The organism is Kitasatospora sp. NPDC001540 (assembly GCF_042894345.1).
GTDB lineage: Bacteria > Actinomycetota > Actinomycetes > Streptomycetales > Streptomycetaceae > Kitasatospora > Kitasatospora phosalacinea_C.
The window spans coordinates 1-57,115 of the sequence record NZ_JBIAVO010000019.1; the positions used below are offsets into that span (position 1 = coordinate 1).

At 75.4% G+C, this 57,115-nt stretch carries 48 protein-coding genes and 1 pseudogene (1 of these 49 cut by a window edge); 26 read left to right on the forward strand and 23 right to left on the reverse strand.

Translation table 11 applies throughout. The features are described 5' to 3' along the window. Positions 1-114 (forward strand): annotated as a pseudogene (locus ACFY00_RS22010) (electron transfer flavoprotein subunit alpha/FixB family protein); the annotation flags it as partial. A gap of 65 nt (positions 115-179) precedes the next feature. On the opposite strand, the gene ACFY00_RS22015 reads toward ACFY00_RS22010, so the two are convergent. After that, on the reverse strand, positions 180-1,544 hold the full coding sequence (locus tag ACFY00_RS22015) for a S8 family serine peptidase (RefSeq protein WP_388033145.1): 1,365 nt from the start codon (positions 1,542-1,544) through the stop codon (positions 180-182). 222 nt (positions 1,545-1,766) lie between these two features. On the opposite strand from ACFY00_RS22015, the gene ACFY00_RS22020 reads away from it, so the two are divergent. The 3 genes from ACFY00_RS22020 to ACFY00_RS22030 all read left to right on the forward strand — a co-directional run bounded on the left by ACFY00_RS22020 (position 1,767) and on the right by ACFY00_RS22030 (position 5,302). Next, on the forward strand, positions 1,767-3,206 hold the full coding sequence (locus tag ACFY00_RS22020) for an acyl-CoA synthetase (protein ID WP_388033146.1): 1,440 nt from the start codon (positions 1,767-1,769) through the stop codon (positions 3,204-3,206). Between the two features lie 158 nt (positions 3,207-3,364). Continuing rightward, on the forward strand, positions 3,365-4,408 hold the full coding sequence (locus tag ACFY00_RS22025) for an NUDIX domain-containing protein (RefSeq protein ID WP_388033147.1): 1,044 nt from the start codon (positions 3,365-3,367) through the stop codon (positions 4,406-4,408). Between the two features lie 138 nt (positions 4,409-4,546). Continuing rightward, the gene (locus tag ACFY00_RS22030; protein ID WP_388033148.1) at positions 4,547-5,302 is read left to right on the forward strand and encodes a DUF4184 family protein; all 756 of its coding nucleotides are present in this window, start codon (positions 4,547-4,549) and stop codon (positions 5,300-5,302) included. A gap of 24 nt (positions 5,303-5,326) precedes the next feature. Here the strand turns inward: ACFY00_RS22030 and ACFY00_RS22035 are convergent, their stop codons facing one another. Next, entirely contained in the window at positions 5,327-5,857 is a 531-nt protein-coding gene (locus tag ACFY00_RS22035) for a peroxidase-related enzyme (protein ID WP_388033149.1), read from the reverse strand. Between the two features lie 239 nt (positions 5,858-6,096). On the opposite strand from ACFY00_RS22035, the gene ACFY00_RS22040 reads away from it, so the two are divergent. Next, positions 6,097-7,296, forward strand: a complete 1,200-nt coding sequence (locus ACFY00_RS22040; RefSeq protein WP_388033272.1) for a geranylgeranyl reductase family protein — start codon at positions 6,097-6,099, stop codon at positions 7,294-7,296. Between the two features lie 126 nt (positions 7,297-7,422). On the opposite strand, the gene ACFY00_RS22045 is transcribed toward ACFY00_RS22040, so the two are convergent. Both ACFY00_RS22045 and ACFY00_RS22050 read right to left on the reverse strand, forming a co-directional pair. Further along, positions 7,423-9,705 carry a glycosyl hydrolase family 18 protein gene (locus tag ACFY00_RS22045; RefSeq protein ID WP_388033150.1) on the reverse strand — a complete coding sequence of 761 codons (2,283 nt, stop codon included), beginning with the start codon at positions 9,703-9,705 and terminating at the stop codon, positions 7,423-7,425. Between the two features lie 141 nt (positions 9,706-9,846). Continuing rightward, positions 9,847-10,833, reverse strand: a complete 987-nt coding sequence (locus ACFY00_RS22050) for an ArsR/SmtB family transcription factor (protein ID WP_388033151.1) — start codon at positions 10,831-10,833, stop codon at positions 9,847-9,849. Between the two features lie 86 nt (positions 10,834-10,919). On the opposite strand from ACFY00_RS22050, the gene ACFY00_RS22055 reads away from it, so the two are divergent. Continuing rightward, on the forward strand, positions 10,920-12,182 hold the full coding sequence (locus tag ACFY00_RS22055) for an MFS transporter (protein ID WP_388033152.1): 1,263 nt from the start codon (positions 10,920-10,922) through the stop codon (positions 12,180-12,182). 60 nt (positions 12,183-12,242) lie between these two features. On the opposite strand, the gene ACFY00_RS22060 is transcribed toward ACFY00_RS22055, so the two are convergent. Next, complete coding sequence (locus ACFY00_RS22060) at positions 12,243-13,214, reverse strand: glycoside hydrolase family 19 protein (RefSeq protein ID WP_388033153.1); 972 nt, start codon at positions 13,212-13,214, stop codon at positions 12,243-12,245. A gap of 234 nt (positions 13,215-13,448) precedes the next feature. Between ACFY00_RS22060 and ACFY00_RS22065 the strand changes: the two genes are divergently transcribed. The 4 genes from ACFY00_RS22065 (at position 13,449) to ACFY00_RS22080 (ending at position 17,632) form a co-directional block, all read left to right on the forward strand. Then, a complete protein-coding gene (locus tag ACFY00_RS22065; protein ID WP_388033154.1) occupies positions 13,449-14,213 on the forward strand; it encodes an enoyl-CoA hydratase family protein in 765 nt (254 codons plus the stop codon). Between the two features lie 146 nt (positions 14,214-14,359). Then, entirely contained in the window at positions 14,360-15,130 is a 771-nt protein-coding gene (locus tag ACFY00_RS22070) for an acyltransferase (protein ID WP_388033155.1), read from the forward strand. A gap of 60 nt (positions 15,131-15,190) precedes the next feature. Next, positions 15,191-16,798 (forward strand): SMI1/KNR4 family protein, encoded by a 1,608-nt coding sequence (locus ACFY00_RS22075; RefSeq protein ID WP_388033156.1) that lies wholly within the window; start codon positions 15,191-15,193, stop codon positions 16,796-16,798. Positions 16,799-17,023: 225 nt separating this feature from the next. Continuing rightward, entirely contained in the window at positions 17,024-17,632 is a 609-nt protein-coding gene (locus tag ACFY00_RS22080; RefSeq protein WP_388033157.1) for a hypothetical protein, read from the forward strand. 102 nt (positions 17,633-17,734) lie between these two features. On the opposite strand, the gene ACFY00_RS22085 is transcribed toward ACFY00_RS22080, so the two are convergent. Beyond that, positions 17,735-18,985: an MFS transporter gene (locus ACFY00_RS22085; RefSeq protein WP_388033158.1), complete on the reverse strand. Its 1,251-nt coding sequence runs from the start codon at positions 18,983-18,985 to the stop codon at positions 17,735-17,737. 122 nt (positions 18,986-19,107) lie between these two features. On the opposite strand from ACFY00_RS22085, the gene ACFY00_RS22090 reads away from it, so the two are divergent. Next, complete coding sequence (locus ACFY00_RS22090; protein WP_388033273.1) at positions 19,108-20,274, forward strand: ROK family protein; 1,167 nt, start codon at positions 19,108-19,110, stop codon at positions 20,272-20,274. A gap of 103 nt (positions 20,275-20,377) precedes the next feature. Here ACFY00_RS22090 and ACFY00_RS22095 read toward each other — a convergent pair whose 3' ends face one another. Next, positions 20,378-21,109, reverse strand: coding sequence for a polyprenol monophosphomannose synthase (locus ACFY00_RS22095; protein ID WP_388033159.1), 732 nt, complete (start codon positions 21,107-21,109; stop codon positions 20,378-20,380). A gap of 136 nt (positions 21,110-21,245) precedes the next feature. Here ACFY00_RS22095 and ACFY00_RS22100 point away from each other — a divergent pair, with 136 nt between their 5' ends. From ACFY00_RS22100 to ACFY00_RS22130, 7 genes are all read left to right on the forward strand, one after another. Continuing rightward, entirely contained in the window at positions 21,246-22,109 is an 864-nt protein-coding gene (locus ACFY00_RS22100) for a PhzF family phenazine biosynthesis protein (protein WP_388033160.1), read from the forward strand. A gap of 220 nt (positions 22,110-22,329) precedes the next feature. Next, positions 22,330-23,559 (forward strand): sensor histidine kinase, encoded by a 1,230-nt coding sequence (locus ACFY00_RS22105; RefSeq protein WP_388033161.1) that lies wholly within the window; start codon positions 22,330-22,332, stop codon positions 23,557-23,559. Beyond that, positions 23,556-24,218, forward strand: a complete 663-nt coding sequence (locus tag ACFY00_RS22110; RefSeq protein WP_388033162.1) for a response regulator — start codon at positions 23,556-23,558, stop codon at positions 24,216-24,218. The genes ACFY00_RS22105 and ACFY00_RS22110 overlap by 4 nt, the downstream gene beginning before the upstream one ends. Positions 24,219-24,348: 130 nt before the next feature. Continuing rightward, positions 24,349-24,618 (forward strand): SHOCT domain-containing protein, encoded by a 270-nt coding sequence (locus tag ACFY00_RS22115; protein ID WP_388033163.1) that lies wholly within the window; start codon positions 24,349-24,351, stop codon positions 24,616-24,618. After that, positions 24,615-25,364, forward strand: coding sequence for an ABC transporter ATP-binding protein (locus ACFY00_RS22120; RefSeq protein WP_388033164.1), 750 nt, complete (start codon positions 24,615-24,617; stop codon positions 25,362-25,364). Before ACFY00_RS22115 ends, ACFY00_RS22120 begins: the two co-directional genes overlap by 4 nt. Continuing rightward, the gene (locus tag ACFY00_RS22125) at positions 25,361-27,925 is read left to right on the forward strand and encodes an FtsX-like permease family protein (protein ID WP_388033165.1); all 2,565 of its coding nucleotides are present in this window, start codon (positions 25,361-25,363) and stop codon (positions 27,923-27,925) included. The genes ACFY00_RS22120 and ACFY00_RS22125 overlap by 4 nt, the downstream gene beginning before the upstream one ends. 136 nt (positions 27,926-28,061) lie before the next feature. After that, positions 28,062-29,168, forward strand: coding sequence for a PLP-dependent cysteine synthase family protein (locus tag ACFY00_RS22130; RefSeq protein WP_388033166.1), 1,107 nt, complete (start codon positions 28,062-28,064; stop codon positions 29,166-29,168). Between the two features lie 7 nt (positions 29,169-29,175). On the opposite strand, the gene ACFY00_RS22135 is transcribed toward ACFY00_RS22130, so the two are convergent. After that, a complete protein-coding gene (locus tag ACFY00_RS22135) occupies positions 29,176-29,616 on the reverse strand; it encodes a DUF4267 domain-containing protein (protein ID WP_388033167.1) in 441 nt (146 codons plus the stop codon). A 128-nt stretch (positions 29,617-29,744) separates the two neighbouring features. Between ACFY00_RS22135 and ACFY00_RS22140 the strand changes: the two genes are divergently transcribed. Then, a complete protein-coding gene (locus ACFY00_RS22140; protein ID WP_388033168.1) occupies positions 29,745-30,317 on the forward strand; it encodes a TetR/AcrR family transcriptional regulator in 573 nt (190 codons plus the stop codon). A gap of 31 nt (positions 30,318-30,348) precedes the next feature. Here ACFY00_RS22140 and ACFY00_RS22145 read toward each other — a convergent pair whose 3' ends face one another. Further along, the gene (locus ACFY00_RS22145; RefSeq protein WP_388033169.1) at positions 30,349-31,227 is read right to left on the reverse strand and encodes a LysR family transcriptional regulator; all 879 of its coding nucleotides are present in this window, start codon (positions 31,225-31,227) and stop codon (positions 30,349-30,351) included. Positions 31,228-31,339: 112 nt separating this feature from the next. On the opposite strand from ACFY00_RS22145, the gene ACFY00_RS22150 reads away from it, so the two are divergent. Next, positions 31,340-32,071: an SDR family oxidoreductase gene (locus tag ACFY00_RS22150; RefSeq protein ID WP_388033170.1), complete on the forward strand. Its 732-nt coding sequence runs from the start codon at positions 31,340-31,342 to the stop codon at positions 32,069-32,071. 45 nt (positions 32,072-32,116) lie between these two features. Here the strand turns inward: ACFY00_RS22150 and ACFY00_RS22155 are convergent, their stop codons facing one another. From ACFY00_RS22155 to ACFY00_RS22210, 12 genes are all read right to left on the reverse strand, one after another. Next, a complete protein-coding gene (locus ACFY00_RS22155) occupies positions 32,117-35,701 on the reverse strand; it encodes a hypothetical protein (protein ID WP_388033171.1) in 3,585 nt (1,194 codons plus the stop codon). Between the two features lie 37 nt (positions 35,702-35,738). After that, positions 35,739-36,071, reverse strand: a complete 333-nt coding sequence (locus tag ACFY00_RS22160; protein ID WP_388033172.1) for a trypco2 family protein — start codon at positions 36,069-36,071, stop codon at positions 35,739-35,741. A 182-nt stretch (positions 36,072-36,253) separates the two neighbouring features. Continuing rightward, positions 36,254-38,695 carry a right-handed parallel beta-helix repeat-containing protein gene (locus tag ACFY00_RS22165; protein WP_388033173.1) on the reverse strand — a complete coding sequence of 814 codons (2,442 nt, stop codon included), beginning with the start codon at positions 38,693-38,695 and terminating at the stop codon, positions 36,254-36,256. A gap of 216 nt (positions 38,696-38,911) precedes the next feature. Continuing rightward, positions 38,912-39,811, reverse strand: coding sequence for an MOSC domain-containing protein (locus ACFY00_RS22170; protein WP_388033174.1), 900 nt, complete (start codon positions 39,809-39,811; stop codon positions 38,912-38,914). Positions 39,812-39,989: 178 nt separating this feature from the next. Then, on the reverse strand, positions 39,990-40,613 hold the full coding sequence (locus tag ACFY00_RS22175; RefSeq protein ID WP_388033175.1) for a DUF6643 family protein: 624 nt from the start codon (positions 40,611-40,613) through the stop codon (positions 39,990-39,992). A gap of 301 nt (positions 40,614-40,914) precedes the next feature. Further along, positions 40,915-41,364, reverse strand: a complete 450-nt coding sequence (gene mscL, locus ACFY00_RS22180; protein ID WP_388033176.1) for a large conductance mechanosensitive channel protein MscL — start codon at positions 41,362-41,364, stop codon at positions 40,915-40,917. Between the two features lie 87 nt (positions 41,365-41,451). Then, the gene (locus ACFY00_RS22185; RefSeq protein WP_388033177.1) at positions 41,452-42,678 is read right to left on the reverse strand and encodes a DegT/DnrJ/EryC1/StrS family aminotransferase; all 1,227 of its coding nucleotides are present in this window, start codon (positions 42,676-42,678) and stop codon (positions 41,452-41,454) included. Continuing rightward, complete coding sequence (locus ACFY00_RS22190; protein ID WP_388033178.1) at positions 42,675-44,204, reverse strand: hypothetical protein; 1,530 nt, start codon at positions 44,202-44,204, stop codon at positions 42,675-42,677. The genes ACFY00_RS22185 and ACFY00_RS22190 overlap by 4 nt, the downstream gene beginning before the upstream one ends. Next, positions 44,204-45,250 carry a GNAT family N-acetyltransferase gene (locus ACFY00_RS22195; protein ID WP_388033179.1) on the reverse strand — a complete coding sequence of 349 codons (1,047 nt, stop codon included), beginning with the start codon at positions 45,248-45,250 and terminating at the stop codon, positions 44,204-44,206. The genes ACFY00_RS22190 and ACFY00_RS22195 overlap by 1 nt, the downstream gene beginning before the upstream one ends. Before the next feature lie 21 nt (positions 45,251-45,271). Then, a complete protein-coding gene (locus ACFY00_RS22200) occupies positions 45,272-46,375 on the reverse strand; it encodes a glycosyltransferase (RefSeq protein WP_388033180.1) in 1,104 nt (367 codons plus the stop codon). After that, positions 46,372-48,228, reverse strand: coding sequence for a tyrosine-protein kinase family protein (locus tag ACFY00_RS22205; protein WP_388033181.1), 1,857 nt, complete (start codon positions 48,226-48,228; stop codon positions 46,372-46,374). Before ACFY00_RS22205 ends, ACFY00_RS22200 begins: the two co-directional genes overlap by 4 nt. Positions 48,229-48,592: 364 nt before the next feature. Beyond that, the gene (locus tag ACFY00_RS22210; protein WP_388033182.1) at positions 48,593-49,714 is read right to left on the reverse strand and encodes a glycosyltransferase family 4 protein; all 1,122 of its coding nucleotides are present in this window, start codon (positions 49,712-49,714) and stop codon (positions 48,593-48,595) included. 481 nt (positions 49,715-50,195) lie between these two features. On the opposite strand from ACFY00_RS22210, the gene ACFY00_RS22215 reads away from it, so the two are divergent. Further along, positions 50,196-51,260: a glycosyltransferase gene (locus tag ACFY00_RS22215; protein WP_388033183.1), complete on the forward strand. Its 1,065-nt coding sequence runs from the start codon at positions 50,196-50,198 to the stop codon at positions 51,258-51,260. Between the two features lie 13 nt (positions 51,261-51,273). Here ACFY00_RS22215 and ACFY00_RS22220 read toward each other — a convergent pair whose 3' ends face one another. Together ACFY00_RS22220 and cutA are read right to left on the reverse strand one after the other, a co-directional pair. Continuing rightward, entirely contained in the window at positions 51,274-51,783 is a 510-nt protein-coding gene (locus tag ACFY00_RS22220; protein WP_388033184.1) for a hypothetical protein, read from the reverse strand. 60 nt (positions 51,784-51,843) lie between these two features. After that, a complete protein-coding gene (gene cutA, locus ACFY00_RS22225; protein WP_388033185.1) occupies positions 51,844-52,170 on the reverse strand; it encodes a divalent-cation tolerance protein CutA in 327 nt (108 codons plus the stop codon). 225 nt (positions 52,171-52,395) lie between these two features. On the opposite strand from cutA, the gene ACFY00_RS22230 reads away from it, so the two are divergent. From ACFY00_RS22230 to ACFY00_RS22250, 5 genes are all read left to right on the forward strand, one after another. Further along, positions 52,396-53,097 carry a hypothetical protein gene (locus ACFY00_RS22230; RefSeq protein WP_388033186.1) on the forward strand — a complete coding sequence of 234 codons (702 nt, stop codon included), beginning with the start codon at positions 52,396-52,398 and terminating at the stop codon, positions 53,095-53,097. A 244-nt stretch (positions 53,098-53,341) separates the two neighbouring features. Beyond that, entirely contained in the window at positions 53,342-54,133 is a 792-nt protein-coding gene (locus ACFY00_RS22235; RefSeq protein WP_388033187.1) for a thiol:disulfide interchange protein DsbA/DsbL, read from the forward strand. 233 nt (positions 54,134-54,366) lie between these two features. Continuing rightward, entirely contained in the window at positions 54,367-55,266 is a 900-nt protein-coding gene (locus ACFY00_RS22240) for an ABC transporter permease (protein WP_388033188.1), read from the forward strand. After that, a complete protein-coding gene (locus tag ACFY00_RS22245) occupies positions 55,256-56,455 on the forward strand; it encodes a polysaccharide ABC transporter ATP-binding protein (protein ID WP_388033189.1) in 1,200 nt (399 codons plus the stop codon). The genes ACFY00_RS22240 and ACFY00_RS22245 overlap by 11 nt, the downstream gene beginning before the upstream one ends. Before the next feature lie 2 nt (positions 56,456-56,457). Then, a protein-coding gene (locus ACFY00_RS22250) for a glycosyltransferase family 4 protein (RefSeq protein WP_388033190.1) crosses the window boundary here: on the forward strand, positions 56,458-57,115 show its 5' portion. It continues 542 nt past the right edge of the window; 658 of the gene's 1,200 nt are visible here — the first part of the coding sequence; its start codon is at positions 56,458-56,460; its stop codon lies beyond the right edge, outside the window.

The following is a 57,115-nucleotide window of genomic DNA, read 5'->3' on the forward strand; positions in this document are numbered from 1 at the left end:
GTCAACAAGGACCCCGAAGCCCCGATCTTCGAACTCGTCGACTACGGCGTCGTCGGCGACCTCTTCACCGTCCTGCCCCAGCTCACCGACGAGGTGAAGGCCCGCAAGGGCTGACCGCTCGGCGGAAGGCGAAGGGCGCGGCCCCCTCGGGGACCGCGCCCTTCGTCGTGCGCGGCGGGTCAGCGGCCCGCGAGGGCGTGCACGAAGCGGGTGCCGTCGACGGTGCCGAGGCCGGAGGCCAGATCGTAGCCCTTGGCGGCCTGGTAGCCGGTCACCGCGTCCCAGGAGTTGTCGCCCGCGGTGACGTCGGTGATGCCGCTGACCTGCTGGGGCAGCAGGGCCAGCCCGTACAGGCGGGGGTTGAGCTGCCCGAGGCGGTGGCCCGCCAGCTGGTCCGCCAGGGCGACCACGCCGGAGAAGATCGGCGTGGCCTCGCTGGTCCCGCCGACCAGGTGCCAGCCGACCCGGGTCGGGTCGTAGGACTCGTACGTCCAGGCGGCGCCGTCCACGGCCGCGCTCATCGAGATGTCGGGCGTGCCGCGGTGGTTGCCGGTCACGTTCGCCACCGAGGCCTGGTACCAGGGGCGTTCGAAGACGCCGGAGACGCCGCCGCCCGCCGCGCCGTAGTCGTCGTGCCAGACCTTGTCCGGCGCGGTGCGGTTGCCCGCGTTGTCCAGGGTCAGCTGGGTGCCGCCGACCGAGGTGACCAGCGGGTCGGCGGACGGCCAGGAGTTGACCCTGTACGGGTACAGGTCGCTGCCGTTCTCCATCGCGTCGGTCGCGCCGTTATCGCCGGAGGCGGCGAGCACCGTGACGCCCTGGGCTGCGGCGAACTTGAAGGCGTGGCGCAGCTTCTCGATCGACTTGAAGTCGCCCTTGTCGTAGCCCGGGAAGGTGTTCTCGGTCGCGCCGAAGCTCTGCGAGACCACGTCCACGTCGTGCGACTTGATGACGGCCTTCTCGGCGTCCATCATCTCGGGCAGGCCGGTGACGCCCTCGGTCTCCGCGACGCCGGTCTCCACCAGCACGATGTGCGCGTCGGGGGCGATCGCGTGCGCGTACTCGACGTCCAGGGTGGTCTCGCCCGCCCAGCCGGTGTGGTCGCCGTTGGTGGGGTCGAACACCGGGACGTCCCCCCACTTGACCACCTCGACCTGGGTGTCCGGGAGGCCCCACTGCTTGTCGAACACCTCCAGGTCGTGCTGGATCGTCGGCGAGCCGAAGGAGTCCACGATCACGATGGTGCGGCCCTTGCCCGTCACGCCCTGCTGGTACAGCGGGTCCAGGTGGTAGGCGGTGCGGTACTGCAGCGGCGAGTAGCAGTGGATGCCGATCTGCGCGACGCAGTCCGAGGTCGATATCGGCGCGACCCGGCCGACCGCGTCGATCTGCCCGGCCGAGGCCGGGCGCAGCTTGAACGAGGGCAGGTGCGCGGCGGACCGCGCGGTGGCGGTGGCGCCCGTCAGGGCGGTGGCCCCGACGGCGAGCAGCGCGGCGGCCCGCAGCGCGGTGGAGCGTCGGGTGCCCGCGGTGGCGGGGTGCATGCCCAAGGAGACTCCTCGAAGAGACGGAAGGCCCGGTCCGGTCCGACCGGGGCGCCCCCATCCCATCGGCAGCCGACCGGCCCGGCCATAGTCCGAGACGGCCGTCGGTATGGCCCCGCCAGGCCACCGGGTTCGGTAAAGGGCGCGGCGGGTTTCGGTAACGCCGCAGTTGGGCGGGGCGCTGCTGCGTACGGCGGCCCCCGGCTCGTAGAGTCGGGCGGCATGGGACTGCTGACAGCACTCGACGGCGGGTACGGGGACCGGGCGGACGCGGTGGTGGTGGACGGCACCGCCCTGTCCTGGGAGCAACTGCTGGGCGCCGCCGGGGCGGTGGCCGAGCGCGTCGCCGGGGCGCCCGGCCTCGCGGTGCCGGCCCGGCCCACCGCGGAGACGGTCGCGGCCGTGGTGGGCGGCCTGCTGGCGGGCGTGCCGGTGGTGCCGCTGCCGCCCGACTCCGGGCCGGTGGAGCGCGCGCACATCCTGCGCGACAGCGGCGCCACCCTGCTGGCGGGAACCCAACCGCTCGACGACACCGAGGGGTTGACGGTCGTCCCGGTGTCGCTGACGGACCGTCCGGGCGGCGGCTGGCGCCCCGCGGCCGAGGACGGCGACCGGACGGCGTTCGTGCTGTACACCTCCGGCACCACCGGCGCCCCCAAGGGCGCGCTCATCCCGCACCGGGCCGTCGCCGCCGGGCTCGACGGCCTCGCCGACGCCTGGCAGTGGGACGCCGGCGATACCCTCGTCCACGGCCTGCCGCTGTTCCACGTGCACGGCCTGGTGCTCGGCGTGCTCGGCGCGCTGCGCACCGGCAGCCGCCTCGTCCACACCGGGCGGCCCACTCCCGCCGGGTACGCGGCCGCCCGCGGCAGCCTGTACTTCGGCGTCCCCACCGTCTGGTCGCGGATCGCCGCCGACCCCGCCGCCGCCCGCGAACTGGCCGCCGCCCGGCTGCTGGTCTCCGGCAGCGCCCCGCTGCCCGTCCCGGTCTTCGAACGGCTGCGGGAGCTCACCGGGCAGGCCCCCGCCGAGCGGTACGGCATGACCGAGACGCTGATCACCGTCGCCACCCGGGCCGACGGCGAACGCCGCCCCGGCGCGGTCGGCGTGCCGCTGCCCGGCGTGCGCACCCGGCTGGTCGGCGAGGACGGGCAGCAGGTGCCCGCCGACGGCGAGAGCGTCGGCGAACTGCAGCTCCAGGGGCCGACCCTGTTCGACGGCTACCTCGGCCGCCCCGAGGCCACCGCCGCCGCCCGGACCGCGGACGGCTGGTTCCGCACCGGCGACGTCGCCGTCATCGAGCCCGACGGCTTCCACCGGATCGTCGGCCGCGCCTCCGTCGACCTGATCAAGAGCGGCGGCTACCGGATCGGCGCGGGCGAGGTCGAGGCCGCGCTGCGCGACCACCCCGGCGTCGCCGACGCGGCCGTGGTCGGCGCCCCCGACCCGGACCTCGGGCAGGCCGTGGTCGCGTACGTGGTGGCGGCCGACGGCGGGGTCGGCGGCGTCGGGGAGCGGGAGCTGGTCGACTTCGTGGCGCGGCGGCTCTCCGTCCACAAACGGCCCCGGCGGGTGGTGCTGGTCGACGACCTGCCGCGCAACGCGATGGGCAAGGTGCTGAAGAAGCAGCTGCTGGACGGCGGCGCGCAACCCGGCGCGTGACCCGGCGCGTGCGTCGGCCCGCGCCCCGGGGTGCAACCCGCCCCCCGACGCGCCCTTTCAGGAGGGCGGGGAATGGGTACCACTGGGGATGGCGCGGGGGCCGGTGCCCCGCGCTGCCCGGTGCACGGCCGGGCCGCCGAGGAGGGGCAGGGGATGCTGTGATCGTCTGGGTCAATGGGGCGTTCGGGGCGGGCAAGACGAGCGCCTGCCGGGAGTTGGTCCGACTGCTGCCGGGGAGCCTGCTGTTCGACCCGGACACCCTGGGCCCCGTTCTGCGGGCCGCGGGGGCGGTGGGCGGCGGCTTCCCGGAGTCCGCCGCCTGGCGACGGCTGACCGCCGAGAGCGCCGCCGCGCTCGCCGCCGAGGCCGACGGCCCGGTCCTCGTCCCCGCCACGCTGCTGCGCCAGGAGCACCGCGACGAGATCTTCGGCTCGCTGGCCGGGCGCGGCATCCCCGTCCACCACGTCGTGCTCGACCCCGTCGAAACGATTCTGCGGGCCCGGATCGCCACCCGCGAGGACGTCCCCGGCGACCCCGAGGCCACCGCCGCGCTCCGCCGCCGCGCCCGCGAGGCCCTCCCCGCCTACCTCACCGCCCGCGGCTGGCTCGCCGCGGACGCCCGGATGGTCGACAACGGCGTCCTGACCCCCCGGCAGACCGCCGAACGCATCGCCGACCTGCTGCGCACCGGTGCCGCCCGCTGCCCCATCGTGCGCAGCGAGGGCGGCGACGGGGACACCGTCGCCGCGGCCGTGCTGCTCTTCGACGACCGGGACCGCGTCCTGCTGGTCGACCCCGCCTACAAACCGCACTGGGAGTTCCCCGGCGGCGTCGTCGAGTCCGGCGAGTCGCCCACCGCGGCGGGCGTCCGCGAGGTCGCCGAGGAACTCGGTCTGCGGCTGCGGCCCGAGGAACTGCGGCTGCTCGCCGTCGACTGGGAGTCGGGCGCGGGCCGCGGCCGCGGCGGCCTGCGCCTGGTCTACGACGGCGGACGGCTCGGGCCCTCCCAGGTGCTGAGGCTGCGGCTGCCCGCCGGAGAACTGCGCGACTGGCACTTCGCCACCCTCCGGGAGGCGGCGGAGATGCTGCCCGCCGGGCGGATGCGACGGCTGGCCGCCGCCCTGGAGGCCCGGGCGGTCGGCGAACTGCGCTATCTGGAGGGCGGGCGGCCCGCGGCGACCGGGGTGGCCCCGGCCCACTGAGAGCGCCCTGCGGGCGGGGCGCGGGCAGCGGACGGGGACGGCTTCGGGGTCGGCGGGCGGGCGGCGGGCGCCGGGCGCCGGGCGGCGGTGGCGCGGTGTTCGTGAGCAGGCGGGGGCGCGGGCGGGCAGGATGGGGGGATGCCGTTCACCGCGAGTCATGCCGCCGCCGTCCTGCCCGGGTTGCGGGCCGCACGGGGCAAGGGGGCGCTGGTCGCCGCCGGGTTGGTGGCCGGGGCGATGGCGCCCGACGTGCCGTTCTTCGCGGAGTCGCTCGTCCGGGGGGCCTACCGGCACGGCGGGGTGACGCACCGGTGGTGGGCGGCGCCGACGGTCGACGTGGTGGTGGGGGCGGGGCTGGTCGCGGGCTGGTACGGGCTGTGGCGCGAGCCGCTGCGGGCGGCGGTGCCGGGGCGGTGGAACGCGGTGGTGCCCGCCGGGCGGCCGACGGCCGCCGAACTCGGCTGGGCCGCCGGGGCGGTGGCCGCGGGCGCGGCCACCCACCTGGTGTGGGACTCCTTCACCCACCGCGGCCGGGCCGGCGTCCGCGCGCTGCCCGTCCTGGAGCGGGAGGTCGGCGGCGTCCCGCTGTGCACCGCCCTGCAGTACGGGACGTCGCTGGCGGGCCTGGCCGTGCTCGCGCGCCACGCCGGACCCTGGCGGGAGATCCGGCGCCCCACCGCCGCGGTGCTGGCCGCGGCGGCGCTGGCGGGGGCGGTGGAGCGGGTGCGGCGCCGCGAGCGCGGATTCGTCGACGAGGCCTGCTTCGGGGCGGGTGCGGGGCTGGCGGTGGGGGCGGCGCTGCATCGGGTGCTGTTCAGGCGGCCCGAAGCAGCACGGACCTTCGATGGGCTCCGGCCGCCAGCAGCACGGACTCGCCGTTCCCCGAGCCCCTGATGGGGCTCTTGAAAGGGCGCTCCGCTAGAGGTAGCCGTTGGTGGCGAGGTGGGCGCCGATGGCGCGGTAGGCGGCGGGGTCGTCGGGGGTGAGGGCGGCGAGGCCGTCGACGTAGCGGTTGTACATGCAGAAGGCGGCGGCGATCAGGACGGTGTCGTGGATCGTCTCGTCGTCGGCTCCGGCGGCCTTCGCGGCGGCGACGTCCCCGGGGGTGACGGACAGCCCGCTGTCGGCGACCTTGGCGGCGAGCCGGAGCAGGGCGCGCAGCAGGTCGCTGACGGGGGCGGTGTCGAGGTCGGTCTGGACGGCCTCGACGAGGGCGAAGTCGCCGTCGAGGCGGTGCGCGGCGGTGGCGCCGTGGGCTCCGGCGCAGTAGCGGGTGCGGTTGAGGGAGGAGACGTAGGCGGCGATGAGTTCGCGTTCGCCGACGCCCAATGGGGAGTCGCCGCGCAGGAGTTGTTCGGCGAGTTCGCTCAGGCGCAGGCCGGAGGCGGGCTTGGCGGCGAGCAGGCCCCGGATGCCGGGGTCGTCGTTGGGGAGCGCGATGTGGGGCATGGGGTCACTGAATCGGTTCGGGGCGGCCTTGGCAAGGGCTTGACCTGGGAAGGAGGAGGCCGGTGCCGCGGGGCGGGGGAGGGCCGCGGCGGAGGGCGGGCAGATTAGGATGGGCGACCGTGACTGACACCGGTAGCACCCAGGAACAGGCCCTCGCCGACGACACCGGTGACGTGGCGTCGGAGGAGTTCGCGGGCACCGACCCGCAGGACGTGCAGGACGTGCGGGACGTGCAGGACGTGCGGGACGACGGGTCGGCGGCGCCGATCGACGGCGTGTGGGACGTCGTGGTGGTCGGCGCGGGCCCGGCGGGCTCCTCGGCGGCGTACGCGGCGGCCTCCCGCGGTCGGCGGGTGCTGCTGCTCGACAAGGCCGAGCACCCCCGGTACAAGACCTGCGGCGGCGGCATCATCGGCCCCTCCCGGGACTCGCTGCCGGAGGACTTCAAACTGCCGCTGCAGGACCGCATCTCGGCGGTGACCTTCGCGCTGAACGGGAAGTGGACGCGCACCCGGCGCTCGAAGCGGATGCTGTTCGGCGTGGTCAACCGGGACGAGTTCGACCTGCGCCTGGTGCAGGCGGCCGAGCAGGCCGGCGCGGTGCTGGTGACGGGCGTGACCGCGACCGGCGTGGAGCAGCGGGGCGGCGACAGCCGGACGGTGTTCGTGACGCTGGCGGACGGCCGGAAGGTGGAGGCGCGGGCGGTGGTCGGCGCGGACGGCTCGGCCAGCCGGATCGGGCGGCACGTCGGCGTCAGCTTCGACCAGATCGACCTGGGCCTGGAGGCGGAGATCCCCGTCCCCGAGTCGGTGTCGCGGGCCTGGGCGGGCCGGATCCACCTGGACTGGGGGCCGCTGCCGGGCAGTTACGGCTGGGTGTTCCCGAAGACCGACTCGGGGACGCTGACGGTCGGCGTGATCTCGGCCCGCGGCGAGGGCGAGAGGACCAAGGAGTACCTGGCGGCGTACATCCGGCGCCTGGGCCTGTCCGGGTTCGAGCCGCTGGTGGAGTCCGGGCACCTGACCCGCTGCCGGGCCGAGGACTCGCCGTTGTCGCGCGGCCGGGTGCTGGTCGCGGGCGACGCGGCCGGGCTGCTGGAGCCGTGGACCAGGGAGGGCATCTCGTACGCGCTGCGCTCGGGTCGGCTGGCCGGGGAGTGGGCGGTGCAGGTGGCCGAGGCGGGCGGCGCGGCGGACGTGCGGCGGCAGGCGCTGAACTACGCGTTCGCGATCAAGGCCGGGCTGGGGGTGGAGATGCGGGCGGGCAAGGTCATGCTGGCCTCGTTCGAGAAGCGCCCGTACCTGTTCCACCTGGCGGTGTCGGTGATCACCCCGGCCTGGCGGGCGTTCGCCCGGACCACCCAGGGGCACACCACCTTCGCGCAGCTGATGCGCGACCACCGGGCGGCGCGCAAGCTGGCCTCGGTCGCCGGGCGGTAGGGCCGTCCGGCGCGGTGGGCCCGCCCGGGGAGGGGAGACCTCTCCGGGCGGGCCGCTGCGCGCCGGGGGCGCGGGCCGGGCGCGGGGGTTGGGATCCGGGGGGCTCCCCGCGCCCGGCGGCCGGGGTTACTTCAGGCCCGCGTCCAGGGCGTTCATCAGGGTGCCGGACGGGGTGTCGCCCGACATCTCCCAGACCATCGCGCCCAGCAGGTTCTTCGACTTGAGCCAGGCGGTCTTCTGGCCGATCGACCAGGCGTCGTCGAAGGTCCACCACTGGCCGCCGTTGCCGGTGTAGCCGTAGGTGGAGACCGAGACCGGGTCGTGGTAGACGGTCAGGTTGGGCACCGAGGTGATCAGGTTCTGGTAGCCGCGCGTCCCGGCCTCCTCGGCGAACTGGCCGGGTGCGGCGCCGCCCGCGGCCTGCCAGGCGCCGTGCGCGCCGCCGTCGGTGACGTTCTGCCAGCCGCGGCCGTAGAACGGGAAGCCGATGGTGAGCTTGCGCGGGTTGACCCCGGCGTCGAGGTAGGTCTGGACGGCGTTCTCGATCGAGAAGTGGAACGGGTACGGGTCGGCCGGGTCGGTGTGCAGGTTGGCCTGCTGGCCGGTCCGGTTCGGCTCCCACGAGTTGTCGCTGCCGGAGCCGTGGAAGTCGTAGCCCTGCACGTTGGCGATGTCCAGGGAGCGGAAGATCTGCGAGAGGTCCCAGCCCTGGCCGATCTTGGCCGGGTCGGCGGGGGTGAAGGCGGTGAGCAGCTTGTGCGGGCCGCCGAGGGCGTCGAGCTGGCGGCGGAACTCGGCCAGCAGCAGGGTCAGGTTCTGCTTGTCGTTCGCGGAGTAGTGGTTGCCGGCGTGGCCGTCGGGCGAGCCGGGCCACTCCCAGTCGAGGTCGATGCCGTCGAAGATCCCGGCGCCGGTGCCGGGACCGCCCGCGCCGTTGTAGGCGGGCAGGTTGCCCTTGATCCAGATGTCGATGCAGGAGGAGACCAGCTTCTTGCGGGAGGCGTCGGTGGCGGCCGCGTCCGAGAAGTACTTGGAGTACGTCCAGCCGCCGAGCGAGACCACGACCTTGAGGTTCGGGTACTTCGCCTTGAGCTTCCTGAGCTGGTTGAGGTTGCCGCGCAGCGGCGACCAGCCGTCGTCGGCGACGCCGTCCACGGACTGGGCGGCGCTCATCGGGCGGGCGTAGTCGGCGTCGGCGTCACCGGCGCCGGTGCCCTGGTCCGGGTCCTGCGGGTTGGCGGTGGTGCCCTTGGTGACGCCCGCCAGGCAGGTCAGGTTGACCGGGTCGATGTTCTCGAAGGCGTAGTTGATCACGTCGAGCTTGGCGGCGCTGCCGGAGGTGTCGAGGTTCTTGACGAAGTACTGGCGGCCGTAGATGCCCCACTGCACGAAGTAGCCGACCCGGGAGTACTTGCCGGGCCCGGCCAGGTCGCCGGTGGTGACGTTCAGCGCGTTGGAGGCGGGGGAGTCGTTGTCGGCGGCGTCCCGGGCCTTCACGGTGAAGGCGTACGACGTGGCGGGGGAGAGCTGGCCGACGGTGGCGGAGGTGGTGGTGACGGTCTGCACCAGGGTGCCGCCCTGGTAGACGTCGTACGCGGCGACCCGCTTGTTGTCGGTCGCGGCGTCCCAGACCAGCGAGACGCCGGTGCTGGTGACGCCGGTGGAGCGCAGGTTGCCGGGTGCGGTGGGCGGCACGGTGTCGCTGGCCGGGTCGACGGTGGCGGCGCTCAGCACGGCGCTGACCGGGCCGGTGTTGCCGCGGGTGTCCTTGGCCCGGACGGTCAGGCCGTACGTGGTGGCCGGGGTCAGGCCGGTCAGCGTGGTGGAGGTGCCGGTGGCCGAGCCGAGCACCACCGAGCCGTTGAGCACGTCGTACGAGGCGACCGGGAAGTCGCCCTTGGACGCGGCCGTCCAGCTCAGCGAGAGGGTGTGCGCGGTCGCGTCGACCAGGGTCGGCGCGCCGGGCGCGGTGGGCGGCACGTCCGGGGTGCCGTCGCACTTGTCGCCGTTGACGCGGCAGTTGAGCGGGGCGGTGATCGGTCCGTTGCCGATGAACCAGAAGCTGTACGGCTCGGTCGAGCCGTTCGCGGGCACCGTCGCGTTGTAGTACGCGTTGGTGGCGACCACGTGGCTGCCGGTGGTGGTCGAGGTGCCGTTGTAGGTGCCCGTCATGGTGACGCCCGGGGGCAGGTCGAACTCCAGCGTCCAGCCGGTGACGGGGGTGGCGTTGGGGTTCTTCACCACGAAGGTGCCCTTCCACCAGGACCCGTAGTTGTCGCCGGTGAAGGTGGCGGTCAGTCTGGTCGCGGCGTGCGCGGGCGTGGCGGCGAGCAGGGCCAACGGCAGTGCGAGCGCGGCGAGCAGGGCCAGCAGGCGGGCCCTGAGCCATTGCCTGGAGCGGACGTGCATCGGTACTCCCTGTCTGGTGTGGGGGATTCCGTACAGGGGTGCCGGGAGCGGTACTTGGAGGGTAGGTGGACTGGACCAACTCGTCAACAGGTCTATACCGCAGGGGAGTTGACGATCATTCGGATCGCCTGCCGAAAGACCTCAGGGGCCCAGGAGTCGGTCGGCGAGCGGGCTGCGGGCGTACAGGACCAGGCGGCCGTGGCGGGCCCGGGTGACCAGGCGGGTGGCGTGCAGGACGGCCAGGTGCTGGCTGACGGCGCCGGGGGTGACGCCCAGGCGGCGGGCCAGTTCGGTGGTGGAGGCGGGTTCCTGGAGCAGGGCGAGCAGCCGGGCCTTCGGCGGGCCGAGCAACTGCTCCAGGGCGTGCGGGGCGGGCGGCGGGTCGGGCGGGCCGGACAGGTTGCCCTGGCCGCGGGCCAGGTAGGTGATGGACGGGGTGAGGTCGGGGCCGATCGCGGTGAGGGCGCCGCGGGCGAAGCAGGTGGGCAGCAGGGCCAGGCCGCGCCGGTCCACGGCGACGTCGAGGTCGCCGTCGCCCCAGTCGCGGTCGATCGTCAGCACCCCGTCCGACCAGCGCAGCCGGTGGTCGAGGTCGGCGAACAGCCCGGCCGCGCCGCGCTCGGCCAGCATCCGGGAGCGGTGCACGATGTCGGCGTGCAGCACCGAACGGGCCCGCGGCCACCAGCCGGGCTCCAGGACGTGCGTCCAGTAGGCGTCCAGGGCGTCGGCGACCTCGGCGACCAGGGCGGCGGGCCGGTCGGCGCGCTCGGCCAGCAGCGGGGGCAGCGCCCGGTCGTGCGGGAGGAAGGTCACCGCGAGCTCGTCGGCCAGCCGGGCCGGGTCGAAGGCCCGGACCACGGCGAGCTCGGCGCGGAACTCGGGGAACGGCACGGCCGGACGGGGCGTCAGGAAGTCCGGCACGTACTTGTTGCTCGCCACCAGGGCGCGCAGCAGCGGCGCCTGCGGCAGCGCCTCGAACGCCGGGCGCATCGCCTCGAACGCGGCGCCGTGCGGGTACTGGCCCGGGTGGGTCCACATCCGCAGGCTGAGCACCGCCTCCTGCAGCGGCGAGCAGGCGAAGTAGGTCGCGGCCAGGTCCGCCAGACCCAGCCGGAAGCGCAGCACCACGGCCGTCCCCCCGTCCCCGTGCCCCGACGGTTCAGGCCGGGGCTAAATCAATACCACGGACGCTCCGTGCCCGGTCTGATCGGGGCATGACCTCCACCGCACCCGCGGCCGACCAGGCCGTGCCGCCGCCCCCTGCCCCCGACCGTGTCCGCAGCCGGCTCGCCCGGCTGCTCCCCGAGGACCGGGTGCTGCGCCGACTGACCGCGATCACGCTGGTCAACACCGTCGGCAACGGCCTCGGGATGACGCTCGGGGTGGTGTACTTCACCCGGATCGCGGGCTTCGGCGTCGGCCCGGTCGGCCTGGTGCTGACCGTCGCGGGCGCGTGCGGGGTGGCGGCGGGCGTCCCGGCCGGGCGGCTGTCGGACCGGTACGGGCCCAAGCCGGTGCTGATCGCGCTGCTGGCCCTGCAGGCGGTGGCCGCGGCCGCGTACGTGCTGGTGCACGAGCTGGCGGCGTTCGCGCTGCTGGCCTGCCTGGTGGCGGTCGCCGACCGGGGCGGCGCGGCGGTGCGCGGCGCGCTGTTCGCCGAGGTGCTGCCGGTGGACGGGCGGGTGGCGGGCCGGGCCTACCTGCGCTCGGTCACCAACATCGGCATCTCGGTGGGCACCCTGGGCGCCGCGGCCGTCCTGCAACTGGACACCCGGGGCGCCTACCTGACGGCGCTGCTGGTGGACGCGGCCTCGTACGGGGCGATCGCGGTGCTGTACGCGCTGCTGGTGCCGGTCGCGCCGCGCACCGCCGACCGGGCCGGGCGGGCCGCGTCCGGGCCGAACCCGGCGCTGCGCGACCGGGTCTTCCTCGCGGTGACCGGCCTGAACGCGGTGATCACCCTGCAGTTCGTGATGATCGAGGTCGGGCTGCCGCTGTGGGTGGTGCGCGACACCGACGCGCCGCGCTGGATGGTCGCGGGCGGGCTGCTGGTGAACACCGCGCTGGTGATCGTGCTGCAGGTGCGGGCCACCCGGGGCACCGAGCGGCCGCGGGCCGCGGCCCTGGTGTTCCGCCGCGGAGCGCTGCTGGTGGCCGCCTCCTGCCTGGTGCTGGGCCTGGCCGCGGGGCTGCCGGGCTGGGCGGCGGCGCTGCTGGTGGCGGGCGGCGTGGCCTGCCAGGCGCTCGGCGAGGTGTACAGCCAGGCGGGCGCCTGGGCGCTCAGCTACGACCTGGCGAAGGACGAGGCGCACGGCGCCTACCAGGGCGTGTTCAACACCGGCATGTCGGGCGCGCTGATGCTCGGCCCGGTGCTGATGACCTCGGTGGTGCTCGCGCACGGCCTGCTCGGCTGGGCGCTGCTGGCCGCGCTGTTCGCCGCCGCGGGCTGGGGGATGACGGCGCTGGTGCGGCGCTGAGCGGCGCGGGCCCCGGCCGACGCGCGGTCGGTCGGGGCCCTGCCGGCGCTGTCGGGGGTGTCAGCAGCTCAGGTTGGAGCCGGTGGGCACGCCCAGGATCGCGGTGAAGCTGGTGTAGGCGTTGACGCGGCTCTGCACCTGGGCGGGGTTGCCGCCGTTGCACTCGAGGGAGCCGTTGATGGAGCGGATGGTCTCGCCGAAGCCCGCGCCGTTGACCATGGCGTTGTGCGGGGTCATGGTGCCCGGGCCGTTCTGGGTCATCCAGTACCAGATGCCGGTCTTCCAGGCGACGGCCGGATCGGTCTGCACCAGGTTCGGGTTGTGCAGCAGGTCGATGCCCAGCGCGTCCCCGGCCGCCTTGTAGTTGAAGTTCCAGCTGAGCTGGATCGGCCCGCGGCCGTAGTACGCGGCCTGCCCGGCCGGGCAGCCGTAGGACTGCGAGGTGTCGCAGTAGTGCGGGTAGTTGGCGGTGTTCTGCTCCACGACGTACACCAGGCCGCCGGTCTCGTGGCTGACGTTGGCCAGGAACGCCGCCGCCTCCTGCTTGCGCACCGTGTCCGAACCGGTGCCCGCGAACGCCGGGTAGGCGCTCAGCGCGTTGACCAGGCCCGCGTACGTGTAGAAGGAGTTCCGGTTCGGGAACATCTGGTTGAACTGCGCCTCGGAGACCACGAACCCGCCCGGGTTGGGGGTGGTGGCGGTCGGGCTCGGGCTCGGGCTGGTGCCGCCACCGCCGCCGCAGGCGCCCTGGTCGGCCCAGACGCCGGAGCCGCCGGTGCTGGGCGCCTCGCCCTGGGTCCACCACTTGGCGTTCCAGTTGTGCCCGTTGTACGAGGCGGACGTGCCGCCGGTGTAGACCTTGGTCGCCGAGTACGGGGTGGTGCAGGCGGTCGCGGCGGTCGAGGTGGCGGGCACCAGGACGGCCAGGCCGGTCGCGGCCAGCGCGCCGGTCAGCAGCGCGGCGACCTTGCCGCGACGGGAGCGGGTGCGGGCGCGGTGCGCCGGTCGGTGGGTGGTGCGGGGGTGGGACATGCGGCCACTCCTGGTGGGGGGAACGAGGGGGTGGCAGCACTCAAGCGACCTTGACCGTTAACAGTCAATAGGTCTAGACCTTAAGGGAGTTGGGGGCGTATACGGAGTTCCCCCCGGCGCGGTCGGCAGCGCGCCGCCCGGAAGATCGGGTACTGGCCAGTAGGGCCGCCGTGTGCCAGGGTGCAGACGACGCCCCGTCCGACCCACCCTCAGCCGGAAGGCAGGCCAGGCCCGATGACCCTCGAAGCCCCCCTCGTCCGCACCACCACCGCCGACGCCGTCACCACCCTCGAACTCGACTCCCCGCACAACCGCAACGCCCTCTCCACCCGGCTGATGGCCGAACTCACCGCCGGTCTCGCCGACGCCGCCGCCGACCCCGAGGTGCGCGCCGTCGTCCTCGGCCACACTGGACGGGTCTTCTGCGCGGGCGCCGACCTCTCCGAGGCCACCGGCGACGACCCCACCGTCGGGCCGCGCGGCCTGGTCGCCCTGCAGCGCGCGATCGTCGACTGCCCCAAGCCCGTCGTCGCCCTGGTCGACGGCCACGTCCGGGCCGGCGGGCTCGGCCTGGTCGGCTCCTGCGACCTCGCCGTCGCCGGGCCCGACGCCACCTTCGCGTTCACCGAGTCCCGGCTCGGCCTCGCCCCCGCCGTCATCTCGCTGCCGTTGCGCCCCAAGCTCGACCCGCGCGCCGCCGCCCGCTACTACCTCACCGGCGAGACCTTCGACTCCGCCGAGGCCGCCCGGATCGGCCTGGTCACCGAGGCCGCCGACGACTCCGCCGCCGCCCTGCGCACGATCCTGGACGCCGTCCGGCTCTGCTCGCCGCAGGGCCTGGCCGAGTCCAAGCTGCTCGCCAACGCCGCCGTCCGGGAGTCCTTCGACCGGCACAGCGAGGAGCTGGTCGCGCTGTCGGCGAAGCTGTTCGGCTCGGAGGAGGCGCAGGAGGGCATGCGGGCCTTCCTGGCCAAGCGGCCCCCGCGCTGGGTGCGCTGAGCGCCGCGGCGGTGGCCCCGGCCGCGTCGGCCCCGGCCGGGCCGGTTCCGGCCGGGCTGACCTCGGCTTTCGGCGGAAGTTACCGGCCGGTGTGAGTTTGGTCCCGTTGCGGGCCGCGGGGGCGCACCGGCCGCTACGGTGAGCGCATGTCGATCGTCCGCAGGCTGCTCGGGCCGGTCCGCGAGAGCGCGCGCCGGGCCGCCGGGCGCGCCGTGCACCGCGGCTGGCGCTGGGCCCAGGACGCCGGGGCGGTCAGCAACCGCAACCCCGGCCCGTACCGGTTCGGGGAGCTCGGCGACGGCACCAAGCTGGCCTTTCCGCTCGGCACCGTCTTCAACGAGCGCTGGATCACCATCGGCCCGTTCTCCATCATCGGCGAACGCGTCACCCTGTCGGCCGGCTTCCTGCCCGGGCTCGACCTCGGCCCCGAGCCGATCGTCCGGATCGGCGGCGGCTGCGTCATCGGCCGCGGCAGCCACATCGTCGGCCACCAGCGGATCGAGCTCGGCGACGACGTGTGGACCGGCCCCGACGTCTACATCACCGACCAGGCCCACGAGTACCGCGACACCGAGCTGCCGATCGGCAAGCAGTGGCCCCGCAACGAGCCCGTCTCGATCGGCGCGGGCTCCTGGATCGGCACCGGCGCGGTGATCCTCCCCGGCGCCCGGATCGGCCGCAACGTCGTGGTCGCCGCCAACTCCGTGGTGGCCGGGGAGGTCCCCGACTACGCCGTGGTGGCCGGGGCCCCCGCCCGCCAGGTCCGCACCTGGAACCCCGAGCAGGGCTGGCAGCCCCCCATCCGCCACGACCCGCCCCGCCCCGTCCCCGACGGCGTCACCGCCGAACAGCTCCGCGCCCTGGTCGGCTGGGACCTGCGCCTGCCCGGCGAGGACGAACGGCCCGCCGCGCCGTAGCGCTGTCGGCGCGGCCTGCGACCATCCCCCCCGTACGCGGACGACGGAGGGAACCCGACGGTGGAACGGCTCGAACGGGACGTGCGGACGATCCTCGCCCGGCTGGCGCGCAGCGCCCCCGAGGGGTGGACGGAGCTGCGCCTGGAGACGGTCGACAGCCGCCACGGGCCCGGCGCGTACGGCGAGTGGACGCTGCCGGACGGCGGTCGGCACGGCCTCCGGCCCGACCCGGAGGGCCTCGACGCCCTCGCCGCGGCGATCGCCGCCGAACGCGGCTGGCCGCGCGCCCGGCTGCACCTGGCGCACGACCCGGCCGGGCCGTACACCCTCACCGCGACGCCGGAACCCCGCGCCACCGAGGGCCGCCTGCTGGTCCTCGACCCCGACCACGTCCCTCCCGCCCCCGGCCCCGCCCAGCCCGGCTCCGTCCTGCCCCCGGCCGGGGACGCGGAGCGGGCCGTCGCGCTGCTGGCCGAGTACCGGCGTCGGGTCGCCGAACTGACCGGCCACGAGCGGCCGTTGGGCCCGCCGCTGACGTCCGGGCAGATCGCGGAGGCCGAACGCCGCCTCGGCCACCGGCTGCCGGACGACCTGCGGGCGCTCTACCGGGTCGCGAACGGCAGCGACGTCATGGCGAACGGCCTGTGGCTCGGCTACCTGCGCTGGCTGCCGCTCGACGAGGTGGTCCGGGCCCACGCCGACTGGGCGCGGTACCCGCACCGCCCCGACCACACCCGGCCGGACGAGGCCTGCGCCATGGACGAGAACGGGCCGCTCGGCACCGTCCGCCGCTGCCTGAACCACCCCGGCTGGATCCCCTTCGCCACCGCCGACGACGGCAACCACCACGCGGTCGACCTCGCCCCGGCCGAGCACGGCCGCCCCGGCCAGGTCATCGAGAGCGGCCGGGACTTCCACGGCGGCCCGCTGTACGTCGCCGACTCCGTCACCTCGCTGCTCGCCGCCTGGATCGACCTGATCGACCGGGGCGCCTACGAGATCGAGGACGCCCCCGAGGACGGCGAGGAGATCGACCCCGAGTACCCGCCCAGCCTGGAGGTCACCGAATCCGTCCGCCCGCGGGACGTCGAGCGCTCCGCCCTCGGCCCCGGCCTGCCCGCCGCCGTCTCCCCCACCCTGCTGGCGGTGACCGCCCACGGCGGGGCCGACGAGGGCCCGCTCGACCTGGCACCGCTCGCCGCCGCGCCCGGCCTGCGGGTGCTCCGGGTCCACTCCCGCACCGTCACCGGCCTCGCCACGCTGCGCCCGCTTCCGGTGGAGTTCCTGCGGGCGGGGCTGTCCGCGGGGGACGGGCTGACCGCACTGGCCGGCCACCCGCGGCTCGGCGCGCTCGACCTGGCCTGCGCGGGCCCGCTCGACCTCGCGCCGCTGCGCACCCTGCCCGCGCTGTGGTGGCTGGACCTGTCGCGGTGCGCGGTCCAGGACCTGGGCGTGCTGCGGGAGTTGGACGGGCTGCGCTACCTCGCGCTGACGGGCGCGCAGTGGGCGGAGCTGCTGGCGCGCGGCGCGCTGCCGCCCGCCCTCGCCGTCGCCCGGCTCGCGGACGGCACGGGCAGCGCGGCGGAACTCCGGGCGTGGGCCGACCGGTTCGACCCCGCGGAGGGCGAGCCGTGGCGCGTCAACGGGACGGCGGCGGTCGGCGGCTGACGGCCCGCCGGGACCGGCCGGATGTCGCGTCGGTGCAACGACCGTCACAGCTGCGCAACCGGGGCAACCGGGCGGGGCGGACCGGCGTGGTGGGCTCTGTCGGACCGGACAGGACGTCCGTCCGACGGACCTCGGAAGTGCAGGTCGGGCCGCGGGGGCGTCGACGAGCACACAGCCCGGTCCGCCCCGTCCATCCGTTCGCCAGTCCCTGGGGGGAATCCCGTCATGCGTCCCAACCGCCTCGCCGCGGCCGCCGTCCTGGCCGTCTCCGCACTCTCCCTGACCGCGTGCGACCCGGACGGCTCCGGTTCCGACGCGGCCTCCGCCCCGGCCGCCACCGCCACCGCCGCCCCGACCGGTTCGGCCACCGCGCCCGCCGGCCCGAAGCCGTCCGCCAGCCCGAAGCCGCCCGCCAGTGCGGGGAAGCCCACCGCCGCGGCCAGCGGGAAGGCCACCAAGCCCGCCGCCGACTGCACGGCGGCCGCCAACGGCACGACGGTGCTGGAGGCCACCGAGAACGCCTACGCGACGCACATCTGGATGCGCGCCAAGTCGACCACGTTCGTCTGCGGCCCCGAGGTGCCCAACGACGGCTACTGGGAGCCGCAGGGCGAAGCCCGGGTCTACGAGTTCGACAACGCCGTGAAGAGCTACCTGTTGGACGACGACCTGAAGCCCAGGGGCGTCGACCTGACCGCCTTCATGAAGGTGCAGGAGGCCTGCCTGAAGCACGCCGAGCCCGCCGCTCCGTACCGCTGCTTCGGCAACCAGTACGAGGTGAAGCTCGGCGCCCAGAACAAGGTGCTCGTCATCACCCAGCTGTACCGCCCGTGACGGCTCGCCGTCCGTGACCGCGGGCGGCGGGGCGGCAGGACGGCGGCCCGGACGCGTGGGGCGTCCGGGCCGCCGTCGTCGTTCCGCGGGCGGGAGGGGCGGTCAGGCCGCGCGGTGGCGGCGGACGGTGAGGGCGAGCAGGCCGGCCAGCGCGGAGCTGGCGGCGACGGTGAGCAGGGCGGCGGGCAGCGAGAGGGCGTCGGCCAGGAAGCCGATCACCGGCGGGCCGATCAGCATGCCCGCGTAGCCGAGGGTGGAGGCGGTGGCCACGCCCTGCGGCCCGGCGGCCGCACCGGCCTGGGCGATCGCCAGCGGGAAGACGTTGGCCAGGCCGAGGCCGACCAGGACGAAGCCCACCAGCGCCAGCGGCACGGACGGCGCCAGGGCCGCGGTCGCCATGCCCGCGCAGGCGGCCAGGCCGCCCAGCAGCATCACCCTGGTCTGGCCGAGCCGCTCGGAGAGCCAGGTGCCGGAGAGCCGGCCCGCCGTCATCGCGAAGGCGAAGGAGGCGTACCCGGCGGCGGCCGTCGAGGCGCTCGCGTGCACGTCGTCGGTCAGGTGCAGGGTGGCCCAGTCCGCCAGGGCGCCCTCGCCGTACGCGGTGCACAGGGCGATCAGGCCGAGCAGCACCACCAGCAGTCGGGCGTGCCCGGACGGGCGGGCGGTGGCGGTTTCGGTGGCGGTTCCGGCGGTGGTGCCGGAGGCGGCGGGGCGGGGGAGCGCGGCCGGGGCGCGCAGCAGCGCGGCGCCCGCGACGGCGGTCACGGCCAGGCCGAGCGCGGCGGCCGCGGCCAGGGACCAGGCGGCGCTGATCCGGCCCGCGAGCAGGCCGCCGACCGCGGCGCCGAGCAGGCCGCCGAGGCTGTAGCCCGCGTGGAAGCTCGGCATGACGGGCCGTCGCAGCTCGGCGACCAGGTCGACCGCGGCGCTGTTCATCGCCACGTTGGCCGCGCCGTACCCCGCGCCGAACAGCAGCAGCACCGCGCCGAGCGCGAGCACCGAGTGGGCGTGCGCGGGCAGCGCCGTGGCGAGCGCGAACACGGCGACCGAGGCGGTGGTGACCCGGCGCGAGCCGAAGCGCAGGCACAGCCGTCCGATCAGGGCCATGGTGGCGACCGCACCGGCCGAAATGCACAGCAGGGCCAGGCCCAGGGCGCTGTGCGAGGCGGAGACCTGGGCACGGACGTCCGGGATCCGGACCACCCAGGAGGCGAACAGGAAGCCGTCGACGGTGAAGAAGGCGGTGAGGGCGAGGCGTGCCGCCGACCAGGAGGAGCTGCGGCCGGACGGAGGGTTCGTAGGGGCAGCGGAGAGGAGGGAGGAGCGGGCTTCTGTTTTGTTCAGTAGCGGCACAAAGTCAGAATAGGGGAGTGCCGCACACACCGACAAGCCCGAATCCCGGCCAGAATCCGGGCCAGACTCCGCGTCAGCAGCCGGGGGCCTCCAAGCGGGCCGCGCCCGACCGCGGCCGCGCCCTGCTCGGACCGGCCCTGCGCCTGGTCCACACCGGACAGGCCCCCACCCGCTCCGCCCTCACCGGCGCCCTCGACGTCACCCGCGCCACCGCGGGCGCCGTCACCGGCGAACTGGAGGCGCTCGGCCTGATCACCGTCGACTCCCGTCCCGCCGGGGGCGGCCGCGGCCGCCCCTCGCACCGGCTCGCCCTCGCCGACCCCGGCCCCGCCGTCCTCGCCGCCCAACTGCACGCCGACGGCATCTCCGTCACCCTCGCCGGACTCGGCGGACGCCTCCACGACCCCGTCCACCTGCCGCTGCCCGCCGACACCTCGCCCACCGCGCTGCTCGACGCCGTCGCCGAGGCCGGGGCCCGGCTCGCCCGCGACAGCCGCCGGCGGGTCCTCGGCTTCGCCCTCGCCCTGCCCAACCCCGTCACCGAACCCGACGGCACCGTCCCCTCGTCCCTGCACTTCGCCTGGCCGCCCGGCACCCCGGTCGACGCGCTGTTCGCCGCCGCCGTCGCCCGCACCGACCCCGGCCCGCGCGCCCGCACCCCGCTGCCCACCGCCGTCGCCAACGACGCCAACCTCGCCGCCCTCGCCGAACACCGGCACGGCGCCGGACGCGGCGCCCGCCACCTGCTGCTGGTCACCTCCGGCCACCGCGGCGTCGGCGGCGCCCTGGTCATCGACGGCCGCCTGCACACCGGCAGCTCCGGCCTCGCCCTCGAGGTCGGCCACGTCACCGTCGACCCGCTCGGCCGCCCCTGCGCCTGCGGCAACCGCGGCTGCCTCAACGCCGAGACCGACACCGACGCGCTGTTCGCCGCCGCGAAGCGCCGCCCCGACCCCGACCGCCCGCTGCTCCCGCAGGCCCGCGCCCTCGCCCACGACCCGGACGCCGCCGACGCCCTCGACCACGTCGTCGACCGGCTCGGCCTCGGCCTCGCCGGACTGGTCAACATCCTCAACCCCGACCGGATCGTGCTCAGCGGCCTCCACCTCGACCTGCTCGCCGCCGCCCCCGAGCGCCTCGCCGCGGTGGTCGCCGACCGCTGCCTGTGGGGCCGCAGCGGCCGCATCCCGATCGTCCCCGCCCAGGTCGGGCACGCCGGACTGGTCGGCGCCGCGGAACTCGCCTGGGAGCCCTACCTGGACGACCCGCAGGCCGTCGCGGCGCCCTGACCCGCTCGGGGGCGGCGCCGAGGACGCGGAACGGTGCCGGGAACGCGGAACGGCGCGGGTGACGAACCGTCAACCCGCGCCGTCCGGCGTGCCCGTGGAGCGATCAGCCCTTGCCGAAGCGCAGCTTCCAGGGGGCGACCGCCGACTCCAACTGCACGCCCAGGCTCATCTTCGACATGCCCTCGACCCGCTCCTCGAAGCGGATCGGCACCTCGGAGATCCGCATGCCGCGCTTGACCACGCGGTAGTTCATCTCCACCTGGAACGAGTAGCCGTTGGACCGCACCGACGGCAGGTCGACCGCGCGCAGCGCCTGCGCCTCCCACGCCTTGAAACCGGCCGTGGCGTCCTTCACCTTCAACTGCAGGATCGCGTTGACGTAGAAGTTCGCCCACGCCGAGAGCGCCTTGCGGTGCCACGGCCACTCCGAGGCGGTCGACCCGCCCGGCACGTAGCGCGAGCCCAGCACCACCGAGGCGTCGGTGTCGGTCAGCTTCGCCACCATCTCCGGGATGGCGGTGTGCGGGTGCGACAGGTCGGCGTCCATCTGCACGACGATGTCGGCGCCGTCCTCCAGCGCCCGCGACATGCCCGCCACGTACGCCCGGCCCAAGCCGTCCTTCTCCGTGCGGTGCAGTACCGAGACGGTGCCGTCCGAGTCGGCCGCCAGCTTGTCCGCGACCTCGCCGGTGCCGTCCGGGGAGTTGTCGTCGACGACCAGGACGTGGAGGTTCTCCATGCCGAGGTCGGCCAGTCGGCCAACCAGGATCGGCAGGTTCTCCCGTTCGTTGTAGGTCGGAACAACCACGACGACCTTCGGGTGGGCCTCAGCCATGTTTTTCTTTCCTAGATGCCGTACCAGCCGGATGCGGCAGTCTAGCGTTTCTCCCCTTACGTCCGTTCCACGGGGCTCCCCTCCCCGCTCGCGGGCGCCCCGGGAATCCGCCCCCGGGCCCGTCCGTTCAGCAGGCATGACCCACACCGCACCGTCCCACGGCGCCGAACCGCTGGAGTACGCCGCCTTCACCGCCGACCCCGCGGGCGGCAATCCCGCCGGAGTCGTCCTGGACGCCACCGGGCTCGACGACGCCCGCCAACTCGCCCTCGCCGCCCGGCTCGGACACTCCGAGACCGCCTTCCTCACCGCCGACCCGGACCGGCCGCGGGGCTACGCCGTCCGCTACTTCAGCCCGCTCGCCGAAGTCCCGTTCTGCGGCCACGCGACCATCGCCGCCGCGGTCGCCCTCGCCGAACGGCACGGCCCCGGCGAGTTCCACTTCACCACCCCGGCGGGGGCCGTCCCCGTCACCGTCACGGGTGACGCCGCCACCGGCTACCGGGCCACCCTCACCAGCGTCCCCGCCACCGTCGCGGACGCCGAACCGCAGGACGTCGCCGAGGCCCTGACCGCCCTGCGCTGGCGCCCCGAGGAGCTCGACCCCCGCCTCCCGCCCCGGATCGCCCACGCCGGAGCCCGCCACCTCGTCCTCGCCGCCGCCACCCGGGCCCGGCTCGCCGACCTCGACTACGACTTCGACGCGCTCGCCGCGCTGATGCGGCGGCTCGACCTGACCACCCTCCAACTGGTCTGGGAGCAGGACGCCACCACCTACCACGTCCGCGACCCCTTCCCGGTCGGCGGCATCGTCGAGGACCCCGTCACCGGCGCGGCCGCCGCCGCCTTCGGCGGCTACCTCCGCGAGCTGCGCGGCCTCACCACCGCCCGCCTCACCCTCCACCAGGGCGAGGACCTCGGGCGTCCGGGGGTCCTCACCGTCGACCTCACCGAGGGCGACAGCCGGGTCCGGGTCACGGGGCGGGCGGTGCGGATGTAGCTCCGCGAGGGGTGCTGTTCAGGCGGCCCGAAGCAGCACGGACCTTCGGTGGGCTCCGACCGGCAGCAGCTCGGACTCGCCGTTCCCCGAGCCCCTGAATGCGCGCCCTCCGAGCCCCTGATTGCGCGCCCCGCCGCCCTTGCCGGTACTCCGGGGGGAGTACGCGTGTCCGCTCCGGCGGGACGATGGTGGGGCGCGGGGGTGTGGTTAGCCTTCGGGTATGGGCGAATCGCGGCTGCTGTGGGTGCCACCGTGGGTGCGGGCGGCGAAGGCCGGGTGGCCGGTGGCGGGGGCCGCGGTGGTGGCGGTGGCGCAGGTGGCGGGGACGACGCTGGCGGGGCGGCACCAGGACGGGCGGGTGCCGCTGGACGGCTGGGGCTACCTGCTGCTGCTGGTCGGGCCCGCGCTGCTGGTGCTGCGGCGCAGGTGGCCCGCGGCGACGGTGGTGGCGGTCACGGCCGTCACCGCCGGGTACCTGTGGGCCGGGTACCCGTACGGGCCGTCGTTCCTGGCGATGGTGGTGGCGTTCTTCGGGGCGGTGCGGCACGGGCACCGGCGGGCCGCGTGGCTGAGCGCCGGGGTCTTCTACCTGGTGCACCTGCTGGTGGGCTACGTGCTGCCGGACGGCTGGCAGCGGGCCGCGGACCACGGCGCGCGGGGCTGGCAGGAGCTCGGCGTCACGGCCTGGCTGCTGCTGGTCTTCGCCGGGGCGGAGCTGGCCAGGTTCCGGCAGGAGCGGATCGTCGCGGTGCGGGCCGCCGAGGAGGAGGCCCGGGCCCGCCGCAACGACGAGGAGCGGCTGCGGATGGCCCGCGAACTGCACGACATCCTGGCCCACTCGATCTCGCTGATCCACGTGCAGGCCGGGGTCGCCCTGGAACTCCTGGACGCCCGCCCCGAACAGGCCCGCGACGCCCTGACCACCATCAAGGCGACCAGCAAGGAGGCGCTCGGCGAGGTCCGCCAGGTGCTGGGCACCCTCCGCGGTCCCGGCGCGACCGCGCCCCGCACCCCCGCCCCCGGGCTGGAACGCCTCGACGAACTCGTCGAACAGGCCGGGCACGCCGGGCTGGCGGTCACCGTCGAACGGCGCGGCCGGGCGGCCCGGGCGGGGGCGGGGCTGGAACTGGCCGCGTTCCGGATCGTCCAGGAGGCGCTGACCAACGTGCTGCGGCACTCCACCGCCCGCACCGCCACCGTCGAACTCGCCTGGGACCGCGACGGACTCACCGTCACCGTCGCCGATCCCGGCCCGCCCGGCGGCGGCGACGCGGGCGGCAGCGGCAGCGGACTGACCGGCATGCGCGAACGCGCCGCCGCGCTCGGCGGCAGCGCCGAGGCCGGACCGGACGCGGCCGGCGGCTGGCGGGTCCGGGCCCGGCTGCCGCTGGCGGAGAACGGCGCGGGGAACGGCGCGGGTAACGGCTCCGAGACCGGGGGGACGGCGTGATCAGGGTGCTGCTGGCCGACGACCAGACCCTCGTCCGGGCCGGGTTCCGGGCCCTGATCGACGCCCAGCCCGACCTGCAGGCCGTGGGCGAGGCCGAGGACGGCGAACGGGCCCTCGCGCTGGCCCGCGAACTGCGGCCGGACGTGGTGCTGATGGACATCCGGATGCCCCGCCTGGACGGCCTGGCCGCGACCCGGCGGATCTGCGCCGACCCGGAACTCGCCGACGTCCGGGTGGTGGTGCTCACCACCTTCGAGCTCGACGAGTACGTCTTCGAGGCGCTGCGGGCGGGCGCCGCCGGGTTCCTGGTCAAGGACACCGAACCCGGCGACCTGCTGCGCGCCGTCCGGGTCGCCGCCGCGGGCGACGCCCTGCTCTCCCCGGGCGTCACCCGCCGCCTGATCGGCGAGTTCGCCGCCCGCTCCAAGGAACCCTCCACCGCCCGCCTCGACGTCCTCACCGAGCGCGAGCGCGAAGTCCTCGCCCTGGTCGGCCTCGGACTCACCAACGAGGACATCGCCCGCCGCCTGGTGGTCAGCCCCCTCACGGCCAAGACCCACGTCAGCCGGACGATGGTCAAGCTCGGCGCCCGCGACCGGGCCCAACTGGTGGTGCTGGCCTACGAGTCGGGGCTGGTGCGGCCGGGGTGGCTGGGGTAGTGCGGGTGGGGCTGCTCCGGGGGGAGTAGGGCGGGTGCCGCCCGGTGGGGGACGTGCCGGGCGGGGGCGCGGGGGGACGGTGGAGGGGCCGGTGAGGAGCCGGGTTCTCGACCGAAGGGGATGAGCGGTGATGGTGGCGTTGCTGGCCGACGGATGGCACGGGCCCGGGCCGTGGGTGCTGGTGTTCCCGGTGTTCTGGCTGCTGGTGGTGGTGCTGGTGGTGACGGTGCTGCGGCGGGCCGGGTGGCGGCGGCGCGGGTGGTGCGGCGGGGGCGGGGAGCACGCTCCGCTGGCGGTGCTGGGGCGGCGGTACGCGCAGGGGGAGATCGACGCGGCGGAGTACCGGGAGCGCCGGGCCGTCCTGACCGAGGAGCACCGCGCGGACGGGGGGAAGCGGTGACGGCCGCGGCCCGGGTCGAGGAGGCCGTGAAGGAGTACGGCGCGGGGGAGACCCGGGTACGGGCGCTGGACGGCGTCAGCGTGGAGTTCGCGGCGGCCCGGTTCACGGCCGTGATGGGGCCGTCCGGTTCGGGCAAGTCCACCCTGATGCACTGCGCGGCGGGCCTGGACACCCTGAGCGGCGGCCGGGCCTGGCTGGGGGAGACCGAGCTGTCCGGGCTGGGCGACCGGGAGTTGACGCTGCTGCGCCGGGAGCGGATCGGGTTCGTCTTCCAGGCGTTCAACCTGCTGCCGACGCTCACCGTCCGGGAGAACATCACCCTGCCGCTGGACCTCGGCGGCGCCGCCCCCGACCGGGAGTGGCTGGACGCGCTGATCGACGTGGTCGGCCTCGGCGACCGCCTGCGGCACCGGCCGAGCCAGCTCTCCGGCGGCCAGCAGCAGCGCGTCGCGGTGGCCCGGGCGCTGGCGGGGCGCCCCGCGGTGGTGTTCGCCGACGAGCCGACCGGCAACCTGGACTCCCGCAGCGGCGGCGAGGTGCTGGGCCTGCTGCGCTCCGCGGTGGACACCATGCGGCAGTCGGTGGTGATGGTCACCCACGACCCGGCGGCCGCCGCGTACGCCGACACGGTGCTGTTCCTCGCCGACGGCCGCCTGGTCGACACCATGCGGCAGCCCACCGCCGACCGGGTGCTGGACCGGATGAAGGCCTTCGACGGCCGCCGCGGCAAGGCGGCGGCCCGGTGAACGCGAGCGTGCGGATCGGGGCGCGCTCGCTGCTCGCCCACCGGCGCCGGCTGTTCGGCACCGTGCTGTCGATCGTCCTGGGCGTGGCGTTCCTGACCGGCACGATGGTGCTGGGCGACACCCTGCGGGCCAACTTCGACACCCTGTTCGCGGACGCCAACGCGGGCACCGACGCGGTCGTCCGCAGCGCCCGGGTGCTGGACGCGCCCAACGTCCCCGGCGGGGTCCGGGCCCCGCTGGAGGAGTCGCTGACCGCGAAGCTGCGCTCGGCGCCCGGGGTGAGCGCCGCCGAGCCCTCGGTGCAGGGCGCGGGCCAGCTGATCGGCGCCGACGGCAAGCCGGTCGGCGGGCAGGGCCCGCCCACCCTGGCCGGGAACTGGATCGACGACCCGAAGCTCAACCCGTACCGGCTCGCCGAGGGCCGCGCGCCCGCCGCGCCCGGCGAGGCGGTGGTCAACCGGGGCGCGGCGAAGGCGGGCGGGCTGAAGGTCGGCGACAGCACGGTGCTGCGCACCCCCGACCCGGTGCGGATCACCGTGGTCGGCATCGCGACCTTCGGCGCCGACGCTGACGGCATGGGCCCCAGCACCTTCACCGCGCTGACCCTCGCCGACGCCCAGGCCCACCTGACGCCCAGGGGCACCGGGCAGGTCTCCACCGTCCGGCTGCGCTCGGACACCCTCAGCCAGCGCCAACTGGTCGACGAGATCGGCCCGTTGCTGCCGGACGGGGTGGAGGCGCTGACCGGCGCGGACGCCACCGCGCAGTCCACCGCCGACGTCTCCGGCCGCTTCCTGAGCCTGTTCACCACCCTGCTGCTGGTGTTCGCCGGGGTCGCCCTGCTGGTCGCGACCTTCACCATCCACAACACCTTCGCCATCGTCACCGCCCAGCGCACCCGGGAGAACGCCCTGCTGCGCGCCCTCGGCGCCGGCCGCGGCCAGGTGCTCGGCACCACCCTCGGCGAGGCGCTCGCGATCGGCGTGCTCGCCTCCGGGCTCGGCCTGCTCGGCGGCTTCGGCGTCGCCGCCGGGCTGAAGGCGCTGTTCGCCGCGATCGGGTTCACCCTGCCCACCGGCGGCACCGTGCTGCACCCCGCGACGATCCTGCTGCCGCTGCTCACCGGCACCCTGGTCGCCGCCGGGTCCGCGCTGGCCCCCGCCCTGCGCGCCGCCCGCACCGCCCCGCTCGCCGCCCTGCGCGACACCGCCGTGGACGCCTCGGCGCAGGGCCGGAGCGCCCTGGTGCGGAAGGCGGTCGGCACGGTGCTGGTGGTCGGCGCCCTGCCCGCCGTCGTCCTCGGGGCGACCCGCGGCCCCTCGCTGGCGCTGACCGTCGGCGGGGCGCTGGGCCTGCTCGCCGGGACGGTCGTGCTCGGGCCGGTCGCCGCGGTGCTCGCCGTCCGGGTGCTGGGCGCGCCGCTGCCCCGGCTGCGCGGCGTCACCGGCGCGCTGGCCCGCCGCAACGCGGCCCGCAACCCCGGGCGGACGGCCGCCACCGCGACCGCGCTGATGGTCGGCGTCGCCGTGGTCACCCTGTTCACCGTGTTCGGCGCCTCGGTCAAGGCGACCCTGGACGACACCGTCTCCCGCTCCTTCGCGGGCGACCTCGCCGTCACCGCCCCCGCGACCGGGGCCGGGGGCAGCGGCGTCTCGCCGAAGCTCGCCCCCGCCGTCGCCGCGCTCCCCGAGGTCCGCACCGCGGTCGGCCTCGGCCGGGGCATCGCCCAGGTCGACGGCCACGGCGCCCGGTTGGGCGTCGCCGACCCGCTCGCGCTGGCGCAGGTCACCGACCTCGGCCGGGTCGACGGCTCGCTCGCCGGCCTCGGCACCGACGGCCTGGCCGTCTCCCGTCCCGAGGCCGAGGCGCACGGCTGGCGGGTCGGCTCGACCGTGCGGCTGCGGTTCACCGACACCACCGCCGCCTTCACCGTCCGCGCCCTCTACGCGGGCGGCGGCGTCGCCGGGGACTACCTGATCAGCCGTCAGGCCTGGGAGCCGCACCGCGTCCAGGACGCCGACACGCTGGTCGCCGTCGCCCTGCGGCCCGGGGTCACGATCGAGCAGGGCCGGGCCGCGATCGGGCGGATCGCCGCGGAGTACGGCAACCCGCGGGTGCAGACCCGGGCCGAGTACGCGGAGAGCTCCGCCTCGGGCGTCGACATGATGCTCTCGGTGGTCTACGCGCTGCTCGCGCTCGCCGTGCTGATCGCGCTGCTCGGCATCGCCAACACGCTGACCCTGGCCGTCCACGAGCGGACCCGCGAACTCGGCCTGCTGCGCGCCGTCGGGCAGACCCGGGCCCAGCTGCGGGCCATGGTGCGCTGGGAGTCGGTGCTGGTCGCCGCGTTCGGCACGGCGGGCGGGCTGGTCCTCGGCGCGCTGCTCGGCTGGGCGCTCACCCGGGCCTCCGACGGCGCCGGGACGGGCTCCTTCGCGCTGCCCGCCGGGCGGCTGGCCGTGATCGCCCTGGTCGGGCTGGCCGCCGGGGCGCTGGCCGGGCTGCGGCCCGCCGCGCGGGCGGCGAGGCTGGACGTCCTGCGGGCGGTGGCGGGCGACTGACGCCCCGCCGGCCCCGGCTTCCCCACCCGTGCGCACCCGTACGCATAAGAAGAAGCTGGGGCCACCGTAACCGTCACTTATCGTAGTTGACTGTTACACTCGGTGGCGTACCGGCGGTGGTGAGGAGAGTGGCGCGATGAGCGATCAGACCCAGGACGTGGATCGGACCGACCCCGAGTACCGGGCCTGGCTGAAGGAGGCCGTCCGCCGGGTGCAGGCCGACGCCAACCGCTCCGCCGACACCCACCTGCTGCGCTTCCCGCTGCCCGCCGACTGGGGCATCGACCTGTACCTCAAGGACGAGTCGACGCACCCCACCGGGAGCCTGAAGCACCGGCTGGCCCGCTCGCTGTTCCTTTACGGGCTGTGCAACGGCTGGATCCGGCCCGGCGCCCCGGTCATCGAGGCGTCCAGCGGCTCCACCGCCGTCTCCGAGGCGTACTTCGCCCAGCTGATCGGCGTCCCGTTCGTCGCCGTGATGGCCCGCAGCACCAGCCGCGCCAAGATCGAGCTGATCGAGTTCCACGGCGGGCGATGTCACCTGGTCGACAACGCGGGCGAGGTCTACGCCGCGGCCGCCGCGCTCGCCGCCGAGACCGGCGGCCACTACATGGACCAGTTCACCTACGCCGAGCGGGCCACCGACTGGCGCGGCAACAACAACATCGCCGAGTCGGTCTTCGCCCAGCTGAAGCTGGAACCCCACCCCGAACCCGCCTGGATCGTCGCCACCGCGGGCACCGGCGGCACCTCCGCGACCATCGCCCGGTACGTCCACTACATGCAGTACGACACCCGGATCTGCGTCGCCGACCCGGAGAACTCCTGCTTCTTCGAGGGCTGGGTGCACCACGACCCCGACGCGCGCTGCCCCAGCGGCTCCCGGATCGAGGGCATCGGCCGCCCCCGGATGGAGCCCTCCTTCGTGCCCGGCGCGATCGACCGGATGATGAAGGTCCCCGACGCGGCCTCGATCGCCGCCGTCCACCTGCTCGCCGACGTCCTCGGCAAGAAGGCCGGCGCCTCCACCGGCACGGGCCTGTGGAGCGCCCTGCGGATCGTCGCCGAGATGCGCCGCGAGGGCCGCAGCGGCAGCGTCGTCACGCTGATCTGCGACCCGGGCGACCGGTACCTCGACAAGTACTACTCGGACGGGTGGCTGGCCGCCGAGCGGATCGACCCCCGACCGCACCGCGCCGCCCTCGAGGAGTTCCTCGCGGGCGGCGACTGGGCGGAGGGCTGAGGGCCGGTCAGTTGGCCCTGCTGCTCCGCTCGGTGAGCAGCAGGACGGCGGTGACCACCACGAAGACCGCGGTGGCGAAGTGGACGCCGAAGGCCGTCGCGGTGCTGCCGTGGTGCACCAGGATGGTGGTGGCGTCGCCGAACGGGGTGACCGACTCGGCCAGCAGCGCCCAGCCGAGCGCCCGGCGGTGGCCGGTCAGCAGCAGGGCCAGCGGGACGAGGCCGGAGACGATGTCCCGGACGCCCTTGACGGTGAGGAAGTCGGCGGCCTCGCCCCGCGGCCACACCGGCATGCCGAAGCCGGAGGCGGTGTGTTCCGGGGCGAACAGGTAGCTGACGCCGACGTAGCCGATGCCCAGCGCGACCAGGACCGTGAAGACGGTGGCGAGGTTGACGCGCAGGCGGCCGCTGGCCTTCGGAGCGGTGGCGGTGGTGGTGAGCGCGGACATGGTGGTTCCCCCTGCTGGTGTGAGTGGCGCGAAGTGGTCTGCGCCGCCGCTTGGTTAGCGGCGCTAGCGACAAGAATGATGCTAGACCGACAGTCCGTCAGATGTCTAGCGATGCTAGGATTCCGTTCATGGCTATCAAGGAACGCCGGGCGCGCGAACGCGCCGAACGCGAACAGCTGATCGTCCGGGCCGCCCGCGAACTCGCCGAGGCCGAGGGCTGGGACGCCGTCACCACCCGCCGCCTCGCCGAGCGCATCGAGTACAGCCAGCCCGTCCTGTACAGCCACTTCAGCGGCAAGGACGCCATCGTCGCCGCCGTCGCGGTCGAGGGCTGCGCCGAACTCGCCACCCTGCTGCGCGCCGCCGCCGCGGACGTCACCGACCCGCGCGAGGCGTTCGCCGCCGTCGCCCGCGCCTACCTCGCCTTCGCCGAGGCCAACCCCGCCCTCTACGACGCGATCTTCACCCTCCCCAGCACCCTCCCCTTCGGCACCCCCGAGGCCCCCGCCCCCCTGCACGCCGCCTTCGCCGCCATCGCCGAACCCGCCACCCGCAGCGCCAAGGCCTCCGGCCACGACCCCGGCGGCTACACCGAACTCGCCTGGTCCGCCCTGCACGGCATGGTCACCCTCGCCCGCAACGGCCGCCTGCGCCCCGACCTCGACCAGCCCCGCATCGACGCCTTCACCGCGGTCTTCTGACCTCCGGCCCCGGGCCCCGGCGTCCGGTGCCTCACAGGCGCAGCGTCCCGGCGAGCAGGTCGGTGAAGGCGGTGGTGAGGCGGTCGGGGCGGCTGCGGGTGTAGGCGGCGAGCGGGCGGCGGACCGGGGGGTCGGGGCGCAGGACGGCGGCGTCCAGGGCGGGCGGGAGGACGGTGGCGGGGACGAGCGCGGGGCCGAGACCGGCGGCGGCCAGGACGGGGGCGGCGGAGGTCTGCTCGGTGCGGACGGCCGCGCGGGGGAGGAACCCGACCCGGGCGCAGGCGGCGTCCAGGACTTCGGCCAGGCCGTGCCCGGGGGCGTAGTGCACCCAGTCGCGCTCGGCGAGGGCGGCGAGCGGCAGGACGCCGCCGGGGGCCGCGGCCAGCGGGTCGTCGGCGGGGAGCACGAGGGCGAACTCCTCGACGCCCAACTCCCGTACCGGACCCTCCCAGTCGTCCAGCAGCGGGCCCACCGCGAGGTCGGCCCGCCCGGCGGCGGTCGCGGCGCGCAGCAGCTCCTCGTGCGGGTACTCGCGCAGCCGGACCCGCACCCCGGGGTGGCGGGCCCGCCAGGCCCTGAGCACCGGCGGCAGCAGGCCGAGCGCGACCGAGTGGACGGCGGCGACCTCCAACTCGCCCTCCTCCAGGCCGGTGGCGCGCCGGGCCGCCGCGTGCAGGCGCCCGGCGTCGGCCAGCACGGCGCGGGCGTGCGGGAGGACGGCCCGGCCGAGCGGGGTGAGCCGGACGGCGCGCGGCAGGCGCTCCAGCAGCGGGCCGCCGAGCGCGCCCTCCAGGGCGCGGACCTGGTGGGACAGGGCGGGCTGGGTGACGTGCAGTCGGCCGGCGGCCCGGGTGAAGGAGCCGGTGTCGACCACGGTGACCAGGTACTCGAGCTGCCGGAGCGTTGCCATGCACGGAGTTTATCGATCCGGTCGAAAACAGGCCTTGGACCTATCGGTGCAGGTGGGCGCAGGGTGGTCTCCGGGCCGGGAACACCCCCGGCCGCCGAAGGAGGAGATCCACGTGTCCGTTCCGCCGTCCGTCCCGCTCTCCGGCCGCCGCCTGGCCGTCATCGGCGCCGGGTCCCGCACCGGCCGCCACCTGGCCCGCGCCGCCTCCGCCGCCGGGGCGGAGTTGGTGCTGGCGGGTCCCGACCCGCGCAAGCTGGAGTGGACGGCGGGCGAGCTGTCCGGCCCGTCCACCGTGCTGCCCGTCGACCTGACCGACGAGTCCTCGATCGCGGCGTTCGCCGCCCGGCTGGGCCGCTTCGACCACCTGGTGTCCACCGCCGGGCTGCCCGCCAACGGGCCGCTCGCCGACCTGCGACTCGCCGACGTGCGACGGGCGTTCGACGCCAAGGTGATCGGCCCGCTGCTGCTCGCCAAGCACCTCGCCCCGCAGGCCGCCGAGGACGGCTCGTTCACCTTCTTCTCCGGCGTCGCCGCCTGGCGTCCCGCCCCCGCCCGCACCGTGATGGCCACCACCAACGGCGCCCTGGCCTTCCTCGTCCGGGCCCTGGCCGTCGAGATCGCCCCCCTGAGGGTCAACGCGATCTCCCCCGGCATCGTCGACACCGGCTCCTGGGACGGCCTGGGCGCCGACAAGGACGCCTTCCTGCGCGCCGTCGCCGCCCGCAACCCCGCCCGCCGGGTCGGCACCCCGGACGACCTGGTCAAGGCCGTCCTGCACGCGATCGACAACCCGTACGTCACCGGCACCGTCCTGCACGTGGACGGCGGCGGCCGCCTGGTCTGAGCGCGGGCTCGACCCTGACGCCGGCGCGGTCGGCCGGCTCGGCGTTCATCGGGCGGCGGCCAACCACGCCTTGACGCGGTGCGAGAGTTCGAAGGCGCCCTGGTAGATCCCCCTGGGGTGGGCCGGGGTGTCGAGGTAGGTGGTGACGGCTTCTTCGATGGTGGCGAGGGGTTCGACCGGTCGGGCCCCCGCCACGTCGAGGGCGAGGTCGGGCAACTGGGCGTCCAGGTAGGCACGGACGGCCCGGTCGGCGGTGGTCGTCGCGTTCGCCCGCTGCCCTGCGGCGGCCTGCTGGACGGCCAGGTTGGTCAGGGCGAGGGCGCGGTTGGGCCGGTAGCCGGTGGGGACGAGCAGGGCGAGTTCGTCGAAGGCCGCCACGGACTCCGTGGCCGTCGCCGCCGCCTTGGCGTACTGGCGGGACCAACCCTCCACCCCGGCCAGGACGTTGAGACTGAAGGCGAGGGAGGGCAGGTGGGCGGCACGATGGCGGTCGACGAGTTCGCGGGAGATCTCGACCGCCTCGCGGGCGTTCCTGAGCGCCTCCTCCTCGTCGACGCGCGCTCCGCCCTGGTAGAGGGCCAGGTTGATCAGCGCGCCGGCAAGGCTCGGCAGGTGTGCGGTGCGGTCGCGGTCGACCAGTTCCCGGCACAGCCCGACGGCCTCGGAGATGCTGGCGAGGCCCTCCGCGCGCCGCCCGACCGCGCTCTGGTGGACGGCCCGGTCGTTGAGGCACGCGACGAGCATGGCGAGGTGGGTGTCACGGCTGCTGCCGAGAAGGTCCCGGGCGATGCGGACGGCTTGCTCGACGCTGGCCAGCGCCTCGTCCCACAAGCCGGCATTCCGTTGGTGTTGTGCGAGGCCCGCCAGTGCGGTGGCGAAGGCGGGCAGGCGGGCGTCGGGATTGCGCTCGGCGAGCGTGCGGAGCGCGGCGACCGACGTCTCGGAGGCGGCGAGGGCGTCGGCGTGCCGTCCCGTTTCCGTCAGGTAGGTGGCGTTGACGGCCAGGGCACTGGCCAGGTTGTGCAGGAACCGGTCGGGGTCGCGGTCGGCGAGCTCCCGGAACACGGCGGTGGCCTCCTCGGCGGTGGCGGCGGCCTCCGCGCGGCGGCCTTCGGCGTGCAGGCTGAGGGCCTGGGAGCTCAGAACGTTCCCGAGGACGAAGAGGTGGTCGTCGGATTCGACGTGCGGCAGGGAGCGGAAGACGGCCACGGCCTCGTCCGAGGCGGCCAGCGCCTCGCGGGAGCGGCCGACCACGCGCAGCCGCCCGGCCAGGCCCGCGAGGTAGACGGCGAGGCTCTGGCGGTGCGCCCCGTCGGCGGCGACTTCGCGCTGCAGCCCTACGGCCTCCTCGACGGCGGCCAGCGCCTCGCCGTGGTGGCCCGTGGCGGCCGACCAGTCGGTGAGGCGGATCAGGTCCAGGGAGAGGGCCGCCACGTGCGTCGGGCGGTCCTCGCGGACGAGTTCGCGCCGCCGCGCCACCAGGCGTTCGGTCAGCCGCAGGGCGACCGGGGCCAGCCGCGTGCTGGAGTACGGCAGTGCTCCCGTGAGCCGTACCAGGTCCTCCAGGGTGAGGTCGGGGTCGTCCACCAGCATCGTGAGCGCCGCGAGCAGGGGTTCGGGGGCTTCTGCCCAGGTCACGGTCGCGACGGTGGCCGGACCGAGTCGGTCCGGGTGCGCCGCGCACAGTCGGGCCACTTCGCGGCGGATGCTGTCCGGGGCCGTCGGGTGGGCCACCGCCCGGGTGCACAGGGCGACCAGTCGGTGGGCCTGGGCGGGCGTGGCGCCGGTGACCAGGCCGTCGAAGGACGGAGCACCGGCGGTCAGGCGGTCGTGGAGTCGGCGGCCGATGAAGCGTTCGGTGAGCCGGTCGGGCAGCATCGTGCCCCACTGGCCGTCGCCGTTCGGCGGGTAGAGACGGGCGATCCAGAGCCGTACGGCGTCCCGGCAGTCGTGGCTCTGGTCCCCGAGCCCCCTGGTTCGGCCGAGGACCTCGTCGGCCTGCGCCGGGTCGGCCGCCCCGAGCAGGAAGGCGGCGGCGAGGGCTTCGGACAGGGTGTTCGGAGAGGACACGGGGAGCCGGTGGGCGACTGCCGAACTCGCCCAGTAGCGGGCCTCGTGCTCCAGCAGCCGGTCCTCGACGCCGTCGGGGAAGTCGTCGTCGGGGAGGCCGCCGCCGACCGTGCCGTGCGGCGCGACGGCCGGGCCCGCCGCGTCCAGCAGGTCTGCCAGGGCTGTCATCTGGAGCGTCAGGGCGTTGGCCAGCCCGGGCGCCCGGGCGGTCCGCTCCGGGGCGGCCTCGCACAGCGCGGCCGTCTTCCGCTGCCAGTCGCGGTCCCCGTCGGGCCCGGCCGTGAGGTTCGCCCTGCCGTGCACCAGGGGCAGCGCCGCGCCGAACGCCGTGACCGCCCGTCGGTACGCCGACGTCCAGTCGGAGGGGTCGGGGTCGAGCGGCGGCAGCGAGGTGACCCTGGCGAGTTCCAGGAGGCGGCCTGTGGTGGCGGAGGCCCGCGCAGCCTGCTGCCACCAGTCGCCCGCGCTGCGGGTGAGCAGCAGCAGTTTGAAGCCTTCGCGGCTCCGGCGCCGGGCGGCCGCGTCGCACAGGGCGGTCAGCTGGCCGACCCGGTGTTCGGCGTAGTCCAGGACGAGCAGCGTGGGCGTGACGGCGTCCGCCAGGGCTGCGAGGTCCTGGGGCCCGACCGAGTCCCGGAGCCACAGCACGCTCTGCCCGGTCGCCGCGCGCCGGGTGGCGAGCTCGCGGGCGAGTCGGGTCTTGCCCTGCCCGCCGGGGGCGTGGAGCAGCCAGGCTCCGAAGCCCGGTGCCGCGCACCAGGTTTCCAACTCGTCGAGCAGGCCGTCCCGGCCGTGGAACGCCACGACCTCCTGCTCGGGTCGCAGCAGCCAGCTGGGCGAAGGCAGTTCGGGGGTGGTGCCGTACTGGTCGGCGTGTTCGGTGAGGTGTTGCCATTCGGCGGCCTCGACGGGGGCGAGGGCGCCGTGCGCGGCGAGGACGCGGCGGAACCCGGGGTCGCGGTGGCCGTGCAGGAGGTGGACGGGCACGGCGACCAGCCGTGAGTGGTTCCACCCCTTGGCGTCGAGCTGGACGACACCGATGAGCAGGTCGCCGTGGAACAGGGCCGCGCCCGAGTGGCCGGCCCACGGGGACGCGCCCGGGCCGGGCGATCCGGGTGGCGCCCCGGTGACGGTCAGGACGTACCGGTTGCCGACCCGCATGTCCCCGGGGTTCACGGTGCCGACCGGCTGCCAGGACTCCGCGGGGCCGGCGTCGCCCTGTGCGACGTCCGGGAATCCCCAGGCCGCGCAGTCGGCGACGGGCCGGTTGGTGACCAGGCGGCCCCAGCGGACGCCGCCCGCGGGTCCCTCCCAGTCCGGATCGTCGATCTCGACGAGGGCCGCGTCGTCCGGCCCCCCGGGGGTTCCGCACCACACGACGGTGCCGTGGTGGTGGGCGGACTCCCCGGCCGCGGCGCTGTCCACGGGGGACGACACCTCGGCTCCGGCGCCCGACCGGGCGACGACGTGGGCCGAGGTGAGGACCAACCGCGAGGCGATCAGGTATCCGGAGCCGGACGATCCCTCACCCTCGACCGCCACCACCCGCTCGAGCTGCACGACGTCCCCCTCCTCGCGGTCCGGCCGTGGCCGTCACTCAGCCGTCGTGGCGGTCCGCGGATCCACCCGGGGCGGTGGGGCGGCGCCGGCGGCTGCCGATCAGGAAGTCCTCGCCGGTCCCGGTCTGCGGAGTGAGCGTCACCTTCACCCGGTGGGTGCGACGGTGCGAGGTGCCGCCCTCGACGCCCGCTTCGAACACCCACGCCTTGACCTTGCCCGAGGCGGAAGCCTCCTTGGCCAGCTCGACCTCGAACTCCAGCTCGACGGGGCCCACGGCGAACCTCACCGCGGAGTCCGCGCCCTGGACGGCTCCCCGGAGGAGTTCCTCGCGGATCGCCGCCACGGCGTCCGCCAACTCGATGCGCTCCACGTCGTGCACTCCTCGCCCCCACCCGTACGCGCGGCATCCGACACCGCGGTGCGGGGCCGATAGTAGGTCACATGCCGTCGTCCCCACGCGGGTCGTCGGTGAAACAGGGGGAGATGGCGGGCGTCGAGCACCACGGCCCGTCCGTGCGACCGCCGGCGGCGGCCGCCTGGTCCGAGCCCGGCTCAGTTGTCCGGCAGGTCGGCGGGGACGAGGAGTTGGAGGTCCTCGGTGGTGGGGGAGGGGAGGTGGGCGACCCGGGAGGCGTGGCGTTCGACCATGGTCTCGAAGACCTGGCGGGCGGTGCGGCCGTTGCCGAAGCCGGTGCTGCGGTCGATGGCGGTGAAGTGGCCGAGCAGGGCGGCCTCGGTGGCCTCGGTGAGGCGGTACTCGTGTTCGGCGGCCTGGGCGCGGGCGATGTCGAGGAGCTCGTCGGCGGTGTAGTCGGGGAAGGTGACGGTGCGGGAGAAGCGGGAGGACAGGCCGGGGTTGGCGGCGAGGAAGCGCTCCATCTCGGCGGTGTAGCCCGCCACGATGACCACGACCTCGTCGCGGTGGTCCTCCATCAGCTTGACCAGGGTGTCGATCGCCTCGCGGCCGAAGTCCCGGCCGGCGTCCTCGGGGGCCAGCGCGTACGCCTCGTCGATGAACAGCACGCCGCCGCGGGCCCGGTCGAAGGCGGCGGCGGTGCGGATCGCGGTGGAGCCGACGTGCTCGCCGACCAGGTCGAGCCGGGCGACCTCGACCAGGTGGCCGCGCTGCAGGACACCCAGCGAGGCGAGGATCTCGCCGTACAGCCGGGCGACGGTGGTCTTGCCGGTGCCGGGGGCGCCGGTGAAGACCAGGTGGCGGCGCGGGGAGGGCGCCTTGAGCCCGGCGCGCTGGCGGGCCCGGCCGACCGAGATCAGGTCGATCAGGGTGCGGACCTCCTGCTTGACGGTGGCCAGGCCGACCAGCGCGTCGAGTTCGGCCAGGGCCACCTCCGCGGGGCGGCAGTCCGGGATCGGGGCGATCACGGGGGCGGCGGGGGCGGGCGCCGTGGTCTGCACGGCGGGCACCAGGGTCGCCAACGGGGCGGCGGCGCGCGGGGCGGGGGCGGGCGCCGGGACGACGGGCGCCGGGACGGCCGCCAGCGGCGGCAGCGGCGCCGCGTCGTCGGAGGTGCAGCCCTCGGCGACCGGGCCGGGCTCGGAGAACTCGAAACCGGCCCGGGCGTTGCGCTCGGCCCGGCAGCGCACCAGCTTCGTCCGGCAGCCGTCGATCACGTGGAAGCCGAAGCCGCCGCCCTGCGAGACCCGGACCGCCTCGAACTCGCCGCGGCCCTGCGCCGACACGTACACCCCGGCCTCGCCCGCGCCGCGCACCGTGCACTCGCGCAGCACCGGGTCGGCGCCCTTGGTGACGATCACGCCGGTCGCGACGTCCGCGATCTCGCAGTCGGTGAGCAGGCCGCCGGAGCCGTGGTCGCGGAACCACAGGCCGGTGCCCGCGCCCTGGATCCGGCAGCGCGCCAGGTCGGCGCTGGCGCCGCCGCTGACCGAGACCGCGGAGGAGCGGATCGCGCTGAACGAGCAGTCCCGGACGGCCGCGGAGGAGCCCTGGTCGAGGACGAACAGGGCGTCGGGCAGGTCGTCCAGGGCGCAGTCGGCCAGCTCCAGGGCGGCGCCGTCGCTGACCCACAGCGCCGGGTAGTCGCCCTGCGCGGAGTGGAAGCGGCAGCCCTCGGCGACGACCTTCGTGCCGCCGTCCCAGATCGAGAGCGCGCCCCGGCCGAAGCCGTGCACGGTGACCTGGCGCAGCGTCAGTCTCGCGCCGCCGCGCAGGTCGGCGGCGTTCTCCGGGACGTCGTGGATCCGGCCGGAGGAGAGCTCCAGTTCGGCGCCGGTGTCCAGGCTCAGGCCGTTGCCGGAGACCCGGTGCACCGTGCAGTCGGTCAGCCGGCCCACCGCCTGCGCCTCGGCCTGCACGCCCGAGCCGCGGACCTCGGAGACCTCGCAGCCGATCAGCTCCACCAGCGTCCCCGGGTCGGCCAGCAGGACGCCCGCCCCGCCGGCCCGCCGCACCTTCAGCCGCTCGGCGCGCAGCCGGGAGCCGCCCAGCACCGCGACCCCGCTCTGCCCGGCCGCGGCGACCTCGCAGTCCAGCAGCTCGGCCTGCGCCCGGGCGCGCAGCCGCACCCCGAGGCCGGACGGGTTCTCCACCGTGCAGCCGACCAGTTGGGCGCGGGCGCCGTCGGCCAGCTCCACGCCCACCGAGGAGGACGCCTCGATCCGGCAGTCGGCCAGCACCGCGCCGTCCGCCCCGGCCAGCAGCACCGCGGGGGCGGAGCGGTCCGAGCCGTCCACGACCAGGCCGCGGACGGTGGCGGCGGCCGTCACGGTCAGCGCCGTTCCGCTGCGCACCGCGCTCTCCGGGGGCGAGATCCGCACGCTGCCGGGGCCCTGCTCGGCGACCAGCGTCACCGGCTTGTCGACCAGCACCGCCTCGCGGAACGTGCCCGCGCGGACCGTCAGGGTGTCACCGGGCTCGGCGACCTCCAGGGCCTCGCGGAGCGTCGCGTACTCCCCGCCGCGCCGCCGCCACCGCGAGGCGCTGTCCTGCGTGACCCGGACCCTGAGCTCACCCATGACGATCTGTCATCCCCGCCTTCGTCGGTTACGTCGGTTACGTCGAGACGCTGCGCGACCGCCCCACCGTAGCGCGCGGGGCGGACCCGGCGGACCGCTGACCGGACCCGGCGGACCGTCGCCCCGGACCGACGCCCTGCTCCGGCGCCCGGTTCAACGAGCGCGGCCGGGGGTGGTTCCGGGTGCACGGAGCTGACGGCGCCGCAGGTGGGACGGTCAGCGGCGCTCCGGCTGCGGCGCCGGGACCTCCTCCAGCACCTCCACCTCGTCGCCCACCGACAGCGTCCCCAGCACCTCGGCGGAGGTGGCGCGGACCGGGACGAGGTTCTGGCCGAACACCAGCTTCTGCCCGAAGCGGTGGTGGCGCCCCAGCGCCCGCAGCGGCTCGGGGCCGCGCCGCTCGCCGGTCTCCTGGTCGGTGGTGGTGACCACGCAGCGCCCGCACGGCTTGGCCACCCGGAACTCCAGGCCGCCGATCCGGACGCGGCGCCAGCCGTCCTCGGCCCAGGCGGCGGTGCCGGAGACCACCAGGTTGGGGCGGAAGCGCTCCATCGGCAGCGGCGCGCCCTTGGCCGGGTCGTCGGGGTGGTCGTCGGCGATCCGGGCGTTCAGCTCGTCCAGCGAGGCGGTGGTGGTCAGCAGCAGCGGGAAGCCGTCGGCCATCGAGACGGTCTCGTCCGGGCCGGCGTACTCCGGGTTGATCGGGCGGCTGGTGGCGGGGCGGTCGAGGTGCACCAGGCGGACCTCGCCGAGCTTCGCGGGCAGCCGCCCGGCCAGCCAGGCGGTGGTGTCCTTGCCCGCCTCGACGGCGGAGAAGCGCGTGCCGAAGACGCTGACGGTGGTCTCCGGGGCGCCGTCGGCGAGCGTCGGCGCGGGCAGCACGTGGACGTCGCCGTCCGGGCCGGTCAGGGTGAGCGCGGCGCCGTCGGCGGACGGGACGGGGCGGAACTGCCCGATCGCGGGCTCGTCGCGCTGGGTGAGGGCGGTGCCGTCGGCGTCCACCAGCATCCAGCGGCGGTCGCCCAGCAGGCCCCAGGGCTGCACGGCGGCGGACGGCGGGCTGAGGCGGTACATCGACTTGACCGGGTACAGGTGGAGCGAGGCGAGGCGCGGCATGCGGTCCATCCTGCCAGGCGGGCGGCGGCCCGTGGTGCGGGGCCCGGTGCCCGGGTGCGCGCATCCCCGCGGCCCTGGCGGGACGCGGGGATGCGTGGTGGTGCGGAGCCGCCCGCGGGCGGCGGTGGGGAGTGACTGACGCGTCGTTGCGTGGTGACCTTGCCCCCCCGGAGGGTTCTCAGCCGGCCTGCGGGTACTGCCGGTACTGCGGGTGCTGCTGCGGGGCCGCGGCCGGACGCAGGGTGTTGCCGCCGAACGACTGGTCGCCGAACGACTGCTGCTGCTGGACGGGCTGGGCGCCGAACTGCTGCGCCTGGAAGGACGGCGCGAAGCTCTGCGGGGCGGTGGCGTACCCGCCCGCCTGGGCCTGCGGGGCCTGCGGGGCCTGCGGGGCCTGGTACGCCTGCGCGGGCTGCGGCTGGAACGGGGCGGCCGGGCGCTGGCCGGGCAGGAAGCCCTGCGGGGCGCCCGCGTAGGTGGGCTGCGGGGGGACCGGCGCGTTCGCGTACCCGGGCTGGGTCGGGATGTACGGCGTCGGGGCCGGGGCGCTGCCGGGGCCGGGGCCGAGCGCGAGGCGGGCGGGGGGCAGGGCGGGCAGGTTCGACTGCGGGGAGTCGAAGCCGGTGCCGAAACCGCTGCCGTAGGCGGAGGACCAGGAGGAGGCCGGGAGGGCCGGGGGCACGTTGATGGGTGCGATCTGCGGAACGCCGCGCTCTGCGACCAGGCTGTCGTAGATGGGCGTGCCGGAGGAGAAGGACGGAGAGGGGTAGCCGACTCCGTCGTAGGAGCGGGGCGAGGTCATGGGGCATACCGTAAGCCCACAACACGCCTGCTGAGGAGAGCGGAACGGCCTGGAGTTCAACTGTTTACAGACTCTTCGCTCGCTTAAATCGGACAATGTCGGACTTAGTCGGGCGAAGCGAGGCCTCGTTTCGGTCATCCCGGGTCCATCGTCCGTGCACCACCCGCTCACCGGGGGCGGAACGAAAGCCCCCGCTCGGGCGCGGGAAAGGCTCCGTTAAGCCCGCGGTGGTCCAGACCGCCGAAAAGGGTCCGGCCCGGACGGCGGGAGCCGTCCGGGCCGGTGCGGTGCGGGAGGGTGCTCAGCGGGCGCCCGCGGCCGCGGACTGGGCCGGGAAGCCCGGACGCCCGGCCAACTCGCTGGTGCAGTGCGCGCAGCGGGTCGCCGCGGCCGGGACGGTGCTGAGGCACTCGGGGCAGTCGGCCTTGGCCACCGGGGTGTCCTTGACCGGGTTGAAACGGTTCTGCAGCTTGCCGACGGGCATCACCACGGCGAAGTAGATCACCGCCGCGACCAGCACGAAGCTGATCAGGGCCTGCAGGAACGCGCCGTACGGGAAGGTCACCCCGGCAGCGGTGAACGACTCCTTGCTGAAGTCGCCGACCGCGCCGGAGGCGATGCCGATCAGCGGGGTCAGGAAGGCCGCCACGAAACCGGTGACGACGGCGGTGAAGGCCGCGCCGATGACGATGCCGACCGCGAGGTCGACGACGTTGCCGCGCAGCAGGAAACTGCGGAATCCCTTGAACATGACGGCCATCCTGACGGTCCAACCTCCCTGCGGTCCAACCGAGTTCACCTGATCCGACTAACGGCCGAACCGCCTTGCGAGGATCGCTCAGACGCGCCCGAGCGCGGCCGCGACCTCCGCCGCGAAGGGCTGGACACGCACCACCGCGTCGGCGACCCGGCGCACCGTCGCCGCGTCCATGTGCGACCACAGCGGGACGGTCAGCACCGAGGCCGCCAGCCGGTCGGTGCGCGGCAGCCCCTCCGCCTGCCCGAGGTGGGCGTACGACTTCTGCCGGTGCACGGGCGGGAAGAAGTAGCGGCGGGTGTCGATGCCCTCCGCCTTCAGCGCCGCGGCCAGCTGTCGGTTGTCCAGGCCGAACGCCCCGGCGTCCAGGACCAGCGTGAGGTCCTTGAAGGTCGAGGTGTCGCCCTCCTCCGGCAGGGCCAGGCGCAGGCCCGGCACGCCCGCCGCGGCCCGGGCGAACTCGGCGACCAGCGCGCCGCGGTGGGCGACCCGCTCGGGCAGCCCCGCCAGCCAGGTCAGGCCGACCGCGGCGTGCAGCTCGCTCATCCGGGCGTTCAGGCCGGGGAACAGGGTGTCGTAGTCGCCCGGGTTGCCGTAGTCGCGGGCGGTGCGCAGGGTCTCGGCGAGCGCGGCGTCCCGGGTGGCGACCAGACCGCCCTCGCCCGCCACCGCGACCTTGGTCGGGCTCATCGAGAACACCTCGGCCAGGCCGAAGTTGCCCACCGGCACGCCGCGCCGCTTCGACCCCAGGCCGTGCGCCGCGTCGTACACCAGCGGCACCCCCGCCGCGTCGGCGATCCGCTGCAGCTCCTCGACCTGGCAGGGCGTGCCGTACACGTGGGTGGCCATCACCGCGGCGGGGGAGTCGGCCGCCTTCAGCCGGGCCTCCGCGTCGGCCGGGTCCAGGGTGATGTCCTGCTCCCGGGCCTCCGCGAACAGCGGGCTGCCGCCCGCCCAGTGCGCGGCGTGCGCGGTCGCCGAGAAGGTGAAGCCCGGCATCAGCACCGGCCGCCGCCCCTCCACCCCCGCGGCCTGCAGCACCAGCATCAGCCCGGCCGTGCAGTTGGACACCGCCACCACGTGCGGCACCTGCATCAACTCGGCTGCCTGCTCCTCCAGTTGGCGCACGGTCGGCCCGTTGGTCAGCATCCCGGAGTCCAGCACCCCGGCCAGCCGCCCGAGCAGCCCCTCCCGGTCGGGCACCCGGACGCGGGTCAGCGGCAGGCCGTCGGGGAAGGCGGGCGCGCCGCCGAGGACGGCGGGGCGGTTGCGGTCGGTCGCGGTGGCGGTCGTGGTAGCGGTCGTCATGAGGTCGAGCCCCCCTGGGTTCGTGACGGATCCGGTGCGCCGACGGCGACCGGAGGCTCTGGGCCCTGGCGGGCGGCGCCCCACTGGCCCGGCTGGACCCGCCACAGCGGCGGGCGGCGACCGCGCGCCAAACGGGCCGGGGCCGGCCGCGGGATCGCCAGCAGCACCAGGACCAGCGGCAGCACCTGCACCCGCTCGCGGGACAGGATGCCCATGTTGTTGATGGTCGAGAACGCCCAGCAGAACAGCAGCGTGTACACCACGGTGAAGGCCACGTACGAGCGCTGCACGAACAGCTTCGGGACGCGCGCCAACTGCGGCCAGGCCCGCACGAACATCACCAGCAGCGCGAAGCACTCCACCGACTGGATCAGGTTCTGGAGGTTCGACGCCTCGAACGGGAACGGCCGGAACAGCACGCTCACCACCGACACCGGCAGCTTCACCGGGTTCAGGCTGAACGCGGGCGCCGGTTCGTCCGCGGTCGCCGCGTTGATCACCGAGTCGCCCTGCGAGGTGCGCCGCGAGGTCTCCGACAGCACCTGGTTGACCGCGTCCCCGCCGGTGCCGCTGGTGCCGAAGAAGGTCGACACCTGCTGCAGCATCAGCATCACGCCCACGCCCAGCACCGCCGCCGTCAGCACCGTCCGCAGCGGCCCCAGCGCCGACACCTGCTGCGGCCGCCTGCGCAGCAGGTACGCCACGCTCAGGCCCGCGCCCGCCAGCACCGTCACGTGCGGCCGCACCATCGCCGTCCCCAGCGACCCCAGCGCGATGCAGGCGAACGCCCCGAACCGCCGGTCCAGCAGCCGCGCCACCCCGTACGTGGTCAGGCCCAGGCAGAACATCATCCAGGCGTCCTTGCCGATGCTGGACGGCCAGAACAGCAGCGAGGGCAGGAAGAACACCAGCTTCGCGTAGCGGCGCGAGTCGGCCTCCGGGAAGGCGATCTGCAGCGCCCGCCAGAAGAACAGCAGCCCCCAGAAGCCCAGCCAGGAGAAGACCAGGAACCCGCCGACCAGGGTCGGCCCGGTCACCGCGTACACCACCCCGGTCACGATGATCACGAAACCGGTGCCCGCGACCTTCATCCCCAGGTCGTAGTGCAGGCCCGCGGACAGGTCGGCGGTGGTCAGGTAACGGGCCAGCTCGGAGCCCCGCTGGTGGTACATCTTGGCGTCCGCCGCGCCGCCGTACAGCACGAACGCCATCAGGTACCGCGGGAAGGCGCAGGCCAGCTTCGCCGCCATCGCCACCATCAGCAGCTTGAACACCCCGCGCTCCGGGTTGCCCGCCGCGACCCGCGCCAGGATCGGCGTCCCGACCGCCATCAGCGCGGGCGCCACCAGCAGCGCCCCCCAGGTGTCGTACGAGGTGTGCACCATGGCCAGCACGAACACCGTCACGTAGCCCAGCACCAGCGCCCAGGCCAGCGCGGTCAGCCGGCCGCGCCGCACCGCCCCGGACAGCCGGGCCAGCGGGCGCGCGCGCCGACGGGCGGGACGCGCGGCGGTCAGCACCGCCATCAGAAGACCTCCAGGTCGCCGAGGCTGAACCGCCAGTCGGCGAGGGTGCGTTCCTGGGGCAGCGGGCCGGTCGGGGTGCGGGCGGCCAGCACCATGCCGGTGCGCGGCGCCCGCACGCAGCCCGCCCGCAGCCCGGCCGCGGCCGCCTCGGTGCCGGGGGCCAGGTGGGTGGCCGCGTGGTCGCAGCCGCAGGACGCGGCCAGCCGCAGCAGCTGCGCCGCCGCGACCCGGTCGCCCGGGCGGACGATCAGCTCGGCCAGCGTGAACTCGGCCAGCGGGCCGCGCCGCCGCGGCCGCCCGAACGCCAACCCGACCAGCTCACCGCCCCGTTCGACCGTCACCACCCGGTAGTCCAGGCCCGGCGCCGCCCCGTACCGCCACTCCAGGTAGTCGGCGGTGCGCACCGTGTGCAGCCGGGTCTCGGCCGCGTCCGCCCGCTCGCGCTCGGCCAGCAGCTCGGCCAGCTGGGTTGCCCGTCGGCTGCTCGGTTCGGCCAACCACTCGGCGACGGACGGCAGTTCGCAGCGCGGTGGCCCCGAGGGCCCGGGCCGCCGGGCCAGCGCGGCCCGGGCCCCGCGGGCGAAGGACACCGGCCGGGCCACCCGCAGCGCCACCGGGACGCGGCCCAACTCCCGCCAGCCCATCCGCAGATAGCCCGGCAGGCTGTTCCCGTTCGGCGTGTTGAACACCAACTCAGCCTCGCCGGAGACCTGTTCGAGCAGCTCGGTGGTCAGGCGGCGGAAGATCCCGCGCCCCCGGAAGTCCGGGTGCGTCGCGGTGTCCACCGGACGCACCGCCCGCACCTCGCGGCCGCCCTCCCCGCGCCAGGACCAGCGCAGGAACAGCCGCACCCCCACCACCCGCCCGTCCGCCGCCACCGCGACCAGGCCCGGACTCGACCCGAACGGGTTCGCCCGGTGCTTCCAGTCGAAGAAACCGGCACTGCGCCGCCCGGTCGGACCGCCCGCCAGCGAGGCCGTCAACAGCTCCAGCACCGCCGGAACGTCCCCCGACTCCAGCCCGCGGTACGTCAGTTCGCCACCCACGTCGTGCTCCGCCCCACCCGTTCAGTTCGCCAGGACCCGCGCGTACACCCGCTCCACCGCCTGCTGCGCCCCCGCCACGTCGAAGGACTTCGACCGCTCGCGGGCCGCCGCGCCCATCCGTTCCCGCAGGCCCGGATCGGCCAACTCGCCCAGCGCCGCGGCCAGTTCGGCCGGGTCGCCGGGTGCCACCAGGCGGCCCTCCACGCCGTCGTCCACGATCTCCGGGATGCCGCCGACCCGGGTCACCACCGAGGGCAGGCCCGAGGCCATCGCCTCCATCAGCGCCACCGGCAGGCCCTCCTGGCGCGAGCTGAGGCAGAACACGTCCCAGCCCGGCAGCAGCGCGGGCACGTCCGCGCGCATGCCCGCGAACAGCACCCCCTCGCCCGCCCGGGACCGCAACTCGGCCTCCAGCGGGCCCGATCCGACCAGCACCAGCCGGGCCCCCGGCACCCGCTCGCGCAGTAGCGCGAAGGCCGCCAGCAGCGAGGCCTGGTCCTTCTTCGCCGTCAGGTTGCCGACCGTGCCGACCACCAACGCGTCCTCGGGAAGCCCGAGTTCCTCCCGCGCCGCGCGCCGCGCCGCCGGGCCCGCCGGGGCGTCGCCCAGGTCCGGCCCGTGGTGCACCACCGTCAGCCAGCCGTCCGCCCGGCGCCGCCGGACGCCCGCCGCGATCCCGTCCGCCACCGCGTGCGACACCGCCACCACCGCGTCGTTGCGCCCGTAGGTGAGCGCGTTCGCCCAGCGGGTCGGCAGCCGGTAGCGCTCCCACAGGTTGTGCTCGGTGTGCACCAGCCGCGGCCCGCCCCGCCCCGGCGCCAGCAGCCGCGCCGCGACCGCGGGCACCGGCATGTGGGTGTGCACCAGGTCGTAGCGGCGCTCCGCCAGCAGCGCCCGCAGCCGCAGCGGCCAGCGCCGCCCCGGCGCGCCGCCCAGGCAGTGCACCGGCACCCCCGCCGCCGCCAGCGCCGGGACCAGCGCGTCCTTGTGCGGCAGCACGTACGCCACCTCGATCTCGTAGCGTGAACGGTCCGCGTGGCGCACGCAGTTGAGCAGCAACTGTTCCGCACCGCCCCGGCCCAGGCCCTTGGCCAGCCAGAGCACCCTGGCCCGCGGCCCGCTCACCGCTCCTCGCCCAGCCGCAGCTGCATGGTCGTCTCCACCGGCTCCTCCGGCGGCAGCTCCGCCGGGCGGCGGCCCCAACTCGTCGTCCCGCTCCGGCGGCCCGCGTCCTCCCCGGCCCCGTACACCGGCTCGCGACGGCCGCCGTCCGCCCGCTGGTGCTCGGGCCGCCGCGGTTCCGGCCGCCGCGGCTCGGGGCGCGGCTCCGGCCGGGCCGGCGCGGCGGCCACCGGCCGCGGCAGCACCGCCCGGGCGGGCTCCGGCGCCGGACGGCCGCCCAGGCGCCCCGGCAGCCGCAGCCCGCGGTGCCGCCGCCCGGTGGCGACCTCCGCCCCCAGCAGCGCCACCCCCGCCACCGGCACCCCGGTGCGGGCCAGCAGCTCCGCGACCCGGTCCGCCTCCTCCGGGCGGACGTTGCCCGCCATCAGCGCCACCAGCACCGCGTCCGCGTGCTGCACCAGGTCGTACGCGTCGTTCGCGTTCAGCAGCGGCGAGGAGTCGATCAGCACCACGTCCGCGTACCGCCGGGCCAGCGCCAGCACCTCCCCGGCGCGCAGCACCAGCGCCGCCGGGTACGCGGTGGCGTGGCCGCCCGCGATCAGCGACACGTTCGGCACCCGGGTCGGCCGGATCAGGTCCGCCAGGTCGTTCAACCGCTCGCCCGACAGCAGCTCCGCCATGCCCGGGCCCTCGTCCATCCCGAAGTGGGCGTTCAGCTCCGGCTGCCGGAAGTCGCAGTCCAGCAGCAGCACGTGACGGCCCGTCTCGCCCAGCGCCGCCGCCAGGTTCGCCACCGTCGTGGTCCGCCCGTCGCCCGAACGCCCCGACATCACCAGCACCACCGGCGCCGGTTCCACCGCCCGCCGCACCCGCCGGTCGTCCGGGTCCAGGCCGCCCTGCCCCAACTGCGCGGACAGCGACTCCGGGCCGGTCAGCAGCAGCGTCGAGCGCAGCGAACGGAACGCCTCGGTCGCCGGATCCGCCGGTCGGGCCGTCACCAGCGGCTCGCGCAGCCGCCGCAGCCGCCGCGACAGCCGGGGGATCTCCCCGATCACCGGCAGGTTGAACGCCTCCTCGGCGCCGTCCCGGGAGCGCAGCCGGGTGTCCATCCGGGACAGCATCAGGGCCGCCACCACGCCCAGCGACAGGCCCAGCACCACCGCCAGCGTCAGCCGCACCCCGCGCGAGGGCGAGGACAGCAGGCTGCCGCCCAGCTCCTTCGCGTCGATCGAGCCCCACTGCTGGATCGCGTCGGTCTGGCTGTAGTTCTGCAGGTCGGCGATGGCCCCGAGGGTCTTGGTCAGCGCCGCCGTCGCCGTCGACAACTGCGGCTGCAGCTTGGCCTGATCGCTCGCGTTGGCCCGGCTCACCGCCTTCTGCAGCTCGTCCAACTGCGCCTGCTGGGCGTCCGCCTGGGCCCGCAGCCGCTTGATCGACTCGTCGGCGCTCTTCTTCGACTCCTGCGCGTAGCCGGTGATCGTCGCCTCCGACAGCGCCTGCGCCAGCCCCGCGCAGTCCGCCTGGGTCGGGCCCGTGGTGGTGAACACCAGCATCTGCGTCGACTCCGCCGCCACCGTCCGCCGCGCGGTCAGCGCCGCCACGTCCTTGACCTGCAGCTTCTGCGCCGCCGCCGTCGTCACCGCCGACCCCTGGGCGTACGACAGCACCTGGTCGGCGCGCACGGTGTCGGCCGCGCCCGCGACCGGCGTGATCGCCACCTTGCACTGCCACTTCCCGTTGTCCACGGCGTCGCCCGCCGGCGTCAGCAGGAGACCCACGACCAGGGCGGCCGCCGTGCAGGCGGCCAGCAGCCGCCAGTACCGCCGCAGAACGGTGAACAGATTTGCCGGTTCCACCGGTTGGTTCCCCTCGCCTCGTCACGGTGCACACGCGCCCCAACAGCCGCACCCGCCCCTGCGGGCGGCGTGCATCGGTACGGCCGGGCCGCATGCACCCCCGGCAGCGGCTAGCGGAAAAGCGAACGTCCAGACCGCCCCCACGGCCCTCCCCTGCGACCGATGCTTCCCGCCCCGGACCTGCGGCGCAAGCACTTTGGCCATACTGACACCTGCCGCCGGTCGGATTCCGGACGCACGCACCCGAACTGACGCAGCGTCATCAAACGCGCGACGGCCCGCCGCCGATCCGTTCGGCCACCGCCCGCCCGTACGGGGCCGGACCGGTGCGCGCCCGCACGGGCCGGTGCGCGCCCGCACGGCGTCAGGCCAGGGCGCGCCCGTAGAACTCCACCATCCGCGCCGACACCCGCTCCAGCGTGTACCCCGACAGGAAGCGCGCCCGCGCCGCCTTCGCCCGCACCAGCGCCTCCCCGCGCTCCTCCAGCACCCGCACCAGCGCCCCCGCCAACGCCTCCGGCCGCTCCGGCGGCACCAGCAGCGCGCACTCCTCGGAACCGCCCACCGTCTCCCGCAGCGCCGCGACGTCCGCGCACACCAGCGGCACCCCCACCCCCATCGCCTCCATCGCCGCGCTCCCCAGCCCCTCCCAGCGCGAGGGCACCGCGAACGCCTCCACCGCCGCCATCAGGTCGAACACGTCGTCCCGCGGCCCCAGGAACCGCACGCCCCCCGTCGCCGCCGCCAACTCCTCCAACCGCCCGGTCTCCGCCCCCCGGCTCCCCGCCAGCAGCAGCACCGCGTCCGGCCGCGCCTCCCGCACCCGCGGCCACGCCGACACCAGCACGTCCAGGCCCTTCTGGTACTGCTGGCGGGCCGCCGCCAGCACCACCGGCACCTCCTCGCCCAGCCCCAGCCCCGCCCGCACCCGGGCCCGCCGCTCGGCCCCCACCCGCCCCAGCAGCAGCGGGTCCCGCCCCCGCGGCACCACGTCGATCCGCCCCCGCGCCACCCGCAACCGCGCCGCCATCACCTCCGCCACGTGCTCCGTCAACGCGTGGAAGCGCCGCACCCCCTGCGCCGTCACCGCGTCCACCGCCTGCGCCGCCCGCACCTTCCACGGACTCAACCCCCGCGCGTGCAGGTGCTCCGGCCCGTACGCGGAGTTCACCAGGCTCGACACCACCGGCACCCGCGCCGCGAACGCCGCCGACCGGCCCAGCACGTCCGACTCGTACAGCGTCGTGTGCACCAGGTCCGGCCGCAGCCGCCGGAACTCCGCCCGCAACGCCCCCACCCGCGCCCGCCGCGACCCGCGCAGCACCGGGTGCACCTGCGCGCCCGCCGCCCGCAACTCCTCCTGGAAGCCGCCCGGCGACTCCTTCAGGAACGCCACGTGCAACTCCACGCCCGCCCGCACCAGCAACGGGGCCATCGCCACCAGCCCCTGCTCCGCGCCGCCCACCCGGCTCACACTGTCGATCACGTACACCACGCGCACCGCGCCAACCCCCTCGCCGGGCCACCCCCTGAACCGCGGATCAGCATCCCAGCCGGACCCGCCCGCCGTCCGCCGAAAGCGAAATCAGCGGCCCGCAGGACGCGTGTCCGGGGCCGGAGTACGCGTATCCAGGGGCCCGGGCAGAACGGCGAGGCGCGCCATCAGGGGCCCGGGGAACGGCGGGCACGGGTCTGCTGCGGGTGCACTGCCGGTGCGTGCCGTTGCTTCGGGTTCTGTTCAGGCGGCCCGAAGCAGCACGGACACTCCGGTGGGCTCCGGCCACCAGCAGCACGGACTCGCCGTTCCCCGAGCCCCTGATTTCGCATCCCGCCGTCCTTCCCGAGCCCCTGATTTCGCATCCCGCCGTCCTTCCCGAGCCCCTGAATGCGCATCCCGCCGTCCTTCCCGAGCCCCTGAATGCGCATCCCGCCTCCCGCCCCGCCCCCGCCCCGCTACTCTCGGCGCCATGGCCGACCCGCGGGTACTCCACGTCATCACCGACCCCAGGGCCCGCGGCGCCCAGCGCCTCGCCCGCGACCTGCACCGGGAACTGCTGCGCCGCGGCCAGCCCTCCGAACTGGCCGCCCTGCACCCGCACCCCGACGCCGCCCCCGACGCGTCCGTCCCCGTGCTCGGCCCCTCCCGGCACCACCCCGCCACCCTGCGCGCCCTGCGCGCGCTCGCGGCCCGCGCCGACGTGGTCGTCGCGCACGGCTCCTCCACCCTCCAGGCGTGCGCGCTGGGCCTGTTCGCCGCCCGCACGCCCTTCGTGTACGTCAACATCGGCGACCCGCGGCACTGGACCGCCGACCCGCTGCGCCGACTGCGGGTGGGCGCCCTCCTGCACCGGGCCGCCGCCGTCGCCGCGATCTCCCCGCACGCCGTGGACGTCCTGCGCACCCGCTTCCGGCTGCCCGCCCGCCGCCTGCACACCCTCCCCAACGCCCGCCCCGCCGACCGCTTCCGGCCCGCCGCCGACCCCGCCGCGAAGGCCGCCGCCCGCGCCGAACTCGGCCTGCCCGCCGACGTCCCGCTGATCGCCTGGGTCGGGGCGCTCAGCCCCGAGAAGCGCCCCGACCTGGCCCTCGCCGCGCACGCCCTGCTCCCCCCGGACGTCCACCTCGCGCTGGCCGGCGAGGGCCCCCTGCGGGCCGCCCTCGCCCCCGGCCCGCGCACCCACCTGCTGGGCCCGCTGAGCGACCCGGCCCCGCTCTACCGGGCCGCCGACGTGCTGCTGCTCACCAGCGACTCGGAGGGCGTGCCCGGCGTCCTGATCGAGGCCGCCCTGGCCGCCCTCCCCGCCGTCGCCACCGACGTCGGCTGGGTCGCGGACGTGGTCCGCCCCGGCGAGGGCGGCCTGCTGGTCCCGCCCGGCGACCCGGCCGCCCTCGCCGGGGCCCTGCGCACCCTGCTCACCACCGACCGCACCCCGTACGCGACCGCGGCCCGCTCCCACGCCCTGGCCCACTTCGACCTCGCCGCCGTCACCACCGCCTGGCAGCACCTGCTGCGCGAGGTCGCCCGCCCCTGAGAGCGCGCCGTCGCTAGGACCCGTCCTCCCCGCCGGACTTCCCCCCGCCGGTCTCCTGAGCATCCCGGTGGGTGAAGGCCAGGGCGCCGCCCACGACGCCGATGACGATCAGCGCGACGGCGATGCTGGTCCCGCCGGAGTGCTCCCAGTAGACGTCGCTCAGATGGACGAGGTTGGCGGTCTCGTCGATGACCAGCGCGGTGCCGATGCCGTAGGCCAGGCCCATCCAGGTCCGCCAGCGCGGCGAGCGTTCGACCAGGCCGAGGGCGCCGACCACCATCAGGACGAGGATGCCCCACACGTAGTGGTGAAGGTGGACGCCGCCCGCCGAGACGTTACCCACCCCGGCGGCGTCGACGTGGATCAGCCAGGTCAGCAGGCGCAGGAGGCCGAAGGTCAGGGTGAAGCCCCACCACGCCAGCACCAGGCCGCGGCGGGTGGGGGAGACCTCCCGCCAGCGGCGGGGGCGGCGCCGGTCCGGACCGGGCGGTGGCGACTGCTTCTGCTGCGGGGGTGCGTCCATCCGCCGACCCTAGGCCCTCGCGCCCCGGAATCCGGGGACGGCCACGGGGGCGGGAGCCGCTCAGTCGCCGACGGTCTCGGCCGCGATCCAGTCCAGGTAGGCGGCCGAACCGGCGGCCACCGGCACCCCGACCACCTCCGGGGTCCCGTACGAGTGCCGCTCGACCAGGAACGCGGTCAGCCGGTCCGCCAGCGCGGCCCGGGTCTTGAGGTCGACGCGCCACTCGGCGCCGTCCCGCACCGCGCCGTCCCACCAGTACACCGACCGCACCGGGTACACCTGCGCGCAGGCCGCCAGGCGCTCGCGCACCGCCGCGGCGGCCAGTTCGCGGGCCGCGGCCTCGTCGTCGTGGGTGGTGGTCACCACCAGGAACTCACGGTTCGTCATGGGCCCACCGTAGGGGAGGCGGGGCCGTGTCACGGCCGGAATCCGGCCGGTGCACGAACCAGTCGTGCCCGGAGCGGAGTTGACCACCCGTCCGACGTTCCCGTGTAACAGCGTCCGTCACAGCCGTGTACCGGACGTTCACCCCCGCAACCGCCCGATAGCCGGACGCCGTGGTGGTGTTTGCCGCCGACCGGCGGCCCACCGCACCGGACCACGGAGCCCGAGATGAACGTCCGCAAGCCCGCCGCCCTGGCCGCCCTCGCCGCCTGCGCGGTCCTCGCCCTGACCGCCTGCGACCCCGAGGACGCCGGCTCCGCCGCGCCGGGCGCCGCCACCACCGCGAGCACCCCTGCCGCCGCCCCGCCCGCCACCGCGGCCACGGCCGGGGCGACCGCCAGCAAGGCCGCGACCGGCGGCGGCACCGTCGGCGCCGACGTCCCGATCTGCGGCAACTCCGAGAAGGAGAGCGACGTCAAGGCCGAGCTGACCCTCGACCGGAGCGCGAACCCGCGGATCAACGGCGTGATCAAGCTGACCAACACCAGCGGCCACGACTGCGTCGTCTACGGCGCCCCCGACCTGCGCACCAACCACGTGCCCAACGAGTTCACGAAGCTGAGGAGCGGCGTGCTCGGCACCGGCAGCTTCGCCACCGACAAGGCCCACGGCACCGTGCTGCGCCCGAACTCGCCGGTCTACCAGGCCGTCAGCTGGCTGGCCTCGCCGCCGGTCGCCGCCAACGCGACCTGCACCACCGGCGAGGTGCTGGAACTGGTGCGCAACGAGCAGGTGCTGACCCTGACCATGGACGTCAAGGACGGCCGCTACTGCCCGGTCGCCGCGGAGGGCACCGACCAGATCCAGATCGGCGTCCCGAAGACCAGCGAGGCCGAGGCCCGCGCCCAGTGGAAGCACGACGGCAAGTAGTCCCGCCGCTCCCGGGGCGGCAGGTGGGCGCGGGAGCGGGGGCGCGCCCGCCCACCGGAGGCCGCGGGGAGACCGCACGACGCCCTTGCCCGGCAACGCAACAGACACGGACAGCAGACGGGACGTCGAACGCCGGACGGGCGTTCGACCCGCCCCGGCGCCGCGCTGCTCCGATCCGGCGAATTCCGCCGACCGCGGCCCGCCCGCCTGGAACGCCGCGCACCGCGCCTGCCAGGCTGCCCGGGTGAAGTCGCTGCTCAGAACCACCGTCCTGCTCGCCGTGGCCGGAGGCCTGCTGACCACCCCGGCCGTCGCCGGGGCCGTGCCCGGCCTCCCGAAGCTGCCGCCGGGCCCGAACGGGCAGCAGGTGCCGACGCCCGGCCACCCGCTCACCGCCCTCCGGCCGTCCGGGGCCACCCAGCAGCACGCGCCGGCGCCCGCCACCCGCCCGCTGGAGCCCGCCGCGCCGCTCGGCCCCACCGTGTCGCCCGCCTCCGCGCCGAAGGCCCAACGGGCCCACGAGGCCGTCGAGTTCTTCTGGTACAACTGCTCGCACTCCGCTCTGCTGGAGCAGCCGCTCACCCGCTGGGCCGCCAGGCACCAGGCGGACGTGACTCTGCGCCGCGTCCCGGCGATCTGGACCGGCAGCCCCGACGAGGCCGAACAGCGGGCGCACGCGCGGCTGTTCTACGCCCTGGAGCAGCTCGGCGAGGTCGACCGGCTGCAGGCCGCGGTGTTCCGGGCCGTCCGCGAGCAGCACACCGACCTGACCACCGAGCGGGCCGCCGCCGACTGGGCGGCCGAACAGGGCGTCGACGCGGCGGAGTTCCGGGCCGCGTACCGCTCCGCGGAGGTGGACCGGGCGGTCGCGGACGCGCCGGAGCTGTTCGCGCGGAACCAGGTCACCGAGCTGCCCACCGTGGTGGTGGACGGCACCGGCCGCACCTCGCCGACCCGGGCCGGCGGCGTGGACGGCATGCCCGCCGCCCTCGACCAGCTGGTCGCCGAACAACCGGCCGGACCGCCCGCCCCCTGATCCGCCCCTATCCGCCTCCTGATCCGCCTCCTCGCCAACTCCCCGGCCGGAAAGGGCGGTTCGGCCCGGAACCGTCCCGTACCGGGTTGAGCTGCCGCAATCTTCACCGAACCCGCCCCCGGCCCGCACACACTGTGTCATTGTGGTCCGCGAGTCGGGCCCGGTCACCGGGGGCGACCGGCAGACGGCACAGGCACCAGGGGCGGGCACGCCTCCGGGGAGGGCGGGAGTCCGTGGGGGGACAGCGCGCGCAGGTCATCGACGAGCGGCAGGGTCGGGCCGCCCCGCCGGGCGCCCCGGCTCCGGTCGGGCCGCCGCCCGAACTGGTCTTCAAGCGCCGGCTGCGACCCGTCCAGGTCGCCCACGAGCTTTGGGCCGCGCGGGAGTTGGTGCGGGCCCTGGCCGAGCGCGACCTGCGCGCCCGGTACAAGCAGGCGGTGCTCGGCTTCGCCTGGGCGGTGCTCACCCCGCTGGCGCTGTGCGCGATCTTCACCCTGGTGTTCCACCGTGCCGTCAAGATCGAGACCGGCGCCGCCCCGTACACGCTGTTCGCCTACGTGGGCCTGATCGTCTGGCAGTTCTTCTCCAACACGATGAACCAGGGCGCGCTCAGCCTGGCCAACAACCTGAGCCTGCTGAACAAGGTGTACTGCCCGCGCGAGGTGTTCCCGCTCGCCACCATGCTGGTCGCCACCGTCGACATGGTGATCGGCGTCGGCGTGCTGGGCCTGATGTTCCTGGTGTTCTGGACGGCCCCCGCCGCGACCTTCCTGTGGGCGGTCCCGCTGCTGGCCATCCAGTTCGCCTTCACCTACGGCATCGCGTTGGTCCTCTCGGTCGCCGTGGTCTACCTGCGCGACGTCCGCCACCTGCTGCCGATCATCACGCAGATGGGCGTCTTCGCCACCCCCGTCGCCTACCCGCTGGCCAAGATCCCGCACCGCCTGCAGGAGATCTACGTCGGCGTCAACCCGCTGGGCGCGGTCATCGAGGGCTACCGCAAGGCGCTGCTGTACGGCGAGGCCCCCGACGCCCGGATGACGCTGATCGCCGCGGCCAGTTCGCTGGTCTTCCTGGTCGGCGGGTACCTGGTCTTCAAGAAGCTGGAAACGGGGATCGCCGATGTCGCGTGACTACCCTCTCGGCACCATCCGCACCGAGCAGGTCTGGAAGCGGTTCCGCGCCGACCAGCAGCGCATGCTGCTGCGCGACCGGGTCGAGCAGGCCGCCCGCCGCCTGCGCGGCGACCGCGGCGAGGACTGGCGCTGGGCGCTGCGCGACATCAACCTGCACATCGAGCCCGGCGAGTCGGTCGGCCTGATCGGCTCCAACGGCTCCGGCAAGTCGACGCTGCTGAAGATGCTCACCCGGGTCATGTACCCGTACGCGGGCGTGATCGACGTGCGCGGCCGGATCGGCGCCCTGATCGAGATCCGGGCCGGCATCCACCCCGACCTGACCGGCCGGGAGAACATCTACCTGTTCGGCGCGCTGCTCGGCCTCAAGCGCCGCGAGGTCGCCGGGCGCTTCGACGACATCGTCGAGTTCGCCCGCCTCGGCGGCGCGATCGACCGGCAGGTCAAGTTCTACTCCTCCGGCATGCAGATGCGCCTGGGCTTCGCGGTCGCCGCCTACCTGGAGCCGCACGTCCTGCTGGTGGACGAGGTGCTCGCGGTCGGCGACGCGGTCTTCCAGCAGCGCTGCCTGGACCGGATGCGCGAGGTCGCCGAGCAGGGCACCACCATCGTCTTCGTCTCGCACGACCTGCCCGCCGTGCAGTCCATCTGCCGCCGCGGCGTCTGGCTCGAACAGGGCACCGTCCGGGTCGACGCCGGGATCAAGGACGCGCTGGCGGGCTACCGCGACTCCATCGAGGCCCAGTCCGAGGCGAGCGCCCGGGTCGGCGAACCCCTGCAACTGCTCAAGTACGAGGTGCGCGGCGAGGACGGCGACGACACCACCCTGCACACCGACGAGCCGGTCACCGTCGAACTCACCCTCGGCGGCGACTACCGCGGCGACGCCACCCTGCACCTGGGCGTCAGCGAGGGCACCTCCAGCCCGATCTTCCAGATCAGCCACGAGATCCGGCTGACCGGCGGCGACCACCGGGTCGCCTGCGTCATCCCGCGGCTGCCGCTGCCGCGCGGCCGCTACACCCTGTGGACGGGCGTCTACTCGATCGGCAAGACCGACGGCGGGACGCTGATGAGCTGGCACTCCGCCGGGCAGTTCGACGTCTTCGGCCCGATGCTCGACACCCCGCCGCGGGCCGTCGTGATGGCCGCCCCCGTCTTCGTCCCGCACCAGTGGGAGGACTGAGCATGCGTTCCGTCCGGGCCCTGGTCCACCTCAACAACCTCGCCCTCGGCGGCGCCCAGCTCAACGCCGTCGACATCGCCCGCACCCTGCGCGACCGCGGCCACGAGCCCGTGCTGTTCGCCCAGGGCGTCGACGGGCCCGCCCCGCTGGTCGACCTCGCCGCCGGGCACGGCCTGGACCTGGTCGTCGCGGGCGACCCGACCACCCCGCACGCGGTCGTCCGGGCCCGGCTGTCCAGGCTCGCCGCCGAGCACGGCTCCCAGGTCGTCCACGCCTGGGAGGTCCGGGCCGCCCGCAACGCCTACTTCGGCCCGGGCCGCCAGGGCCGGATCCCGATCGTCACCACCTTCTACGGCATCCGGATGCTCCGCGGCATGCCCCGCCACCAGCCCCTGGTCCTGGGCCTGGGCGCCCTGATGCCGGACGGCCGGGCCTTCGGCCACCGCGACCTGCGGCTGATCGAACCCCCCGTCGACACCGACGCCGACGCGCCCGGCGCCGTCCCCGGCGCCGACTTCCGCGCCGAGGTCGGCGCCCGGGACGACCAGCTCCTGCTCTGCATCGTCACCCGCCTGGTCTCCGGCCTGGAGAAGGACGCGGGCGTCTCCCGCACCATCGCCGCCCTGCGCCTGCTCGACGACCCGGACCTCGTCCTCGCCG

Bases quoted from the DNA above. Each gene is read 5' to 3' on its own strand.
- ACFY00_RS22015 (WP_388033145.1), bottom strand. From the start codon at position 1,544: ATGCACCCCGCCACCGCGGGCACCCGACGCTCCACCGCGCTGCGGGCC.
- ACFY00_RS22020 (WP_388033146.1), top strand. From the start codon at position 1,767: ATGGGACTGCTGACAGCACTCGACGGCGGGTACGGGGACCGGGCGGAC.
- ACFY00_RS22030 (WP_388033148.1), top strand. From the start codon at position 4,547: ATGCCGTTCACCGCGAGTCATGCCGCCGCCGTCCTGCCCGGGTTGCGG.
- ACFY00_RS22035 (WP_388033149.1), bottom strand. From the start codon at position 5,857: ATGCCCCACATCGCGCTCCCCAACGACGACCCCGGCATCCGGGGCCTG.
- ACFY00_RS22045 (WP_388033150.1), bottom strand. From the start codon at position 9,705: ATGCACGTCCGCTCCAGGCAATGGCTCAGGGCCCGCCTGCTGGCCCTG.
- ACFY00_RS22055 (WP_388033152.1), top strand. From the start codon at position 10,920: ATGACCTCCACCGCACCCGCGGCCGACCAGGCCGTGCCGCCGCCCCCT.
- ACFY00_RS22060 (WP_388033153.1), bottom strand. From the start codon at position 13,214: ATGTCCCACCCCCGCACCACCCACCGACCGGCGCACCGCGCCCGCACC.
- ACFY00_RS22065 (WP_388033154.1), top strand. From the start codon at position 13,449: ATGACCCTCGAAGCCCCCCTCGTCCGCACCACCACCGCCGACGCCGTC.
- ACFY00_RS22070 (WP_388033155.1), top strand. From the start codon at position 14,360: ATGTCGATCGTCCGCAGGCTGCTCGGGCCGGTCCGCGAGAGCGCGCGC.
- ACFY00_RS22080 (WP_388033157.1), top strand. From the start codon at position 17,024: ATGCGTCCCAACCGCCTCGCCGCGGCCGCCGTCCTGGCCGTCTCCGCA.
- ACFY00_RS22095 (WP_388033159.1), bottom strand. From the start codon at position 21,109: ATGGCTGAGGCCCACCCGAAGGTCGTCGTGGTTGTTCCGACCTACAAC.
- ACFY00_RS22100 (WP_388033160.1), top strand. From the start codon at position 21,246: ATGACCCACACCGCACCGTCCCACGGCGCCGAACCGCTGGAGTACGCC.
- ACFY00_RS22105 (WP_388033161.1), top strand. From the start codon at position 22,330: ATGGGCGAATCGCGGCTGCTGTGGGTGCCACCGTGGGTGCGGGCGGCG.
- ACFY00_RS22115 (WP_388033163.1), top strand. From the start codon at position 24,349: ATGGTGGCGTTGCTGGCCGACGGATGGCACGGGCCCGGGCCGTGGGTG.
- ACFY00_RS22130 (WP_388033166.1), top strand. From the start codon at position 28,062: ATGAGCGATCAGACCCAGGACGTGGATCGGACCGACCCCGAGTACCGG.
- ACFY00_RS22135 (WP_388033167.1), bottom strand. From the start codon at position 29,616: ATGTCCGCGCTCACCACCACCGCCACCGCTCCGAAGGCCAGCGGCCGC.
- ACFY00_RS22140 (WP_388033168.1), top strand. From the start codon at position 29,745: ATGGCTATCAAGGAACGCCGGGCGCGCGAACGCGCCGAACGCGAACAG.
- ACFY00_RS22145 (WP_388033169.1), bottom strand. From the start codon at position 31,227: ATGGCAACGCTCCGGCAGCTCGAGTACCTGGTCACCGTGGTCGACACC.
- ACFY00_RS22165 (WP_388033173.1), bottom strand. From the start codon at position 38,695: ATGGGTGAGCTCAGGGTCCGGGTCACGCAGGACAGCGCCTCGCGGTGG.
- ACFY00_RS22170 (WP_388033174.1), bottom strand. From the start codon at position 39,811: ATGCCGCGCCTCGCCTCGCTCCACCTGTACCCGGTCAAGTCGATGTAC.
- ACFY00_RS22175 (WP_388033175.1), bottom strand. From the start codon at position 40,613: ATGACCTCGCCCCGCTCCTACGACGGAGTCGGCTACCCCTCTCCGTCC.
- mscL (WP_388033176.1), bottom strand. From the start codon at position 41,364: ATGTTCAAGGGATTCCGCAGTTTCCTGCTGCGCGGCAACGTCGTCGAC.
- ACFY00_RS22185 (WP_388033177.1), bottom strand. From the start codon at position 42,678: ATGACGACCGCTACCACGACCGCCACCGCGACCGACCGCAACCGCCCC.
- ACFY00_RS22190 (WP_388033178.1), bottom strand. From the start codon at position 44,204: ATGGCGGTGCTGACCGCCGCGCGTCCCGCCCGTCGGCGCGCGCGCCCG.
- ACFY00_RS22215 (WP_388033183.1), top strand. From the start codon at position 50,196: ATGGCCGACCCGCGGGTACTCCACGTCATCACCGACCCCAGGGCCCGC.
- ACFY00_RS22220 (WP_388033184.1), bottom strand. From the start codon at position 51,783: ATGGACGCACCCCCGCAGCAGAAGCAGTCGCCACCGCCCGGTCCGGAC.
- cutA (WP_388033185.1), bottom strand. From the start codon at position 52,170: ATGACGAACCGTGAGTTCCTGGTGGTGACCACCACCCACGACGACGAG.
- ACFY00_RS22230 (WP_388033186.1), top strand. From the start codon at position 52,396: ATGAACGTCCGCAAGCCCGCCGCCCTGGCCGCCCTCGCCGCCTGCGCG.
- ACFY00_RS22245 (WP_388033189.1), top strand. From the start codon at position 55,256: ATGTCGCGTGACTACCCTCTCGGCACCATCCGCACCGAGCAGGTCTGG.